59 protein-coding genes and 1 other RNA gene are annotated in these 56,763 nt (G+C 41.3%); 33 read left to right on the top strand and 27 right to left on the bottom strand.

Going from position 1 to position 56,763, the window contains the following annotated elements; genetic code table 11:
• Nucleotides 1–20: 20 nt before the first annotated feature.
• Complete coding sequence (locus tag O9316_RS03665; RefSeq protein WP_298203670.1) at nt 21–656, bottom strand: rhomboid family intramembrane serine protease; 636 nt, start codon at nt 654–656, stop codon at nt 21–23.
• Nucleotides 657–748: 92 nt separating this feature from the next.
• Between O9316_RS03665 and O9316_RS03660 the strand changes: the two genes are divergently transcribed.
• Nucleotides 749–1,630 (top strand): lipid A biosynthesis acyltransferase, encoded by an 882-nt coding sequence (locus tag O9316_RS03660; protein ID WP_298203669.1) that lies wholly within the window; start codon nt 749–751, stop codon nt 1,628–1,630.
• Between the two features lie 28 nt (nt 1,631–1,658).
• On the opposite strand, the gene O9316_RS03655 is transcribed toward O9316_RS03660, so the two are convergent.
• On the bottom strand, nt 1,659–3,275 hold the full coding sequence (locus tag O9316_RS03655) for an ATP-binding cassette domain-containing protein (RefSeq protein WP_298203668.1): 1,617 nt from the start codon (nt 3,273–3,275) through the stop codon (nt 1,659–1,661).
• Nucleotides 3,276–3,591: 316 nt separating this feature from the next.
• Here O9316_RS03655 and O9316_RS03650 point away from each other — a divergent pair, with 316 nt between their 5' ends.
• Nucleotides 3,592–5,001, top strand: a complete 1,410-nt coding sequence (locus tag O9316_RS03650; protein ID WP_298203667.1) for a thioredoxin-like domain-containing protein — start codon at nt 3,592–3,594, stop codon at nt 4,999–5,001.
• A 46-nt stretch (nt 5,002–5,047) separates the two neighbouring features.
• On the opposite strand, the gene fsa is transcribed toward O9316_RS03650, so the two are convergent.
• The 5 genes from fsa to ffs all read right to left on the bottom strand — a co-directional run bounded on the left by fsa (nt 5,048) and on the right by ffs (nt 8,915).
• Complete coding sequence (fsa, locus tag O9316_RS03645) at nt 5,048–5,704, bottom strand: fructose-6-phosphate aldolase (protein ID WP_298203666.1); 657 nt, start codon at nt 5,702–5,704, stop codon at nt 5,048–5,050.
• 838 nt (nt 5,705–6,542) lie between these two features.
• Complete coding sequence (locus O9316_RS03640) at nt 6,543–7,346, bottom strand: SDR family oxidoreductase (protein WP_298203665.1); 804 nt, start codon at nt 7,344–7,346, stop codon at nt 6,543–6,545.
• 47 nt (nt 7,347–7,393) lie between these two features.
• Nucleotides 7,394–7,756: a VOC family protein gene (locus O9316_RS03635; protein WP_298203664.1), complete on the bottom strand. Its 363-nt coding sequence runs from the start codon at nt 7,754–7,756 to the stop codon at nt 7,394–7,396.
• A gap of 25 nt (nt 7,757–7,781) precedes the next feature.
• Nucleotides 7,782–8,780 carry an enolase C-terminal domain-like protein gene (locus O9316_RS03630; RefSeq protein ID WP_298203663.1) on the bottom strand — a complete coding sequence of 333 codons (999 nt, stop codon included), beginning with the start codon at nt 8,778–8,780 and terminating at the stop codon, nt 7,782–7,784.
• Between the two features lie 36 nt (nt 8,781–8,816).
• Nucleotides 8,817–8,915: signal recognition particle sRNA small type (gene ffs, locus O9316_RS03625), an RNA gene on the bottom strand.
• Nucleotides 8,916–9,003: 88 nt separating this feature from the next.
• Between ffs and O9316_RS03620 the strand changes: the two genes are divergently transcribed.
• Both O9316_RS03620 and O9316_RS03615 read left to right on the top strand, forming a co-directional pair.
• Nucleotides 9,004–10,047 (top strand): glutaminyl-peptide cyclotransferase, encoded by a 1,044-nt coding sequence (locus O9316_RS03620; protein WP_298203662.1) that lies wholly within the window; start codon nt 9,004–9,006, stop codon nt 10,045–10,047.
• Nucleotides 10,047–10,250 (top strand): hypothetical protein, encoded by a 204-nt coding sequence (locus O9316_RS03615; RefSeq protein WP_298203661.1) that lies wholly within the window; start codon nt 10,047–10,049, stop codon nt 10,248–10,250. Before O9316_RS03620 ends, O9316_RS03615 begins: the two co-directional genes overlap by 1 nt.
• Nucleotides 10,251–10,269: 19 nt before the next feature.
• On the opposite strand, the gene O9316_RS03610 is transcribed toward O9316_RS03615, so the two are convergent.
• From O9316_RS03610 to O9316_RS03575, 8 genes are read right to left on the bottom strand one after another with little or no spacing between them, the layout of a single operon-like run.
• On the bottom strand, nt 10,270–11,322 hold the full coding sequence (locus tag O9316_RS03610) for an o-succinylbenzoate synthase (RefSeq protein WP_298203660.1): 1,053 nt from the start codon (nt 11,320–11,322) through the stop codon (nt 10,270–10,272).
• Nucleotides 11,323–12,522, bottom strand: coding sequence for a hypothetical protein (locus O9316_RS03605; protein WP_298203659.1), 1,200 nt, complete (start codon nt 12,520–12,522; stop codon nt 11,323–11,325).
• Between the two features lie 39 nt (nt 12,523–12,561).
• On the bottom strand, nt 12,562–13,236 hold the full coding sequence (locus O9316_RS03600) for a metal-dependent hydrolase (protein WP_298203658.1): 675 nt from the start codon (nt 13,234–13,236) through the stop codon (nt 12,562–12,564).
• Between the two features lie 17 nt (nt 13,237–13,253).
• Nucleotides 13,254–14,219 carry a 1,4-dihydroxy-2-naphthoate octaprenyltransferase gene (menA, locus tag O9316_RS03595; protein WP_298203657.1) on the bottom strand — a complete coding sequence of 322 codons (966 nt, stop codon included), beginning with the start codon at nt 14,217–14,219 and terminating at the stop codon, nt 13,254–13,256.
• A 15-nt stretch (nt 14,220–14,234) separates the two neighbouring features.
• Entirely contained in the window at nt 14,235–15,734 is a 1,500-nt protein-coding gene (locus O9316_RS03590) for a PH domain-containing protein (RefSeq protein WP_298203656.1), read from the bottom strand.
• Entirely contained in the window at nt 15,734–16,249 is a 516-nt protein-coding gene (locus tag O9316_RS03585) for a PH domain-containing protein (protein WP_298203655.1), read from the bottom strand. Before O9316_RS03585 ends, O9316_RS03590 begins: the two co-directional genes overlap by 1 nt.
• A 10-nt stretch (nt 16,250–16,259) precedes the next feature.
• Nucleotides 16,260–16,865, bottom strand: a complete 606-nt coding sequence (locus O9316_RS03580) for an outer membrane beta-barrel protein (protein ID WP_298203654.1) — start codon at nt 16,863–16,865, stop codon at nt 16,260–16,262.
• 12 nt (nt 16,866–16,877) lie between these two features.
• Complete coding sequence (locus O9316_RS03575) at nt 16,878–17,717, bottom strand: 1,4-dihydroxy-2-naphthoyl-CoA synthase (protein WP_298203653.1); 840 nt, start codon at nt 17,715–17,717, stop codon at nt 16,878–16,880.
• A 218-nt stretch (nt 17,718–17,935) separates the two neighbouring features.
• On the opposite strand from O9316_RS03575, the gene O9316_RS03570 reads away from it, so the two are divergent.
• Complete coding sequence (locus O9316_RS03570) at nt 17,936–18,361, top strand: PH domain-containing protein (RefSeq protein ID WP_298203652.1); 426 nt, start codon at nt 17,936–17,938, stop codon at nt 18,359–18,361.
• A 58-nt stretch (nt 18,362–18,419) separates the two neighbouring features.
• Here the strand turns inward: O9316_RS03570 and O9316_RS03565 are convergent, their stop codons facing one another.
• Both O9316_RS03565 and menD read right to left on the bottom strand, forming a co-directional pair.
• Nucleotides 18,420–19,247, bottom strand: a complete 828-nt coding sequence (locus O9316_RS03565) for a S1-like domain-containing RNA-binding protein (RefSeq protein ID WP_298203651.1) — start codon at nt 19,245–19,247, stop codon at nt 18,420–18,422.
• An 18-nt stretch (nt 19,248–19,265) separates the two neighbouring features.
• Nucleotides 19,266–20,927, bottom strand: a complete 1,662-nt coding sequence (gene menD / locus O9316_RS03560; RefSeq protein WP_298203650.1) for a 2-succinyl-5-enolpyruvyl-6-hydroxy-3-cyclohexene-1-carboxylic-acid synthase — start codon at nt 20,925–20,927, stop codon at nt 19,266–19,268.
• Nucleotides 20,928–21,333: 406 nt separating this feature from the next.
• On the opposite strand from menD, the gene O9316_RS03555 reads away from it, so the two are divergent.
• Together O9316_RS03555 and O9316_RS03550 are read left to right on the top strand one after the other, a co-directional pair.
• Complete coding sequence (locus O9316_RS03555; RefSeq protein WP_298203649.1) at nt 21,334–21,831, top strand: GNAT family N-acetyltransferase; 498 nt, start codon at nt 21,334–21,336, stop codon at nt 21,829–21,831.
• 12 nt (nt 21,832–21,843) lie between these two features.
• Nucleotides 21,844–22,422, top strand: coding sequence for a hypothetical protein (locus O9316_RS03550; RefSeq protein ID WP_298203648.1), 579 nt, complete (start codon nt 21,844–21,846; stop codon nt 22,420–22,422).
• 2 nt (nt 22,423–22,424) lie between these two features.
• Here the strand turns inward: O9316_RS03550 and O9316_RS03545 are convergent, their stop codons facing one another.
• Together O9316_RS03545 and O9316_RS03540 are read right to left on the bottom strand one after the other, a co-directional pair.
• Nucleotides 22,425–23,207 (bottom strand): hypothetical protein, encoded by a 783-nt coding sequence (locus tag O9316_RS03545; RefSeq protein WP_298203647.1) that lies wholly within the window; start codon nt 23,205–23,207, stop codon nt 22,425–22,427.
• 214 nt (nt 23,208–23,421) lie between these two features.
• Complete coding sequence (locus O9316_RS03540; protein ID WP_298203646.1) at nt 23,422–23,808, bottom strand: nucleoside triphosphate pyrophosphohydrolase family protein; 387 nt, start codon at nt 23,806–23,808, stop codon at nt 23,422–23,424.
• A gap of 74 nt (nt 23,809–23,882) precedes the next feature.
• On the opposite strand from O9316_RS03540, the gene O9316_RS03535 reads away from it, so the two are divergent.
• Genes O9316_RS03535 through O9316_RS03515 form a run of 5 tightly spaced genes read left to right on the top strand, consistent with a single transcriptional unit; the run spans nt 23,883 to nt 26,771 of the window.
• Nucleotides 23,883–24,071: a hypothetical protein gene (locus O9316_RS03535; protein WP_298203682.1), complete on the top strand. Its 189-nt coding sequence runs from the start codon at nt 23,883–23,885 to the stop codon at nt 24,069–24,071.
• A gap of 45 nt (nt 24,072–24,116) precedes the next feature.
• On the top strand, nt 24,117–25,220 hold the full coding sequence (locus O9316_RS03530; RefSeq protein WP_298203645.1) for a GyrI-like domain-containing protein: 1,104 nt from the start codon (nt 24,117–24,119) through the stop codon (nt 25,218–25,220).
• Between the two features lie 55 nt (nt 25,221–25,275).
• Nucleotides 25,276–25,818: an RNA polymerase sigma factor gene (locus O9316_RS03525; protein WP_298203644.1), complete on the top strand. Its 543-nt coding sequence runs from the start codon at nt 25,276–25,278 to the stop codon at nt 25,816–25,818.
• 30 nt (nt 25,819–25,848) lie between these two features.
• Nucleotides 25,849–26,265 (top strand): hypothetical protein, encoded by a 417-nt coding sequence (locus O9316_RS03520; RefSeq protein WP_298203643.1) that lies wholly within the window; start codon nt 25,849–25,851, stop codon nt 26,263–26,265.
• 20 nt (nt 26,266–26,285) lie between these two features.
• A complete protein-coding gene (locus O9316_RS03515; RefSeq protein WP_298203642.1) occupies nt 26,286–26,771 on the top strand; it encodes a sensor of ECF-type sigma factor in 486 nt (161 codons plus the stop codon).
• Between the two features lie 35 nt (nt 26,772–26,806).
• Here the strand turns inward: O9316_RS03515 and O9316_RS03510 are convergent, their stop codons facing one another.
• On the bottom strand, nt 26,807–27,859 hold the full coding sequence (locus tag O9316_RS03510; protein WP_298203641.1) for an oxidoreductase: 1,053 nt from the start codon (nt 27,857–27,859) through the stop codon (nt 26,807–26,809).
• Nucleotides 27,860–27,971: 112 nt separating this feature from the next.
• On the opposite strand from O9316_RS03510, the gene O9316_RS03505 reads away from it, so the two are divergent.
• The 4 genes from O9316_RS03505 to O9316_RS03490 all read left to right on the top strand — a co-directional run bounded on the left by O9316_RS03505 (nt 27,972) and on the right by O9316_RS03490 (nt 33,885).
• Nucleotides 27,972–29,357: a hypothetical protein gene (locus O9316_RS03505; protein ID WP_298203640.1), complete on the top strand. Its 1,386-nt coding sequence runs from the start codon at nt 27,972–27,974 to the stop codon at nt 29,355–29,357.
• A 126-nt stretch (nt 29,358–29,483) separates the two neighbouring features.
• Nucleotides 29,484–31,478: a KUP/HAK/KT family potassium transporter gene (locus tag O9316_RS03500; RefSeq protein ID WP_298203639.1), complete on the top strand. Its 1,995-nt coding sequence runs from the start codon at nt 29,484–29,486 to the stop codon at nt 31,476–31,478.
• A 104-nt stretch (nt 31,479–31,582) separates the two neighbouring features.
• Complete coding sequence (locus tag O9316_RS03495; protein WP_298203638.1) at nt 31,583–32,794, top strand: methyltransferase domain-containing protein; 1,212 nt, start codon at nt 31,583–31,585, stop codon at nt 32,792–32,794.
• Between the two features lie 5 nt (nt 32,795–32,799).
• A complete protein-coding gene (locus O9316_RS03490) occupies nt 32,800–33,885 on the top strand; it encodes an endonuclease (RefSeq protein WP_298203637.1) in 1,086 nt (361 codons plus the stop codon).
• Between the two features lie 29 nt (nt 33,886–33,914).
• Here the strand turns inward: O9316_RS03490 and O9316_RS03485 are convergent, their stop codons facing one another.
• Both O9316_RS03485 and O9316_RS03480 read right to left on the bottom strand, forming a co-directional pair.
• Nucleotides 33,915–34,955 carry an RluA family pseudouridine synthase gene (locus O9316_RS03485; RefSeq protein WP_298203636.1) on the bottom strand — a complete coding sequence of 347 codons (1,041 nt, stop codon included), beginning with the start codon at nt 34,953–34,955 and terminating at the stop codon, nt 33,915–33,917.
• Nucleotides 34,945–35,568 carry a PASTA domain-containing protein gene (locus O9316_RS03480; RefSeq protein ID WP_298203635.1) on the bottom strand — a complete coding sequence of 208 codons (624 nt, stop codon included), beginning with the start codon at nt 35,566–35,568 and terminating at the stop codon, nt 34,945–34,947. Before O9316_RS03480 ends, O9316_RS03485 begins: the two co-directional genes overlap by 11 nt.
• 81 nt (nt 35,569–35,649) lie before the next feature.
• Between O9316_RS03480 and O9316_RS03475 the strand changes: the two genes are divergently transcribed.
• The 3 genes from O9316_RS03475 to coaD are packed head-to-tail and all read left to right on the top strand — an operon-like array spanning nt 35,650 to nt 37,752.
• Nucleotides 35,650–36,639, top strand: coding sequence for a D-alanine--D-alanine ligase (locus O9316_RS03475; protein WP_298203634.1), 990 nt, complete (start codon nt 35,650–35,652; stop codon nt 36,637–36,639).
• On the top strand, nt 36,636–37,259 hold the full coding sequence (locus O9316_RS03470) for a hypothetical protein (protein ID WP_298203633.1): 624 nt from the start codon (nt 36,636–36,638) through the stop codon (nt 37,257–37,259). The genes O9316_RS03475 and O9316_RS03470 overlap by 4 nt, the downstream gene beginning before the upstream one ends.
• 34 nt (nt 37,260–37,293) lie before the next feature.
• Nucleotides 37,294–37,752, top strand: a complete 459-nt coding sequence (gene coaD, locus O9316_RS03465) for a pantetheine-phosphate adenylyltransferase (RefSeq protein WP_298203632.1) — start codon at nt 37,294–37,296, stop codon at nt 37,750–37,752.
• Nucleotides 37,753–37,758: 6 nt separating this feature from the next.
• On the opposite strand, the gene O9316_RS03460 is transcribed toward coaD, so the two are convergent.
• Nucleotides 37,759–38,361: an NUDIX domain-containing protein gene (locus tag O9316_RS03460; RefSeq protein ID WP_298203631.1), complete on the bottom strand. Its 603-nt coding sequence runs from the start codon at nt 38,359–38,361 to the stop codon at nt 37,759–37,761.
• Between the two features lie 7 nt (nt 38,362–38,368).
• Here O9316_RS03460 and pyrE point away from each other — a divergent pair, with 7 nt between their 5' ends.
• Together pyrE and O9316_RS03450 are read left to right on the top strand one after the other, a co-directional pair.
• On the top strand, nt 38,369–39,019 hold the full coding sequence (pyrE, locus tag O9316_RS03455) for an orotate phosphoribosyltransferase (protein WP_298203630.1): 651 nt from the start codon (nt 38,369–38,371) through the stop codon (nt 39,017–39,019).
• Nucleotides 39,020–39,024: 5 nt separating this feature from the next.
• Nucleotides 39,025–39,417, top strand: a complete 393-nt coding sequence (locus O9316_RS03450) for an SRPBCC family protein (RefSeq protein WP_298203629.1) — start codon at nt 39,025–39,027, stop codon at nt 39,415–39,417.
• Between the two features lie 31 nt (nt 39,418–39,448).
• Here the strand turns inward: O9316_RS03450 and O9316_RS03445 are convergent, their stop codons facing one another.
• Nucleotides 39,449–40,180 (bottom strand): biotin--[acetyl-CoA-carboxylase] ligase, encoded by a 732-nt coding sequence (locus O9316_RS03445; RefSeq protein WP_298203628.1) that lies wholly within the window; start codon nt 40,178–40,180, stop codon nt 39,449–39,451.
• 95 nt (nt 40,181–40,275) lie between these two features.
• Between O9316_RS03445 and rsfS the strand changes: the two genes are divergently transcribed.
• From rsfS to O9316_RS03395, 10 genes are all read left to right on the top strand, one after another.
• Nucleotides 40,276–40,647 (top strand): ribosome silencing factor, encoded by a 372-nt coding sequence (gene rsfS, locus O9316_RS03440; protein ID WP_073364589.1) that lies wholly within the window; start codon nt 40,276–40,278, stop codon nt 40,645–40,647.
• 22 nt (nt 40,648–40,669) lie between these two features.
• Nucleotides 40,670–42,598: an ATP-dependent zinc metalloprotease FtsH gene (gene ftsH, locus O9316_RS03435; protein ID WP_298203627.1), complete on the top strand. Its 1,929-nt coding sequence runs from the start codon at nt 40,670–40,672 to the stop codon at nt 42,596–42,598.
• A gap of 106 nt (nt 42,599–42,704) precedes the next feature.
• On the top strand, nt 42,705–43,304 hold the full coding sequence (locus O9316_RS03430) for an LUD domain-containing protein (protein ID WP_298203626.1): 600 nt from the start codon (nt 42,705–42,707) through the stop codon (nt 43,302–43,304).
• A 2-nt stretch (nt 43,305–43,306) separates the two neighbouring features.
• Nucleotides 43,307–44,131 (top strand): phosphatidate cytidylyltransferase, encoded by an 825-nt coding sequence (locus O9316_RS03425; RefSeq protein ID WP_298203625.1) that lies wholly within the window; start codon nt 43,307–43,309, stop codon nt 44,129–44,131.
• Complete coding sequence (locus tag O9316_RS03420; protein WP_298203624.1) at nt 44,121–44,780, top strand: phosphatidylserine decarboxylase family protein; 660 nt, start codon at nt 44,121–44,123, stop codon at nt 44,778–44,780. Before O9316_RS03425 ends, O9316_RS03420 begins: the two co-directional genes overlap by 11 nt.
• Complete coding sequence (locus tag O9316_RS03415; protein ID WP_298203623.1) at nt 44,773–45,051, top strand: acyl-CoA-binding protein; 279 nt, start codon at nt 44,773–44,775, stop codon at nt 45,049–45,051. The genes O9316_RS03420 and O9316_RS03415 overlap by 8 nt, the downstream gene beginning before the upstream one ends.
• Nucleotides 45,051–45,818 carry a superoxide dismutase gene (locus tag O9316_RS03410; protein WP_298203622.1) on the top strand — a complete coding sequence of 256 codons (768 nt, stop codon included), beginning with the start codon at nt 45,051–45,053 and terminating at the stop codon, nt 45,816–45,818. Before O9316_RS03415 ends, O9316_RS03410 begins: the two co-directional genes overlap by 1 nt.
• A 152-nt stretch (nt 45,819–45,970) precedes the next feature.
• Nucleotides 45,971–47,161, top strand: coding sequence for an FIST N-terminal domain-containing protein (locus tag O9316_RS03405; protein ID WP_298203621.1), 1,191 nt, complete (start codon nt 45,971–45,973; stop codon nt 47,159–47,161).
• 57 nt (nt 47,162–47,218) lie between these two features.
• On the top strand, nt 47,219–47,599 hold the full coding sequence (locus O9316_RS03400) for a response regulator (RefSeq protein WP_298203620.1): 381 nt from the start codon (nt 47,219–47,221) through the stop codon (nt 47,597–47,599).
• Between the two features lie 49 nt (nt 47,600–47,648).
• Nucleotides 47,649–49,874 carry a M28 family peptidase gene (locus tag O9316_RS03395; RefSeq protein WP_298203619.1) on the top strand — a complete coding sequence of 742 codons (2,226 nt, stop codon included), beginning with the start codon at nt 47,649–47,651 and terminating at the stop codon, nt 49,872–49,874.
• A 66-nt stretch (nt 49,875–49,940) separates the two neighbouring features.
• Here O9316_RS03395 and O9316_RS03390 read toward each other — a convergent pair whose 3' ends face one another.
• Nucleotides 49,941–52,568 (bottom strand): valine--tRNA ligase, encoded by a 2,628-nt coding sequence (locus tag O9316_RS03390; RefSeq protein ID WP_298203618.1) that lies wholly within the window; start codon nt 52,566–52,568, stop codon nt 49,941–49,943.
• A 265-nt stretch (nt 52,569–52,833) separates the two neighbouring features.
• Between O9316_RS03390 and O9316_RS03385 the strand changes: the two genes are divergently transcribed.
• A complete protein-coding gene (locus tag O9316_RS03385) occupies nt 52,834–53,271 on the top strand; it encodes a DUF1573 domain-containing protein (RefSeq protein ID WP_298203617.1) in 438 nt (145 codons plus the stop codon).
• A 27-nt stretch (nt 53,272–53,298) separates the two neighbouring features.
• On the opposite strand, the gene O9316_RS03380 is transcribed toward O9316_RS03385, so the two are convergent.
• Nucleotides 53,299–54,633 (bottom strand): aspartyl protease family protein, encoded by a 1,335-nt coding sequence (locus O9316_RS03380; protein WP_298203616.1) that lies wholly within the window; start codon nt 54,631–54,633, stop codon nt 53,299–53,301.
• Nucleotides 54,634–54,736: 103 nt separating this feature from the next.
• Here O9316_RS03380 and O9316_RS03375 point away from each other — a divergent pair, with 103 nt between their 5' ends.
• Complete coding sequence (locus O9316_RS03375; RefSeq protein WP_298203615.1) at nt 54,737–55,933, top strand: pyridoxal phosphate-dependent aminotransferase; 1,197 nt, start codon at nt 54,737–54,739, stop codon at nt 55,931–55,933.
• Between the two features lie 682 nt (nt 55,934–56,615).
• Here O9316_RS03375 and O9316_RS03370 read toward each other — a convergent pair.
• Complete coding sequence (locus O9316_RS03370) at nt 56,616–56,753, bottom strand: T9SS type B sorting domain-containing protein (protein ID WP_298203681.1); 138 nt, start codon at nt 56,751–56,753, stop codon at nt 56,616–56,618.
• Nucleotides 56,754–56,763: the final 10 nt, after the last annotated feature.

Raw genomic sequence — 56,763 nt, 5'->3', positions numbered from 1 at the left:
CTGCAAAAGTTATGCCTTTATTATTTTCGCTTTCTTTCAATAAAAAAAAGAATAACGATAGGTAATACCAACCCAGCGACCAAAAGGGGTTGTTTAAAAAGTAATTGAGGTGCTTTAAGCAACGTAAAAAACAATCCTGCCATTGCTCCGCCAAAATGAGCCGCATGGCCAATACCATCATTTTGCGCTTTCATCCCATAAATAGAATACAACAAATAACCAATTCCGAATAAATAGGCTTTGATGGGAATAGGTATAAAAAATAAATACAACTCCATATCGGGATTGAGTAAAATTGCCGCGTAAATAATTCCAGTTACCGCTCCCGAAGCGCCAATGGCCGTATAATGGTACTGATTTTTGTACAAGGCTAAAGTCAACATACTTCCCACCAACAAACTAGCGCCATATAAAAATAAGAACGTGTACAAACCCAACTGATATATCACTATTGGCGCAAAAAAATACAGAGAAATCATATTGAAAGCCAAATGCATGAGGTCGCCATGCAAAAACCCAGAAGTTACCATTCGGAAATGCTCCCCAGCGCGAATACTGCCCACATGAAACATGTATTTGCGGAAAAAAGAGGTATCCTCCCACCCTTTCCAACTGATCAACGCAGTGACTCCAATCAAGACATACAGTACAATCATAATTCTAATTTTGGGTAAAAATACAAACTTAAGAATTGTTAATTCGAAATAAAATCTTAAGGAAACCCTTTATATTTGCACAAATTTAAAGCATGCAATTTCTTGCCTATCTCCTCATATATCCGATAATTTGGTTGATTTCCAAATTGCCTTTTCCGCTTTTATACCTGTTGTCGGATGGTGTCTATTTTTTGCTTTACCGGGTGATTGGGTATCGTAAAAAGGCCGTTCGACGTAATCTCGCTTTGGCATTGCCTCATCTCAGTGAAGCCGAACGTTTGCACATTGAGAAAAAATCGTTTCAGCATTTGTGTGATATGTTTTTGGAAATGATAAAAACCTTATCGATTTCACGAAAAACCATGGAGAGACGGTTCACCTTTACCAATATGGATGTATATCATGCGCTTGAGGAAAAAGGAAAAAGTATTGCCTTAATGTGTGGCCACTATGCAAGCTATGAGTGGGTGATTTCAATGAATTATTATACGCGATTTAAGGGCTTTGCCATTTACAAACGTATAGCCAATCCCTACTTTGATCGCTTGGTCAAAAAAATCCGGTCGCGCTACAAAGCCTATCTTATTACCACCAAAGAAACCAAACCTACCATCGAAAAAAATGCCCGCGAAGGTGTTTTAGGACTGTATGGTTTTGCCAGTGATCAAACGCCGCGTTGGAGTGAAACAAACTTATATTGGCATCATTTCATGGGGATCGAAACACCCATTCATATTGGTGCTGAATCCTTGGCCAAACAGTACGACATGAATGTCCTTTTTTTAAAAGTGCGAAAAGTGAAACGAGGCTATTACGAAGGCACTTTTGAAATCCTTTCCGACAACGTGCAAGAAGTTCCCGATTACAAACTATCAGAAGCCTTCATGGCCAAGGTAGAGGCGCAAATATTGGAACAACCCGAATACTATATGTGGACGCATAAACGCTGGAAGCATAAAAAAAGAGTCTCATAAAAAAATCCCGATTACTCGGGATTTTTATTTAGGTATACATCTTTGCCCGTAACTCTTTTATTTTGGGATCATCCAGGTAATCGTCAAAGGTCATGTAACGGTCGATAGCGCCCTGCGGCGTGAGTTCGAGCACCCGAGTAGCTACCGTTTGCGCAAATTCATGGTCATGGGTAGTAAACAACACCGACCCTTTGAAGTTCTTCAAAGAATTGTTAAACGCCGTAATCGATTCCAAATCCAAATGATTGGTGGGCTCGTCAAGCATTAACACATTAGCCCGAAGCATCATCATGCGCGACAACATACAGCGCACTTTCTCGCCTCCAGACAATACATTACATTTTTTTAGCGCTTCCTCGCCCGAGAAAATCATTTTCCCCAAAAAGCCACGTACATAAACTTCATCACGCTCTTCCTCGGTTTTGGCCCATTGACGTAACCAGTCGACTAAATTAATATCCGATTGAAAAAACGCATGATTATCATTGGGTAAGTACGATTGAATCGTGGTCACACCCCATTCATAGGTCCCCGAATCGGCTTGCAAATGACCGTTCAAGATTTCATAAAAAGCAGTAGTGGCGCGAGAATCTTTTGAAAAGACTACAATTTTATCGCCTTTCGCCATGTTTAAATCGACATTTTGAAATAAAACCTCACCGTCGATCGAGGCCGCTAAATTTTGGATGTTCAAAATCTGATCACCTGCCTCCCGTTCTTGTTCAAAAATAATGGCAGGATAACGACGACTTGAAGGCTTAATCTCGTCCAAGTTGAGCTTTTCCAACATTTTCTTACGTGAGGTCGCCTGCTTTGATTTGGCCACATTTGCACTAAAACGGCGAATAAACTCCTCCAACTCTGCCTTCTTTTCTTCTGCTTTCTTGTTTTGTTGTGCCCGTTGTTTGGCAGCTAACTGACTCGATTCATACCAAAAGGTGTAATTCCCAGAGTAGTGGGTTATTTTTCCAAAATCAATATCTGAAATATGGGTACATACCGCATCCAAAAAGTGGCGGTCGTGCGAAACCACAATAACTGTATTTTCATAGTTCGCCAAAAAGTTTTCCAACCAACCAATCGTTTCAAAGTCCAAATCATTGGTCGGCTCGTCCATAATCAACACATCGGGGTTCCCAAATAATGCTTGTGCCAAAAGGACACGCACTTTTAACTTCCCTTCCATCTCCGCCATCAACGTATAATGAAACTCTGAACCAATACCCAAATTGGACAATAAGGCAGCCGCATCACTGTCGGCATTCCAACCGTTCATCTCGTCAAACTGAATTTGCAACTCCCCTATACGATCAGCATTTTCATCCGAATAATCGGCATACAACGCATCCATTTCGGTTTTAATCGCATGAAGCACTTTATTCCCCATCAACACGGTTTCCAACACCGTATGTTCGTCAAACATGTTGTGGTTCTGATTCAAAACGGACATCCGTTTCCCCGGCTCCAATATCACGCGTCCCGACGTAGGGTCCATATCACCTGCTAAAATTTTTAAAAACGTAGACTTTCCGGCACCATTGGCACCAATAATTCCGTAACAGTTCCCTAGAGTAAACGAAGTATTCACTTCATCAAACAAAATTCGTTTTCCAAACTGAACGGATAAATTAGATACAGTTAACATGTAACAAGTGGATTTTAAATTCGGTGCAAAAGTAAGCAAATAGGGCGACTTTACCCACCGTACGCAATGGTTTTTTTATCCTTCAAGACGTGTAGAAAAAGTCAATTGCTCGTTGGAAAAATCCCCAAAAAAACACCCTTACTATCACTATTAATATCAATCTAAACAAAAGGAGACTTTGACCTCTTCCGCTGATAATCCTAACTTGTATCACAATCAAAAAGGCAGCCAATGGAGTGGGCTTCACTTTTAACTAATGGTTAACAATATATTGCACGGGTACTAAATACATTTGCGAATTACAACAGAACTGTAGATGAATTTCAAAATTGCCTCAACGTATAGTGTCCTAGCTGCGGTAGCACTTTCTGTATTGACCTCCTGTAAAAAAGAGTTCGATGCCGACAACTATGTGGCGTATTTTGGCGGTGAAGTTGAAAATCCGCAATCGCGTTATGTCCTCTTTTGCCAAAACAATGTGGTATTGGACACGCTTCCGTTAAAAGCAGACAATACGTTTTTTGTCAAATTTGACTCCTTAGCGCCCGGCTTGTATACATTCAAACACGAGCCAGAGTACCAATACGTTTATTTTGACAAAAACGATTCCCTTCGGGTTCATATTGATTCCAAAGATTTTGATCAATCCATTATCTTTTGTGGTCGAGGCGATCAAAAGAACAATTTCTTGATGGAAATGTATCTTCGAAACGAAAAAGAAAAAAATAAGATTTTTGACGTTTTGGATTACAATGCCTCCAAATTTCTTTCCTACATCAACAAAGTCAATGCAGACAATATTGCTTTTTACAAATCCAAAAAAGAGGAAATCAAATGGAATGATGAGTTTGATGTCTACGCCCAAGGCATGTATCTTTTCCCCCACTACACCCGAAAAGAAATTTATCCCATCGTGCACAAAATGCGCACTGGCAATGACGTAAGTAAATCGCTTCCAAAGGATTACTATGATTTTCGAAAAACCATCGATTTTAGTGATGAAAAAATGACCGATTTCAGTCCGTTTGTCATGTACCTCAACTACATGCTCAACAATGTTGGGTCGATTCATTACCACAATCATTTTTCGGAAGTCGATTTGGCGTTAAAAACCAATGTCAACAAACTCAAAATTGCTGATACGCTTATCAAGAACGAAAAGGTCAAAAATATTGTCGTGAACAGCATTGCCTTTCAATACTTATTGGAAGACCAAAACATGGTCAACAACCAAGAATTTTTAAAACATTATTACAAAATCGCCACGGACAAGAGTAAGAAAAATGAAATCTTAAAACTAGGAAAAGCGATTAACCAACTCACCGATGGCAAAAAATTACCTTCAGTGACCTTACTCGATACGGCAGGTAAAAACGTTAACTCGTCTTCGCTAATCACCAAAAACACCATTTTGTTTTTCTGGAGCGATGAATTAAATTCCCACCTCGTTGCCGCGCACAAAAAGGCTTTGGAATTGCAAAAGAAATATCCCAATTACGAGTTCATTGCCATAAATTTGGATAAAAATCCGAACACTTGGAAAGAAGCCCTCACGAAGTATTCCTTTGGTCCTATTCGTCAATACCATTGCTCCGATTTTGAAGAAATCAAAAACAAATGGGCCATTACCAAAGTACATCGCACCATGATTATCAATAAAGACCTGACGATTAAAAACGGATTCACCAATATGTTTGATATCCGATTTGAGGAAGATTTACAATAAAAAAAGCCCTGACAAAGATCAGGGCTTTTTTGTAGCGTATCGAGAGTTACGAATTTCCTTTTTGGTAATCGGCAATAAACTGCGCCAACCCGATGTCGGTCAGCGGATGTTTTAACAAGCCCAGAATGGCCGACAACGGTCCCGTCATCACATCAGCGCCAATTTTCGCACAATTCACCACGTGCATGGTATGACGCACAGAAGCGGCTAAAATTTCAGTCTCAAAACCATAATTATCATAGATTTCTCGGATCTCCTGAATGAGGTTCAACCCGTCGGTGGAAATATCATCCAAACGACCTACAAACGGTGAAACATAGGTTGCCCCCGCTTTGGCAGCCAACAAGGCTTGACCCGCCGAGAACACCAGCGTTACGTTAGTTTTGATGCCTTTGTCCGAAAAATATTTACACGCACGCACACCGTCCTTGGTCATCGGTAATTTTACCACGATCTGCGGATGCAAATCGGCCAATTGCTCGCCTTCACGCACCATACCTTCATACTCTGTGGCATTCACTTCGGCACTTACGTCACCCTCCACAATGTTACAAATGGCCACATAGTGCTTCAAAATATTGTCCAAACCCGTAATCCCCTCTTTGGCCATCAACGAAGGATTGGTCGTTACACCATCCAAAATCCCCAACGATTGGGCTTCACGAATCTCATTCAAATTCGCCGTGTCAATAAAAAACTTCATAGTATACTAGTAAAAAAGTTGTGTTTACATAATCTATTTCGGGCGCTTCCCCTCCATGCTTCCGGGGTCGGGCTGTCGGGAGTCGCTACCCTCGTCACCTCGGGTGAGCTTCAACAATCCCTCCATCCCTAGCGCAACACTGCAAAAATACAACACCGAATTTGATTGAGGAAATTTTGTTGGAATTTAAGTGATTAGTCGTTAGACTTTAGACTTTAGACTTTAGTCGTTAGACTTTAGACTTTAGACTTTAGACTTTAGACTTTAGACTTTAGACTTTAGTCGTTAGTCGTTAGTCGTTAGTCGTTAGTCGTTAGTCGTTAGTCGTTAGTCGTTAGTCGTTAGTCGTTAGTCGTTAGTCGTTAGTCGTTAGACTTTTGGAATTTTAAAAATTGGAATTTGGAATTTAAGATTTTGGAATTTAAAATTTTGGAATTTGGAATTTAAGATTTTGGAATTTAAAATATTGGTATTTGGAATTTAAGATTTTGGAATTTAAAATATTGGTATTTGGAATTTGGTATTTGGAATTTGCAATTTGGAATTTGGAATTTAAGATTTTGGAATTTAAAATATTGGAATTTGATTAATTAGCCCCGAAACTCTGGGGGTGAGTAGTGATTAGTCGTTAGTCGTTAGACTTTTGGAATTTAAAATTTTGGAATTTGGAATTTAAGATTTTGGAATTTGGTATTTGCAATTTGGTATTTGGAATTTGGTATTTGGTATTTGGAATTTGGAATTTGCAATTTGCAATTTGGAATTTAAAAATTTGGAATTTGGAAATTGAAATTTGGAATTAAAAACATTGGAAATTGTGTAATTGGCAACTAGTCACTCACAACTCATAATGCTTCATTAGCATTTTCTCATACACCCGATCGGGCAATACCCGTTTCAAGACGATCGAGAACCGTTGCATAAAGGCACCTATCTTGTAATGTAATTTAGGCTGTTTGGCCTGCATAATGGTATAAATTGCTTGGGCCATTTCGCGCGGATCACTGCCCGAATCCACATGTGCGTTCATTGCGGCCAAAGTCTTGCCATAGGTTGTTTCATACGCCGAACCTGCCACTACGGGGGCATGATACCTGCCGGCAGCGATGTTGGTCGCAAAATCGCCTGGCGCTACATTGGTCACCTTTATTCCAAAACATTTTACTTCCATACTTACCGCTTCTGTAATGAGTTCTAACGCACCTTTTGAAGCCGAGTAGACCCCGCGATACGGCAATCCCATATACCCCGCTATCGATGTGATATTGATAATCAAGCCCGAATGTTGGGCACGCATGGAAGGTAAAACCGCTTTCATCACTTCAATCGGTCCAAACAGGTTCGTTTCAAAATTTTGGCGAATTTCTTCGGTCGGTATCTCTTCTATCGGTCCTGTAATGCCTACCCCAGCATTGTTGATCACCACATCGATACGTCCTGTCTGAGCCAAAACACGAGCAACGGCCGCTTGGATACTGGAAACGTCACGAACCTCCATGGGAACCAAAGGAAATTCGGAATGAGGATACTTTTCTGGTTGGCGACTCGTTCCAAAGACGTGATAACCCTTTTCGTGTAAAAATGTTCCAATCGCTTTTCCAATGCCCGAGGAAGCTCCGGTAATCAAAACCACTTTTTGCATAACCCTTTTGCTATAATAAATGTGTAGTTGCCCTTTGTGGGTATTTTTTATTCCAATTCTTGTCCAAATTGTAAAATATAATGATTGTTGTCATAAATGGCAAACTCCCGCATGCCCCAATCAAAGTCCTCCATGGGATACGCTACGTTTACCAAATCCTTGACTTGATTCCATAATGCGGTGACATCATCGGTTTTAATATAAAAGGTTCCCGTGAAAAACGGATGTTCAAAACGGGTTTGCGTCGTGGGTCGAGAAACCATCAATTCACACGCGTCGCGATGTAGGGTAGCCCAGCCCCATTCTTCACTGTAATTACCCAAATGGAAACCTAATTTTTCAGTGTAAAAAGCGACAGTTTCGTTCAAATCATGCGTCCAAATTAATGGGACAATGGGTTCAAATCTCATGAAATTTATTTTGAGTTAAAGATACTTATTTCCACCGAATACCTAAGCCCGGATCGGTTGATAATTCAATCACTCCTGTATTGATCGAAGTTCCCGTGGCAATATCCTCAGCAATGAGATTGGAACCGTCTAGGTCGGCATAATCGCACAACGGGGCCAAAACAGCCCCCGCCGAGATTCCGATTGTCGATTCGGTCATACACCCAATCATCACTTTGAAGTCCATTGCTTTGGCCGCTTTAATCATGGCTAATGCCGGAGTGAGTCCCCCACATTTCATAACTTTTACATTCACTGCAGGATAATGGTTAGCCAATAATACCAAATCGGTTTCATTTTGAGCCTCTTCATCGGCCATCCAGAGTACCCCATCAGCTTTTGATAAGTGTTGGTAGTTTGCAATCCCTGTAGCCATTGGTTGTTCAACATAACGAACGCGATGCCGACCCGACATTTGGATCCACTGCATACAATCTTCAGGAGTCCAACTCGCATTGGTATCCAAGGCGAAACTAAAATCGGTAGCCAGCAATTGTGCCAATTGTTCCCGCTGAAACCCATGGCATTTTACTTTAAAAGTAGGCCAATGCGACGCTTTCATTTTTGCTATTTGAACGGGTGCCGTATCCACAGAAATCGTCCAGCTTGAATGAGGAATACGGTGGGTAGGAATGGCATTCCAATCCAAAAAAGAGCGTTTTTCCAACTTCCCTATTAAATCCCAGTACGCACAATCTAAGGCCGATTTTAAAAAATTAGGCCATTGCCATTGGGTTAATAAGGCATAAAATTCGGAAGGGGAATGCAATCCAAAGTTGGAAATCGCTTTTTGATGCTGGAGTAATAGTTGCTCAAAGTGTTTTAAATCAATACCATAATAAGCTAGTGCTGTACATTCGCCATAGCCCGTTTCTCCGGCATGGGTCAACTGAACAATCAAGGCATCACGATAGGCGTATTGGCCATAGCTAATGGAAAAAATTTCCTTGAGTTGTAGCCTAACAATATGCCATTGAAGCACCATAAAGTAGTGTGAAAGAGTTGCAGAAAGAGCAAAAAAAAATGGCAAGCGACCTACATCGCACCGCTACAACCGCATACCTTTGCTATGTTCCCATCCTGGAGGATTTTGCAGGAGCTGGTCGTGTAGGACTTGCCGTGGCAAAGATACATTCTTTTTCATTTTTTACAACATCTTTAGCGCATAAATAATACATTTGTGCGGTATTAAATGCAAGGACCTTACTATGAAAACCATTAAATCCTTCACCATCATTTTGTTAGCCAGTCTCGGCGTCATTTCGTGTGCGCCCACCGAATCAGGATTGCGAATCGATACGTCGCAAATCAAGGCAACCTATACCACTGGCGCTACGATTTCACTAGCAATTACCAATCCAAATGAACTCAAGGTCGATAGTGTGGCGTATACCTTCAATCAAAAACGAATTGGAAGCACCAAAGGAACTACCCCTTTCCGATACTCGATTTCCGAGAAAAAATTAGGCACCTACCCTCTTGTTGCCGCCATTTACGCCGAAGGCAATACCACTCAAGACACAACATCGCTGGAAATTGTATCGGCTATTACCCCAAAAATTGTAACGTATAAAGTGGTGAATACATTTCCACATGACATTGGTTCGTATACCCAAGGATTGGAGTTTCACCAAGGCATCTTGTATGAAGGAACGGGACAATACGGGCAATCGAAACTGATGAAAACCGACTACAAAACAGGAAAACCTTTGCTCAGCACCCCTTTGGATGCAAAATATTTTGGCGAAGGCATTACCATTTTCAACAATAAAGTGTATCAACTTACGTGGCAGGAACAAACCGGATTTATCTATGACCCTCAAACGTTGCAAAAAATCAAATCGTTTTCTTACGACCGCACCATTGAAGGATGGGGGTTAACACACGATGCTACACATTTGTACCAATCAGACGGGACGGAAAAAATCTATCGTTTGGACCCCGAATCGCTCAAAGTAATCGATGTGATTTCGGTCTATTCTTCGGATTCAAAAGTTAAAAATCTGAATGAGCTCGAATGGGTTAACGGTAAGATTTACAGCAATGTATACCAACAAAATGCTATTGTTCGTATCGATCCCTCCACAGGAGCAATTGAAGCCATTTTAGATTTATCGGAGTTACTGAAACAAATCACGCAACTTCCCGAAACCGATGTCCTCAACGGTATTGCTTACAATCCTGCAACGCAAACCTTTTTCATCACAGGAAAAAAATGGGACAAGATGTTTGAAATTAAAATCGTTGAATAATGCCTTCGCCCAATGGTATTCCTAAATCGTGTGCTGAAAATTGGTTGGATTTAAATCCCACCGAAAAAGCGCGCTTTTGTACGTTATGTCATCAAAATATATTCGATGAACAACATTTAACCGAGGAAGAAGCACATGTGTTTATTGCCCAATGCAAACGAAACCAAGCGATGGAGACCAAGCAAATTTTTGGGCGAAAATAAAACGAAAACTAATTAGGAGTTAGTTCGATTCTGGGAGAATATCATACAAACCCCAATTCCGTTCAGGACGGTAGAACAATTGATCTCCAACGACTTCTAAAGGACAATCAAAATTATTAGCATACAACGCTCCGGTTCCCAATCCCTGAGGTCGGCTGGATTGTAAAGTGTAAGTCCATTGGGCAATTGCATTCAATCCAATATTACTTTCAAGAGCCGATGTGATCCACCAACCAATGCCCAACGATTCAGCCAATTCAATCCACTCCAGACTGCCACGAAAACCTCCGACAAGAGTGGGTTTCAAAATGATATACTGCGGACGAAGGGTTTCCAGCAATTCTTTTTTGGCCTCCCTACCCGTCACCCCAATCAATTCTTCATCAAGGGCAATGGGGATTGGCGATTCTTGGCATAACGTGCGCATGACTTCCCATTGATTGGGCGCAATCGGTTGCTCGATACTATGGAGTTCATAAACGGCCAGTTGCTTCAACTTTGAAAGCGCTTCTTCAGGAGTAAATGCTCCATTGGCATCGACACGAATTTCCAATTTTTCGGCATTAAATTGCGACCGTAAAAAACTGAGTAAGCCTAACTCTTGTTGGAAATCCAGTGCTCCAATTTTCATTTTGACACAGCGGTATTCGGCTTGAATTTTATCTAAAAGCTGACGATGCATAAACGACCTATCGCCCATCCAAACCAATCCGTTGATAGGAATGGCGGCTTTGCCTTCGGTAAATTCGGAGGGAAAAAGTAAGGCGGGATGGGAGCTACGCAAAGAACGAAAGGCCATTTCTAACCCAAATTGAATGGAAGGAAAATCGTGAAGCGCATCATACAAAACGGCTTCTCCCCATTGAATATGATCGCAAACCCATTGTAATTTTTCTTCATAATCGGGTCGGTCGTCAATACTCAAACCGCGAAACATACCGCATTCGCCTATCCCTATTTTCACACCATCATCAAGGGTTAAAAACCAAGTTTCTTTATATGCCATCTGCCCGCGGGAGGTCCCCACCGGACGGATAAAATTCATTTGATATCGCAGGTAAAAAGCTTCCATTTATTCCATCAAACGTTTGATTTTAGGCAAATCTTGGTTGGGTAATCCCGAACGTTCAAATTCGCGAATATCGCTGAGAACCTTGACTTTCCATGGGGTTCCATCGGGAAGATTTTGCATCACATATTTTTTATACAATGCTTTGGCTTCTGTGACTCTATCGGTAAACAAATACACATGAGCTTGTGCCAATTGCAGACGCAAATCGGTTGAGGACAAAGACGTTGCTTGTTCCATTAAGGCCGCTGCTTTGGTCATTTGCTTCGTGCGAAGATAGCAATAGGACAAGCCCGCATACAATTGTGGGTCTTGCATCCCTGATTGTAGTGCAGCTTCAAATTGCTCTATGCCTTCCTTGGTTTTTCCTTTTAAAAACAAACGAAGCGCTTGGTCGTGAATTTTTTGTGCATACTTGGCTTCTAATCCCAGCTGCTTTAATACCACTTTTTCCGATTTCTCAAGAAGTAATTCGCGTTCTTCGGGGTGCAATTGGCTGTAGGTTTCAAAATTCATTTGCTCCATCACTTGTTGCAATAAGGCCACCGAAAACGTTTCTTTTTGAGTGAGATAGAACGCAATGGGACGTTTTATAGCCATTTTTAAAAAAGTCGCTTTTCGGTCAGCATTCCAACCTGTCGCGGCCTGGGCATCTATCCATGGTACTACTTCAAGAACAATTTTTTGCTTCATCAACCAATTGTCACTTTGAAACACAAACCACAGCGTTTGAGGGGTATCTTTCATACATCCGTGTGTTGCCGATAACAATCGGGCCTCTTTGTCAATCGGATTGGGTTGACTGTAACAAGCTTGGGTTGGTTTTCCAGTGGTGAGGTAGGTTTTTGCAGATTTTTCATCCAAAAAAACAGCAAACGTGGCTTTGTCATTACCACTGACCGTAGAGGCAAGAAAAACGGCGCCAGCAGTACCTTGAGAAATCCCTGTGGGGTCGGGAATTGCTTTTAGAACAGAAACCAAACTCGAAGCTAACTTTTGATTATCGTCCATGAGTGTTACACGATACACAATCTCGGTTGTACCCTCTGGAAAAGCGTTGGTCTTAATCATTTTTCGTTCGCCGGCACGCACTTCAATGGTTTCCGATGTGGTCCGCATGGCATCCCAATATCCTTTGTTCTTTTGAGCCCATAATGGCGAAACAAAAAACAACAATACAACAAGAAAACTTCGAATATACATGGTAATCTTTTTTACAAACTTGTCCTCCAAAATCATGCCTTAGACCGAAAGGGTGGCGCCAATTGTCAACAAAGTGAGTGTTTTTCCCGCGGCTGCAAATGCCTTTTTGGCGGCTTCATGATCGATTTCAATGTAGCCAAATGTGTCATAATGATAGCCTAATACCTGAGCACACTGGACAAAGTCGGCCGCGATTACCGCATCATGCATATCCATCGTAAAATTATCGCCTATAGGGAGCACTGCCAAATCCAATGGGGTGCGCATCGGAATCAATTTCATGTCATAAGTCAACGCCGTGTCGCCCGCAATATAGATATTCTTTTCCCCTTCCAATACAAAGCCACCCGGTTGTCCGCCGTAACTACCGTCGGGAAACGAACTCGTATGAATGGCATTGACATAGCGCAACGTGCCGAAATCAAATCGCCAACTTCCTCCGTGATTCATCGGGTGGTACGGCAATCCTTTAGCGCCATAGTGGGAAGCAATTTCGTAATTGGAAATAATCGTGGCTCCTGTATTTTTAGCAATGGCTTCGGCATCCAAAATATGATCTTGGTGTGCATGCGTCAACAAAATATAGTCGGCTTTGAGTTGCAGAATATCAATATGTGCCGCATTGGGATTCCCAGTAATAAAGGGATCAACTAAAAGCGTTTTTCCCTGCGTTGCAATTGAAATACAGGCGTGTCCGTAAAATGTAATTTCCATAATGTGTGTTTTGTGTTTTATTCAAATAATGTGGAAAGCAGGTACAAGGTTTCGTCGGAGAAAAAGAAAATAAGTTGCAACGCCATCACTACACTTATAAAAAAGGTACTCAAGGCGACCTTTTTTAACTCCGGATCCAATAATCGGGGTTCTGTGTTTTGACGCACCCGTTTTAAATGAAAAATTAGCGGCAAGTAAAACACCACAAAGAAATAATTATCAATATTCAAGTGGTGTGGATTAACATCATATTCCATATCAAACCAATAGGCAAAGGCTAAAAACAAAACCATGGCTGAAACAATCAAAAACTGATGGTACTTTTTCCCCCATGCCCCACCTTTTTTGACAATCAACGTATTTTTTCCAACTTTACGATCAGAGACTTCGTCGCGCATATTGTTCAAATTCAAAACCGCTACACTTAAAAACCCAATTGCGGTGGCTGGTAAAAATAATACAGGGTCCAATTCTTTTAATATCATAAAAGAAATACCAACCGTACTGACCCATCCGAAGAATACAAAAACAAAAATATCGCCCAAGCCGCGGTATCCGTAAGGATTTTTACCCACCGTGTAACGAATGGCAGAAGCTATGGCCAATATTCCAAGAACAAAAAAGATAAGGGAGTACAAAAAATTCTTAACCCCAAAAGCTTTGTAAATCAATAGAATGGCCGAAACCAACGTGAGAAATGCCGTCACAAAAATAGCGTAACGCATGGCACCCGGCGTAATTGCCCCGCTTTGGATGGCGCGTTGTGGTCCGACACGATCCGCGTTGTCTGTACCTTTCACCCCATCGCCATAATCATTGGCAAAATTGGACAATACCTGCAATCCCACTGTGGTCGTGAGTGCTAGAATAACAATTTTCCAGTTGAATCGGGACTGGGACATCGCAAAAAAACTTCCGACTAAAATACCCGAAATGGAAAGCGGTAAAGTGCGAACCCGAGCGGCTTCAATCCATTGTTTCATAAACCCATTTTTTACTTACATCCAATTGTGATTTTGGCTTTCTAAACCATAAAGCCAACGATTGACATACTGTTTTAACGTGTCAAAGTTAGCTAAATAAAAGCTGATATTTCCCGCTGCGGTGTGCAAAGTTACTGACCCAATATTCAAATTTTTATGCCAAAACAACTGTGCGGTAGTAATCGCCTGGATTTTGTCGGTTTCTAAAATGTCAATTGCTATATCCCATGCGCCCGAGCGGCGATGTATGTACTGATCACCCACATACAATGTATAATTTTTGTATGAAAAATAATGGTACCCCGATAGTAAAACAGTATAGACTGCCAGCACTCCAAAAAACAAACGATTTGAAATCTCTTCTAAATAAGGTTTGAAACAAATGGCTGCCACAAGGGGAAGAAATACTGTGAGAAACAGATTAAAAACCAAACGTCGCCAGTTGGCTTTCATTACCAAACCCAAAGGCGGTTGATGTCCGTAGATCAATTCTAAAATCGCATCTTTTTCGCGGGCATTACACCCTGGGACTTCAATTCGGTCTTTTTGTTGATTTTTTTCATCGCTGATGGCTTGACGAATTTTCATTTCAAGCACATTCAATTTTTTTTGAAAATAATTTTGAGAGACCATCACCGATTGTACACGCGAAGGACGCATCACCGTATTTTTTGTATTGATCAAACCAAAGGAGAGCAATAACGAACCCTGCTGTTGTTGCATGGTATAGTTAAAATAGCGAAGTACTGTTCGCCCTAAATTGATCAAAAAAACAATAGTAAAAAGGCTAGCAATTCCGAATACTATCGAATAGATTACCGATTGATACAGCCAATCTTGTTCCGCTATTTTCTCCTCAAGCCAAGCTTCTTCTCCTATTTCGTGTAATTTCCCCCAAATCGAAAAAAAGAAGGTTAGAATTAACCCCACACTTTTGACATAATTGGACGTGATTCCAATTTTAATCAGACTAATAAAATGGATCTTAAGAAAGGGTTTTGGCGCACTAATTTCTGGCTGATCTTCAAACGTTGCTTCTGGCGTTGCGGCCGTTTGATTTTCAATTAATGCTTTTTTTAAGGCCAATGCCACTTCCCGAGAAACCGCTTTGATTTGGGCTTCATGACGGTCAGCACCTGCAGTGTCTACTTGAATTCCATACACACCTATCAAGCGTTGTAAAAGATTTTGCGTAAGATTAACTTGCTGAATTTTTGAAAGTTGAATTACGGTTTTTGTTTTCGTCAAAATACCATCATAGACAATAAACTCCCCCAAAGCGCGATCAATGTGAAAGGTAAAATGGATAAACCGCAAGTAGGCAATGCAAGCCACCAACAAAAAAGTACCCATCAAAAGCATGAATAAAATAAAGGCACTAAGGGTTCCTCCTTTCAATACAATGATTAAAATGATTGGCGCTATGGCGCGTAGTATTTTTTGTAATGAATCGAGAAATAGAAGAAGTACCCCTACTTTGGATTGCTGCTGGGGTTCTTGAAACTGAAAATCCATCACAGTTCTTTTTGAATTTTACCCATCAACAATTGCTTAATCCGCTCGGCATCTTCTTTCAAAATTCCGGGAATTTTAATATCGCCCCCATGCACGCCGGCCGTATAAATTTCGACTTGTGCCAGCCCAAAATTTCGCGACAAAAACCCTTCGTGTAAGGCCACGTGTTGCACACGGTTGTAGGGAATGATTTTGGTGTTGGTCGCAATGATTCCGTATTGAAAAAGCACATCATGTTCCCGAAAGGCGTACGCTTTTTTTCGATAACTAAAGTACATCATAACCGCAATCAATCCGAGAACTATGATACTCCCGCCCCAAAAAACAAGCGCTTCCATTGATGAAAAATCATCGGCTTTAGCATACACAAAACAAGCCAAAAGTAGAAGGAGCACATCAAAACCTAAAGCTTGTAGCGCAACAACTTTTTCATACGAAACATGCAACGGATGCAGCGGAACGTGCTCAAACTGTGGGAGCTGCTCAATGGTCAAAGGTTCATTGGTAAATTCCATACAACATATTTTATAATCGGTATCCCAATCCAAAAGTTAACAAATGACCGTTGACATTATTCTCTATCGGTAGATAGGTATACCCCATTCGCATTTGCACCTCCGAAAAAAGAATCCATTCCCAACCCGCTTGCAACGTCAGCGTATGAAAACTTTTGGATTGCTCTATGGTAGAACCCGGCGTAAAAACGGGATCAAACGGATCGTTTAATTGCAAACTAGAACGCGGAATTTCGGACTTGATTTTGAAAAGGGCAACGCCAATATGGGCATACGGACGAAACTTGGTACTCAATTTAAACGAGGCTCCAACAGTTGGATTTAGCATTACCATATCGTTGACGGCCCATCGCGTAAAGGTTCGATCGGCATCACGACCCGATAAAAAATGCAAATCAATGGCCGAACGAAAATCAACACCTTGTGTTTGTGCAAAAACATAAGAAACATCCAAACCCAAAACGCCATTGTAGCTCGCACTAAATACATTTTCATTCCGAATATTCCCTACATAATGCAACCCAACGCGCCACGGTTTTTCAAGGGCTTTCATTTCCTCTTGGGCATGCAAAACACCCACCATAAGAAACAGACTATACTTTAAATAACGCAACATAATTCTCTGATTTTAAGGTAACCATTTTTTTTCGAAATTCGGTTTTCGCTTTTCCAAGAAAGCATCTCTACCCTCTTTTGCTTCGTCGGTCATGTAGGCCAAACGGGTCGCTTCTCCAGCAAAAACTTGTTGCCCCACCATGCCGTCGTCGGTAAGATTCATCGCGAATTTTAGCATTTTGATGGCTGTAGGCGATTTGGCCAAAATTTCTTGTGCCCATTCATAAGCCGTTTGTTCTAAGTCTTCATGCGGAACAACAGCATTGACCATTCCCATCTCAAAAGCTTCTTGCGCAGAATAATTTCGACCCAAGAAAAAGATTTCTCGCGCCTTCTTTTGACCTACCATTTTTGCGAGATACGCCGAACCATAGCCCCCGTCAAAACTGGTTACATCGGCATCGGTTTGTTTGAAAATCGCATGTTCTTTACTGGCCAATGTCATATCACATACCACATGCAAACTATGTCCTCCTCCCACAGCCCAACCGGGAACCACGGCGATGACAACTTTGGGCATGAACCGAATCAAACGCTGCACATCTAAAATATTCAACCGATGGTACCCATCGTCACCCACATAGCCTTGATGGCCGCGCGACTTTTGATCACCTCCTGAGCAAAACGACCAGATTCCGTCTTTGGTAGAGGGCCCTTCGGCTGACAAAAGTACAACACCAATCGAGGTATCTTCTTGGGCATCATGAAACGCTTCCAATAATTCTGCCGTAGTTTTTGGACGAAAAGCATTGCGGACGTTGGGACGATTGAAAGCTATTCGGGCAACTCCATTGTATTTTTTATACGTAATATCTTCAAATTCACGTACCGTTTTCCAAGCGATGGCACTCATAATTCTTCTGTATTTTTAGTTTACTTTTTTTATTTACCAAAGCGTAAAAATACACTTATTCTCGAGAAAAGTGCGCTAAATCAAATCCTAAATTTGGTTAAATTCACCGAATTGACACCGAAGAAATACCACGATTTTTTTAACCCTTTTTCGCTTTCCAATACAGGATTTCTATATTTTTGTAGTATAAAAAGCCCTGAACCCTAAAGTTGCATCGTATGACCCGTTTTTTTTCTACCAAAAACGCTTACACCACTACCCTTCTTTGGGTATTGGTGGTATCAATGTTAGCACTTCTCTATTTGACGTATCGCGAAGGAGAAACGCCTTTAATGGCAGCTGTTGTAATTGGATTGACTGTTGGTTTTATTGTTTGGGTCTTGTTGGATACCCGTTATGTGTTGCGCCAAAACTTTTTGTTCTATCGTTCGGGTCCAATACGAGGACGGATTCCGGTAGGGGCTATAAAATCTATTAAAAAACACAAAGGATTGTTTGTTCCTGTGACGTTGAAACCGGCGTTAGATATCCAAGGATTCATCATTACGTACAATCAATTTGATGATATTTTTGTGTCGCCACAACACGCGGATACGTTTCTGCAAGAACTGAAAAAAATCAATCCAACGATAGAGCTATTATAGTGCTAGATTTCACATGAGCTACATTCAAAAATGTAGAATCTATCGCTTACTCCACTCCTTATTTTAAAAAAATCCCTTGCGCCTCAATAGCAATACGGCGGTCTTTATAGAGTTGACCAATGGCTTTCTTGAAGGTCTTCTTGCTCATTTTCAGTACGGTTTTGATATCCTCAGGATGCGAATTGTCATGCAATCCCAAAAAACCACGATTCGCATGAAGTTCGGCAAGAATTTTTTGCACTGCGGCTTCAATTAACGACTCCCCCATCGGTTGAAAAACAATATCTACTTTCCCGTCGGGACGTACCTGTTTCACGTAAGCCGTGTAGGTCTTTCCGAAACGTAATGTTTCATCAAAAACCTGATTTTGAAACGCTAACCCGCGGTATTGATGCTCGATGATCACATTGACACCAGCCTCCGAAAAATGGGTAATCATCACACTCACTTTTTGTCCCGGCTCTAGTTGAACATCAGTTTCTTTTACAAAACGATGAATACGACTCGAAGCTACCAATCGATTGGTTTTTTCATCCAAAAAAACATATACCAAATAGCGTTTGCCTGTTTCCATCGGTTGGGCTTGTTCACGAAACGGAACAAATACATCTTTTTCCAGTCCCCAATCCAAAAATGCACCGTATGCATTGATGTAATTCACCTTTAAATGGGCAAACTGGTTTACCTGTACATACGGTTTCAGTGTAGTTGCTACGGGCCGTTCCATGTGGTCTAAGTAGACAAATACTTCCAGCATTTCCCCCACGGTATACACTTTAGGTTGATACTTTCTGGGCAATAATACGTCTGAAATGCCGTCTGTTAAAAATAAGCCGACGGTGGTTTCGCGGGCAATGGTCAATGAATTGGTCTTTCCGATTTGCATGAGGTGTGGTTTTTATTTTTAAACCAGAGATTTAAAAAAGGTACGTAAATAATGATCGTTTTGTTGTGTTGGAGTAAATATCTCCAGTAATTGTGGCCGCTCTCGTTCTCCAAAAATAGTAGCCATAGCGATTTCAAGCGATGGTTCGGAGGAAGCTGAATGGTAATCCAATCCATACATGGCTGCCAAATGTTGCGCTGAAAAACAATGGGATGTTTCAAAAAACGTGTTGAATGTTGGCGTTTCTTCATGCCCCGGGAGAATTCTGAAAATACCCCCACCTCCATTATTGATTACAATTAAAGTAAATGTTTTGGGAATGTATGCATTCCACAAAGCATTGCTATCGTACAAAAAGCTGATATCTCCTGTGATTAATGTGGTAGGAACCCCACTCGCGACCGCCGCGCCAATGGCTGTCGAGGTACTTCCATCAATCCCACTTGTCCCTCGATTGCAAAAAACTTCAACACTGGAATCGGTAGCAAACAATTGGGCATAGCGGATGGCCGAACTGTTACTGACTTGCAAATGGGTATGTGGAGGAATTTTAGGGAGCAGTTTTTCAAAAACTTTTAAATCACAAAAAGGAAGATCGGCTAGATACGCTATTGCTTTGAGTCGTCTATGATTTCGTAGGGTTAAAAAAGTATCCCGATACGAACTTGTTACCGCTTGGGTTTGGGGTAAAAAAGCACTTAACCATCGGCTAGGTGTAGTTTTAAAATGATGGGTCAAACACCCATACGTGTCATACGCCCGAAGTGGATCTATATGCCAATGAGCTTGAGGAGTATGGTTTCGCAACAAAGCTTTGATCCGTTTTGACACGACCATACCGCCAAATGTGAGCAGAATTTCGGGTTGAAAAGCCTCAATGTCTTTTGGATCAAAAGGAGTAATCAGGGTGTCAATCGAATCAATACAATCCGGATGATGCAAATTGGAAGTCGATTCGGTCATCACCAATACGGAAGGATCGCACATCAATTGTTGCCATAATTCGGCAGCGATGGAGTGAGGCGCATGGACACCAACCAGAACCAATTTGCGTTGGGCCTTATTCCATTGCACTACAAAAGGGGTATACGATTCTTCATGCACCGCAACATCTTTCTTTTCCACTGGAGGCGAACTCACCGTAATAGTGAGCTCAGGAACCGTTTCGTACAAGGGTTCTTCAAAAGGAACATTCAAATGTACCGGTCCGCTTTGAGCCATGGAGGCTTCGAGGGCTTCATAGATCAGTAGCTCATTTTCCACAGAAGCCATTTCGGTCAAATTGGCATTGTAAACGGTATGCTGTGAGAGCACATTAGACTGACGAATGGTTTGTCCATCACCGATGTCAATTTTGGATGCCGGTCGGTCGGCGGAAACGACAATTAGAGGAATTTGACTGTAAAATGCTTCGGCTACAGCGGGATAATAATTGAGTACGGCCGACCCCGAAGTACAGACGACGGCTACGGGCTTTTGTAATTGTTGCGCCAATCCAAGGGCAAAAAAAGCGGCCGATCGCTCATCCGCAATGCTGTAACATGTAAAAAAGGATTGTAATGTAAATCCGAGCGTGAGCGGTGCATTCCGCGACCCCGGTGAAATGACAATATGTTGAATCCCCTGCTGCCGGAATATTTCTATAACCGATTGTGCCAAAGGAATTTTTGGATAAACCATGATACTTCGTAATGGAGCACAAAGGTACGAAGCGTTTGAGGAATGGGAAACCTTTTTGAGAAAATTATAACGGACGTTTGTGTTTAAAAGGTATCTGAAAAAAACAGAAAGAAGAGAAATAAGAATCCGGTGAGGTATAACATTCGGCGCAATTGCATGCAGCGATCGCGATGGGTTTTTGAACATTGAAAAATAAAATAGTAGCCCAAGGTTAGTCCCAGAACCAAGCCAAAAGTCAGTAAAGCTGGCCCTAGGAACCTCCCTTGATCTTGCATACATGGAATAAAAAATCCTGTTATGCCTTGTTCGATAAGGAGCATTATCAAAGTCATACCGTGCAAAACTAGGGGATGAAAAGGAGTTGCGGTAGCGTAGAAATACCTGTTTTAAATTTGTATTTTTGGGCATGGAAACTACGATTCGACCCTATACTCCTAACGACTTGGAGGCACTTCTAGAAACAATAAACTACAACATCTTGAATGCCACAGCATTGTATGATTACAATCCGCGGACGGCAGCGCAGCAAGTCCAACTTTTTGAGGATAAATTGCATAAAGGGTTTCCTATTTTTGTGGCTACCCAGGGAAAAACCGTAGTTGGTTTTGGGTATTATGGCGAATTTCGATTTCGAGAAGCGTATCGATTTACCGTAGAGCATTCTGTCTACACGCATCCCGATTGGCAGGGAAAAGGAATCGGCAAAGCGTTACTGACTGCGTTAATCAATTCGGCGAGAGCAAACGGATTTCACACCATGATAGGTGTCATTGATGCTGAAAATACAGGAAGCATCGCTTTTCATGAACGGATGGGATTTGAAGTGAAAGGCATCCTCAAAGAAACCGGATTTAAATTTGATCGTTGGCTTCATAGCGTTTTTGTACAATTACTTTTAAACTAAACAACCAAAAACATGAACTATCCCCTACCTTTTCTTCTCAAAATTAGTTCCTTTTCACTGCAAAGCATAATTTTGTTTTGTGGATATTATTGGGGAATTGAAGTTTGTTTTACCCTAAGTTACCTACTCACGATCATATACAGCGTGGCTTTCTTTGTGGTACCGCTTTGGTTCCCAACTACACCCGATCGTAATACTTTTGTGGTCCCTAGACAAACACACCATTCGATTCTTTCTTTGAGTTTGGTAGCAGGCATTGCCTTATTGATTTTTACAGGATTGGGATTGCATTTTTTTGAGCAAACGTATCAAGTGCAAACAATTACAGTGTTTTTTGCCATCATTTTAATGACCAACGCTTTTGAAAAACCCAACGAATCTTATCTCCGTTGGAAAAAAGACGGCTTATTGATTGTGGGGACAACTTTTTCCAACACTTTACCCCATGAAAGTATCTTGACGATTGAAGTAGATGGCGATTCGATCACCCTTCAAACAAAAGATGGCATTACACATCACATTGAAAATATCGATTGGGACACCGAAAAAATGGAATCCGCCAGAGCTTTTCTTGAAAAGAAAATGGGATAATACTATGGGGTACTTTCTTCTGGAGGTACAGGAGTATGGGCAACTTTAAAATCGACATAATAATTTGCCTTAAATGACAACACAAAAGTCACACTACAATTTCCAACGTTACGAAGAATAAGCGGTTGGTATCGAAAGGCACTGGGATCTAGGGCATTTTTGCAATGCAAATAGACGCGAACTTCAATATCGCCTTTGCGATTACGGTAGGGAATACATTGTTTGACATAATCGTTTGACGGTTTTAAAACGTTTTTTTGTTCTTCAAAAACACACTGAATTAATTCGCGTACATAATCAAATGCTGCTCCATTCAAATCATAAGGCGTATTGCGATCCATTTTTTTGGGCATATAAGTAAAAAGTGCATAATCGGGAAAGGGATGTAAGTCTACCTGCGAACGCAAAGCCGTTTTGTTTTGAAGCACATCCATGCGAAAATTTTGTGCTTCCCCAACAAATTCAAGCATCCCATTTTTGAAAACCGCTTTATCACCTGCTCCATTCATGTCTTTTCGACTAAAATGGAGGGTATCCGACTGAAGATAGGCTTTACCCTCAAATTTTTCATATTTTGTATGCCCGTGATCTTTGGCTTTAGAATTGTATTCAAAGGTGCTGTCCGAATACCATTTCAATTCATGGCGGTACTCCACGATGTTTCCCGATTCATGACGTGCAAGGAGCAACAGTTCTTTTTGGGGTGCAGCCACTTCTTTCGGTGGTTCTTTACATCCGAGACATAGCAGCACTAGCACCAAAAAGACTTGAACTCGCATAGCCATTAAAAAGAAACATTATTCGCCTGTGCCCAAAAAATAAACCCAAATAGCAAACACAAATAGAGTGCAGTGTAAAGGAGCTCATTCCTAAAAAAACGAAACTGACCCGACCGCTTGTAACGGCGATACCCTCGAACCACGTGAAACAATCGCAGCAGGATAAACCCTGTAATGAGGAGAATTAAATAAAACGGTAGTCGCATGGATTTAGTTCTAATTAGCGTTCGAGTATTTTGGCTACATCGGGTTTGAAATAGTTGGGTCCTTTCATGACTTTCCCATCTTCGCGGTAAACAGGTTTCCCATCAGCACCCAATTTACTCATGTTACTGCGCTGAATTTCCTCAAAAACAGCCTCAATTTTATGTTGCAACCCATGTTCAAGCAGGGTACCGCACAAGATATAAAGCATGTCGCCCAAAGCATCGGCGATTTCAGTCAGATCCTTGTTTTGCACGGCTTCCCAGTACTCTTCATTTTCCTCCTTCATTAAATTAAACCGAAGACGATGGGTTGATTCGCCTAGGTCGGCTGTTGGGGTGTCGCGAATTCCTAAACCAAAAGCTCGATGAAATTCAGCTACGGCTTCTAATTGTCGTTGCATAACTCATTTTTTTACTTCGACAAATTAAAAAGAATCCCATGGATTACCTACCTTTGTTGAAAACTATTTTTGCTATGTTTACAAAAGGACAATTGGTGTTTGCGATTTTATTTGTCATTGCTTTTGTCATTGCTATGGTTATTGCCTACCGAAAAGACAAAGCATTGCATCAACTTTTTTATAAAGGAAACTATAAGATTTTGATTGCCTTTTTTGCCTTTATTGCCCTTTTATTTGTTATAAAATTTGCAACAAAGCATTAAGAGTACCTCTTAATTTTCATACCTTTACCCACCTAAGCTGCGGTTATGAAGATTTTACGCTACTTATTTTCTATTGCCTTACTCTTTTTATTGGGCACTGCAGTTTTTGTTGCTACCCAAAAGCCATCCTATTCCGTTACCAAAAGTCTTTACATTAAAAACAAACGCTCCGTAGTGTTTGATTATGTTAATGATTTGCGCAATTGGGAAACCTTTGCCGCTTGGATTGTTGAACATCAAGGAACACAATTCAAATACCCCGAAAGTTCCTCTGGTAAAAATGCGCATGCAGCGTGGTCGGGAAGTCGGGAAGGAAATTTAAAAACGCTACTTTATAAAGACGCTGAATTATTACGGTATGTAAGCGATGAAAACGGTCAACGAACATACTATACCTGGCAATTCAAAGATACCTTAGGCGGTACGAAAGTTCAATTAATCGCTAAAGGCTCCTTGGACTTTAATTCAAAAATCAAAGCCTTTTTTCAAGGGGGTGTACAATCGGCTATGGGTAATTTGTATGAAAGAACTTTGGTTGGTTTAGAGAAAAGTATTTCGCGAGAGCTAAAGTCGTTTCAAGTAAAAGTAATGGGATTGGTCAATCAACCTCAAACGTTTTACTTAAAACAATTTGTGCGGTGTAAAGAGAAAAATCTCACCCGAAGCATTAAAACCGCTTTGCCTAAAATGCAATGGTTTTTCAAAAAAAATACACTTCAAGCAGCGGGAAAACCATTTATCATCTACCACAAATGGGACAAAGAAGCCCGTATTGTCGATTACTCAGTATGCATTCCCGTCAAAGATACCATTGCCATTGAAGAAGGTAGCGATATTGCCTTTGGGGTGCTTCCACCGTATAAAGCGTTACGGGTGCAACTGAAAGGCGATTACTCGCATTTGCAAAAGGCATGGAATAAAGGAATTCAATACATTAACACCAAAAAATGGGCGCGACTAACCCATTTGAATGTAACTGAACAATACCGAAAAAATGGGGAAGACACGCCCCATCCTTCGCAATGGATAACCGAAGTTTACCTACCCGTGTTCCCTACAACAACGCGTCAACCGCGAACTGTAATTAAAGATACCGTTTCTGCAATAGCGCCGACGGAACCTACCGCAAATTCAAATCCCACGCCTTAATAAAACTGTATTTAAACCTTTTGTTTTTTGAAAGGTCTAAATCAAAAAAAGTAGTTTGGAAGACGAAAAAGCTTTTATTCAGGAACTATTGCATCCGAAAACCCGAGAAGCGGCTTTTGGAAAACTGCTCCAATACTATCAAAAACCGCTGTATTATCACATTCGAAGTATTGTTTTGGACCATGATGATGCCGATGATGTGTTGCAAAACACCTTTATCAAAGTATATACCTATTTAAAAGATTTCAAAGGCGAAAGCAAGCTGTATTCGTGGATGTACCGTATTGCTACTAATGAGTCGCTTACTTTTTTACAACAAAAAAATAAACGCCAAGGTTTTACACATTCAGAATGGCAAGAAAATGCTTTGGCTAAATTAGAAACCGATGTTTATTTTGAAGGCGAAGCTTTTCAATTGCAACTCCAAAAAGCGATTGCGCGGTTGCCTGAAAAACAACAATTGGTTTTTAAAATGAAATACTTTCAGGAGTTAAAATACGAAGATATGTCGGAAATTCTCGGCACTTCCGTTGGGGCATTAAAAGCCTCTTACCATCATGCCGTAAAAAAAATTGAAGAATTTATTAAAACAAATTAAACCAATCAACGCGTACAACATCTAAAGCATATGAATCCGATTAACTTAAATAACCCGCCCCAGAATCCCAGTGGTTTTACCGTACCCGAAGGCTACTTTGAAACGTTTTCGACAAGGCTTCAAAACCGACTTGAGGAGGAAACGCCGGTAAAATCGATTTCTTTTTGGAGTAAACATGCCAAAACTTTTTATGGAATGGCTGCCGTATTGGTCATTGGATTGGGCATTGGAATGCTGTGGCATTGGGAAGTGCAAAAAGAAGAAGAGGCCCATTGGAGCGCCATAGCTTCGTATGTAAGCGAAAACACCGACCTCACCGATGAACATTATTTGGAATTAATTGAACTCCAAAACACTGAAGTACCCGTTGCATCAGATACCGAAGCAAAGGCTTTAGAGGAAATGCTTCTTGAAAATGAAGCGTTGGAATACAGTATAACACACTAACATTGTAAATAGATCAAACTATGAAAACTATGCAAAATGCTTTTCGAATTTTTGTGCTAACCCTCATTTTTATGGGAACAGTGAACGCTTTTGCGCAACCAGGCGGGCGTTTACGGGAACGCATTCAAGAGAAAAAAGAACAAGTAAAGTCACAAAAAGTAGCCTTTATCACCCAAGAACTTCGCTTAACTCCTGATGAGGCTGCTAAATTTTGGCCCATATACAATGCTTTTGAAGACAAACAAGCCGAAATCCGTCGTCAAAAATTAAAAGCTTTTATGGACCGAAAGGACGATGATCAGTTGGATAAAATGACTGAAAAAGAAGCGCAAACAGTGTTGGCCCAAATGGAAACCAACGAAGAAGAATTATTCAAACTTCGCAAGAAATTGATTGCTGATTTACGAGGTGTTCTCCCCGCTTTGAAGATAATCAAATTGAGACGAGCAGAGGAAGATTTCAATCGAAAATTGGTGGAACAGTTAAAAGAACGCCGCAGAAATTAAGTATAAAAACAGCGCTTTTAAAGGGCTGTTTTTTTTTAATTTCGGTGCAATTGCAAACGAAAGATTTTGTTTTTACCTGCCACGATTACGGTTTGAGCATCGACAAATTGCAACGTATACAATTGTGGTTCAGACCACAAACATTTCCATTGTTTCCCTTGATCAATTGCATAATACAAGCCCCCTGCACCTACCGTCAACCATTCCTTGCCTTCACAATCCGGAATAAATTGAATTCCCGAAATATACCCAGGTTCTTGAGGTACATCAATAGGACTCCACGTACTCCCTCCATCGCGGGTATAAATGAGATTGCCCACTGTTTGGGTGGGGTGATCATAGTTCCCCCCCGCAGCTACGCCCCTTTTGGCGTTGTAAAAATCGGCTGAAAAAATTCCCTCCATAGCACTTCCTTGGGCGATAGGAACGGTTATCGGCTCCCATGTTTTCCCCGCATTATTGGTTCGCCATACGCGGGATTGCATTCCTCCGGTAAAAATCCAAAGTGTTTTTCCTGCACTACAAATTGTGGTATTGCTTGAAGCAAAAGCAGCTTCCCCAGGAGCCAAAACTGGAGCTTTGTCCTCAGGAATGCGCTCCCAATGGGCACCCCCATCATTCGACTTCAATAATGCCATCGCTTGTTGCGTCGGATCGCCCATGGCCCAGCCTGTTCCCTTAGCGGTAAAATGTAGTGCGTCATAAAATACTTTTTCATGCGACTCTTCATACAGCAAACGACAGCCTTCACCATCCATAGGCCCCGAATAAAGCAGTGCAGGATTCCCAATAGATAGCGCAAACCATTTTCCTTGATGTAAAGCCAAGGAACGAAATTCAGTGAGGGTCGCTGTGGGGAGTGTTTGTGGCCAATGTTTGCGTGTCACCAAATCGATTCGACCTATTCTACTGTTACTCCCCGCGTAAAAAACGGATTGCTCAGCAATAGCGATTGCACGAATACTCACGGTTTCAAAAAGTAACGTGTCTACGGTGACCGAAGTTATCGGTGGAGCCTCCTTTGAAGAAATTACAGAAGCACAATTCGAAAAAAGAAAACAACAAAAAAAGCCAAAAAAAACGCGCATGATGCCCAGTATTTCCTACGAAAATAAACATAAATGATGAGATGACAATTTTGATTTTGGCATTTTGGCACAATGTTTGGTTTTTAGGTAACGAACTTAAAATTCCACAGTTATGAAAACGAAACTACTATACAGCATGATGTTGGGCTTGAGTCTAACATGGAGTGGGGCTCAAAATCGGACAACGGTGAGTGCTACCGATTCAGAGATAAGCGATAATTTAGACCTTCGTGCCGTTGCGTCTATTTTTGGAGAAGCTCGTGACTTGGAAGATTTTGAACGTCGTTTAAACAATCCTGAAACTCCGATATCCAATTTGGATTTAAACCTTGACAATCAAGTTGATTATCTAAGGGTAGTCGAATCGATTGAAGGGAATCAACATATTATTGTGGTGCAAGCCGTGCTGGGACGCGATCAATACCAAGACGTAGCCACCGTTGAAGTGGAAAAAGATAGCCGCAACCGACGGGTACAAGTGCAAGTGGTAGGCGATACTTTTCTTTACGGGACCAACTATATTTACGAACCGGTTTATGTGGGAACACCTGTGATTTATAATTATTTCTGGCAACCCTATTACCAACCCTATTGTTCTTCATGGTATTGGGGTTTTTATCCAAGCTACTATTATGCTTGGCATCCTTTTCCCATTTTTCGTTACCGTCATCATATCGGATTGTGCATCAACTTTGGATTCCAATACAATTACGTGAATTTCCGTCGTTGCCATTGGGGCTATTCGCACTATTTTGGCCGACGCGGTAACTTTATTGAACGGCACCATCCACAACGAGGATTTGCTTATCGCAACCAAGGTGTTGCTAATCGTTATGAATTGGATCGAACCCGTACCGTTCGTAATGTGGCCTATCCCGACACCCGAAGTCCGTTAGCGGGTACCCGCGATAATCAAACTGCTACCCGACCCGAAACAGGGTCTGTACGGGGCAATTGGACCAGTGCTTCTGAAACCCGTCCCGTTCGTCAGGATTATACCAGCAATGCTGCAACCACTCCAAGACCTACTCGTGCTGATTACAGTGTAACTCCCAATCCGCGTCCCGTACGTCAAAATTTTAGCAACACAACTGCTTCGCCCCGTCCCGTTCGTGAAAACTATACTTTGGCTTCCAATACATCAACTCCAAGACCCACGCGATCGGATTACAGCACCACCACAGCTACACCTCGCCCCTCGAGACAAGACTACACGCCAAGTACAACTACCGTTAGTCCGCGACCTGTGCGTCAAGAGTATACGCCAAGTTCCAGCAGTGTTAGTCCGCGTCCCGTGCGTCAAGACTATAGTGCACCTACTCCACGTCCTTCGCGTCAAGAGTATACACCAAGTTCGAGCAGTGTTAGTCCGCGTCCCGTGCGACAGGACTATAGTGTACCTACTCCACGCCCTTCGCGTCAAGAGTATTCCAGCTCGAGTGCAACACGAAGTATGCGTTCAGAGAATGGTACTTCTTCGCGACTCTCAAGAAATTGATATGAAAATAGAGGTCGTTAAAAGAAAGTTAAATAAATCATACCCAAAGCATCGAATTATTTCGGTGCTTTTTTATTTTAGAACTTTGAAAAGTAATACATTTGTGAACTTTTTTAATATTTTTTTATGAGTTCGCATTCACATCAAAATCTTCACAGCAGACTTTCCGCTGCGGGATTATTGGTAACCTTGGGGATCATTTATGGCGATATAGGTACTTCTCCTTTATATGTAATGAAAGCCATCATTGGCGACAGTGTTATTTCGCAAGATTTAATTTTAGGCGGACTTTCCTGTATCTTCTGGACGCTTACCTTACAGACCACCCTGAAATATGTAATCATCACGCTTGGAGCCGATAACCACGGTGAAGGAGGGATTTTTGCCTTGTATGCCTTGGTCAAACGAACCAAAATTCAGTGGCTTATTGTACCTGCCATCATTGGCGGTAGCGCCTTGTTAGCGGATGGAATCATTACGCCTCCGGTATCGGTATCCTCTGCGGTAGAAGGTTTGCGCAATTTTAATCCCGACATCCCAACCATTCCCATTGTAATTAGTATCTTATTTGTACTGTTTACCATTCAACAATTTGGTTCGAAATTAGTTGGGAAATTCTTTGCCCCAATGATGCTAATTTGGTTTACCATGCTTGGTGTTTTGGGCGTAATTCAAATGACCCAAAATTTGGATGTATTTCGGGCTTTAAACCCCTATTATGCATACCATATGTTGACTAGTGATGTTAGCGAACAAGGGTTTTTCATTCTCGGAGCTGTGTTCTTGTGCACAACCGGAGCCGAGGCACTCTATTCTGACATGGGGCATTGTGGACGTAAAAACATTCGGGTCAGTTGGATGTTTGTCAAAACTACATTGATCTTGAACTATTTCGGACAAGGAGCTTATCTTCTCGATCACCAAGGTCTAACCCTAATGGAATTGGGAAGTTCCAATCCGAATCCTTTCTATTTAATTATGGCCAAATGGTTTCAACCCATCGGAATTGTGGTGGCTACCTTGGCAGCAGTAATCGCTTCTCAAGCCTTAATTAGTGGATCGTTTACCTTAATCAATGAGGCGATGCGACTTAATTTTTGGCCTAAAGTGCGCATCAAATTCCCTTCGGATCAAAAAGGACAATTGTACATTCCTTCCATCAACTGGCTTTTGTTTTTAGGATGTGTGGGAATCGTCCTTTACTTCAAAGAATCGAGTAATATGGAACATGCGTATGGTTTAGCCATCATTTTGTGTATGATCATGACCACTATTTTGCTCAATTATTATTTGATTTTAAAAAGAGTAAAGTGGTATTTTATTGCGCCACTGATCATTGTTTATTTAGCGATTGAATTCAGCTTCTTGGCGGCCAATATTGTAAAATTCATGGACGGTGGTTTTGTGACCTTATTCATTGCTATTGTCCTAATAAGCATTATGTCGACTTGGTATTTGGCGAAGAAAATTAGTAAAAGTTATACCAAGATTGTCAAAATCGACAATTACAAAAAAGTATTGGCTGAGTTGAGTTTGGATCTGTCTATTCCCAAATATGCGACCCATTTGGTATACATGACCAATTCCAATCGCGTCGATGAAATTGAAGAAAAAGTGATGTACTCCATTCTTCAAAAAAGACCCAAACGCGCCGATATGTATTGGTTTATTCACGTGAATGTGTTGAATGAACCCTATCGCAAAGAATACAAAGTATCGGAAATCATTAAAGACGACTTGTATCGAATTGACTTTTATCTCGGTTTCCGTGAGGCAACCAAAATTAATTTAATGTTTAAAGAAGTAATCAAAGACATGGTACAAAATGGCGAAGTAGATGTTACCAGCCGCTATGAATCGTTGAATAAAAACAATATTATTGGAGATTTCAAATTTGTGCTGTCCGAAAAGTTCTTATCCAACGACAGTGACATTACGTTCTTTGAAAATATTGTAATGAACTCGTATTTTGTATTGAAAAAATTCTCGCTATCAGAAGAAAAAGCCTTCGGTTTGGATGCCAGTTCAGTGAAAGTAGAGCAATTCCCAATGGTGCTGCATGCCCCTGAACGCATCGAAATGCGCCGCTTGGATCATCACGGTTGTGAGAATGAAAAATAAACCCAAAGCAGTTCTTCGGAGCTGCTTTTTTTTGGTCATATAATCCCTGTACACCTTCAACCTAATAGAAAAAAAGTTACCTTTGCAGGCTTAGATTTTGAATAATGAGATTACACCGTAACTTGGTATTTACGACCATTGATGCCCTGGATGCAATTTTTAATGAGGGAGAATACGCCGACAAAGTAGTAGCCCGTGCTTTAAAAAAAGACAAACGTTGGGGAAGTCACGACCGTAAATTCGTTGCTGAAACCATTTATGACATGGTGCGTTGGAAGCGATTGTATGCCGAGATTGCTGAAGTGAAAACGCCTTTTGATCGCGATAAATTATGGCGCATGTTTGCCGTTTGGGCGGTCCTTCGAGGCTATCCCCTTCCCGATTGGAAATATTTTGAAACTACACCCCAACGCAAAATAAAAGGTCGTTTTGACGAATTATCCAAAGTTCGTAAACTTCGTGAATCAATTCCCGATTGGATGGATGAATTGGGCGTTCAAGAACTCGGTGAAGCCATTTGGACCAAAGAAATTGCGGCTCAAAATCGGATGGCGGATGTTGTTTTACGTGTCAATACGTTGAAAGCTACCCGGGAACAAGTACGTGCACGATTGATGGATTTGGATATTGTTACCGAACCTATTCCACATCTTCCCGAAGGATTAATTCTTCCCGAACGCGCCAACGTTTTTATGACCGATGTTTTTAAAGACGGATGGTTTGAAGTACAAGATGGTTCGTCTCAAAAAGTGGCTGCTTTTTTAGAAGTGGAACCCGGGATGAAAGTCATTGATGCTTGTGCGGGTGCGGGAGGCAAAACCTTACATCTTGCGGCTTTGATGCAAAACAAAGGGCAAATCATTGCCATGGATTTGTATGAAAGTAAATTAAAAGAATTAAAATTACGCGCCCGAAGAAATGGGGCTCACAATATCGATTACCGCGTTATTGATTCGACCAAAGTCATCAAAAAACTTTATGAAAAAGCCGACCGCGTGCTTATCGATGCACCATGCAGCGGTTTGGGTGTATTAAAACGAAATCCTGATGCCAAATGGAAACTTCAACCGGAGTTTATCGATAATATTCGGGCCGTTCAAGCCGAAGTTTTGGAAACCTATTCCAAAATGGTAAAGCCAGGAGGGAAATTGGTCTACGCCACTTGTTCGGTGTTACCCTCCGAAAATCAAGAACAAGTACAACGCTTTTTACAAACCGAAAACGGGAAAGCATTTCAATTCGTTAAAGACGAAAAAATATTGGCCTCAGAATCTGGATTTGACGGATTCTACATGGCCTTACTTCAAAGAAAATAACATACATGAAAACAAATTTTTTATCCCTTTTGGCCTCCTGTGCCATCGGTATGGCATCTGCTCAAAACGGCGCACCTGCCTCTCCCTACTACAACGGGTTTAACTGGACGCTCACGGGAAGTGCATTACAAGATGCTTTGGCCAATAAAATTATTGATACCCATACCGTAGAACTTTCGTATACCCCTGGGGTTTGGAATGCAATCAAAGCGGTTGATTTAGACCCTACCAATACCAATAATGTTTTGCTCGTTTACGGTTGGGAAGCTGGGCAAGATAGTGATGTTACTAACGACCGAACAAGAGACCGAAATTCAAACAGCGGCAATAACGGCGATTGGAATCGGGAACATATTTATGCACAATCGTTAGGAAATCCTGATTTGGGACAAATGGGACCCGGAGCCGACGCCCACATGCTTCGCGCTTGTGACGTTCAACGCAATGCCAGTCGAGGCAATCGTTTGTATGCCAACGGATCGGGGACAGCTTCCTACACCATTGGCACCACGAGTTGGTATCCAGGCGATGAATGGAAAGGAGATGTTGCTCGAATTTTGATGTACATGTATTTGCATTACGGTGCACAATGTTTGCCCTCTATGGTCGCGGTGGGTAATCCTGTTGCCTCCGATACGAATATGATTGATTTGTTATTGCAATGGAATGCAGAGGATCCCGTATCACAATATGAAGACAACCGCAACACCTATATGAGCAATTTGTTTAACAACTTTGCCCAAGGAAATCGAAATCCGTTTATTGACAATCCCTATTTGGCGACACGCATTTGGGGAGGCCCCGTGGCGCAAAACCGCTGGCCTACTATTTTCTTAAATCAAAACACATTTGACACCACCGATGTTGGAATTTTCCCAAATCCCTCTTCTACCCATTCGGTCTATGTGCAAACAAATACGACTATTGACCGTATTGCGGTATATACAATCCATGGACAAGAAATCATGCGGTTGGAACGGCCTTCATTTTCCAATAATACACTGGAAATAAAAGACATCCCCAGTGGTTTTTATTTTTTCAAAATGGAATCAGGAAAAGAATCGATAACGCAAAAAGTAATTATTCAATAAAAAATAAGCCTCCAAATTTGGGGTCTTTTTTAATCTTCGTCTATCGTATGCGACTTTGAATAGGTACGCCATTTGTCAATACATTCGACTAAATCTTGAGGGATTTCCGAATCGAATCGCATAAATTTATTCGTTACAGGATGCATAAATCCTAAGGTTTTGGCATGCAATGCTTGGCGGGGAAGTACTTTGAAACAATTTTCCACAAACTGTTTGTATTTGGTAAAAGTCGTTCCTTTTAAAAGGGCATTTCCGCCATACCGTTCATCATTAAACAACGTATGTCCTATATGTTTCATGTGCACGCGGATTTGGTGGGTACGACCTGTTTCTAGCTGACAAGAAATTAAGGTTACATACCCAAAACGTTCCAAAACACGGTAATGGGTCACCGCGTGTTTCCCTATCTCAGGATCTTCAAAAACAGCCATTTGCATTCGATCGCGAACATGACGGGCAATATTTCCTTCGATTGTTCCGGCATCATCAACGACATTTCCCCACACCAAGGCAACATATTCCCGTTCAGACGTTTTTTCTTCAAACTGTTTGGCCAAATGCGTCATCGCCTGTTCCGTTTTGGCGACAACCAATAAACCTGACGTATCTTTATCAATACGATGCACCAAACCGGGTCGCTCTGAACTATTCAGCGGCAATCGGTTACCGTAATGATAGGCTAAGGCATTGACTAAGGTTCCTGTGTAGTTTCCATGCCCTGGGTGAACCACCAAGCCCGGCGGTTTATTGATCACCACCAAAGCGTCGTCTTCATATACGATATCAAGAGGGATATCCTCGGGAATTATTTTATGCTCAAAAGGCGGATGCGCTAAAACAATACGGATGATATCGTCGGGTTTGACTTTGTAATTGGATTTTACAGCGGTTTCATTGACAAGAACCTGACCGCTATCAGCCGCATTCTGTAATTTATTGCGTGAAATATTGGGAATTTGTAATTGCAAATACTTGTCGATTCGCATCAACCCTTGTCCTTTGGGGACTTCAAAGCGAAAATGCTCAAAAAGTGCCTCCTCGGGTTCACTCCATTCCTCTTTAAAGTCCATTGGTCAATGTATCTATAGGAGTTTCTATTTCGGGGATGGAATCGTTTTCAGTTTCTTGATACACCAACTTCCCATCACCCAAAACCAAATCAATTTTGGAGGATTTAAGCACCTTAGTTCCTGCCTTAATTTTTTTACCATCCATCCACATTTCAAGAACCATATCTTTCCCAATGTAGGGTTTATAGGTAATCGCACCTTCTTGCAGACCAATAGCTTTTAAAGTAGGAACAGCTTGACGATAGGTTTTTTCAATCAAGTCGGGCACGGCAACCATCGTGTAGGTTGAGGCATTCAATTTGATGTATATGGTTCTACCGCCTTTTACTTTACTTCCCGCAGTGGGCTCTTGTTGCACAATAGTCAGCTTGGGGAAATCAGCAATATAATCAACGGTATCGATAATTTCATAATCAAGATCGAGCTCATCGAGCTTAGCCTCGGCTTCTTCGGGCGTTAATTTACTTAAATTAGGAACTGTAATTTCTTGTCCGTGATTTGTCACAAAGGTGATCCAATGAAAAAAGAAAAAAGCCAATACCCCAACAACCAACAAGGCTGCTCCCATTTGGGCAAAAAACACTTTACTCGTTAGATACTTTCGCAAACTCATAGGTAACAATTTCGACAAAGATATAATTTTTAGTGGCACTTTTATGCTATTTTTGTGGGAATAGAAATTAAAATAAACCGAATGAACGTTGCAGTAGTCATGGGCGGATATTCTGATGAATCGGTAATATCGCTTCGAAGTGGTCAATTGATTTTAGCACAATTGGATCGCAACAAATACAAGCCTTTTGAAGTCCATATCCTCCCCGAAGGATGGCATGTTTTGGTCGAAGGCATCGCTTACCCAATCGACAAAAGTGATTTTTCATTTGTCTATGAGGGGCAAAAAATACAATTTCAGGTAGCCGTAAATACAGTTCACGGAACCCCCGGTGAAGATGGGCATTTGCAAGCCTATTGGGAGCTGGTCAATATGCCGTATACAGGTTGCAACTTTTATCAATCGGCATTAACATTCAACAAAAGAGACACCCTTTCTGTACTCTCAAAATTTGGAATTCCCAAAGCAAAGTCAGTCTACATCCGACAAGGCGATGGGATTGATGGAGCCGCATTGGTTCAAGAATTAGGACTTCCTTTTTTTGTCAAACCCAACCAATCGGGTAGTTCCTTGGGAGTGTCGATGGTGCAATCGTTGAGCGATTTGGATAAGGCCTTAGGATTTGCTTTCGCGGAAGATCCCGAAATATTAATTGAATCCTATTTAAAAGGTACTGAAGTGTCTGTAGGTGTCATGCGTTATAAAGGTGAAGTGACTGTGCTTGGCATTACAGAAATCGTTTCTCAAAATGCTTTTTTCGATTATGAAGCAAAATACCAAGGAAAGTCGGAGGAAATCACCCCCGCACGCTTGGATTCCACAACCGAGCAACGGGTGCGAGAAACAGCCAAAAAAGTTTATGAAGCCTTAGGGATGACTGGTTTTTCACGAACTGATTTTATCATTATGGAAGGGATTCCGCATTTTATTGAAATCAATACCAACCCTGGACTTTCTCCACAAAGCATTTTCCCGCAACAAGCGGCATTTGCACAACTAGCTTTCAGCGATTTATTGGACAATGAAATTCAGTTGGCCTTGGAACGAAAACCGATTTGGGAGAAGTTATGATGGTTATTGTCGGAACATCGACTTACCTTCGGTATCAAAGTACCTTTCAAGGAAAATGTCCCTGTTGTGATGTAAACAATACAAACCTTGAACTTCAGTTGTACTGCGACTATACGCATCTAACGCTAATTCCATTATTTCCTGTCAAAAGACACGGCAGTATACATTGTACAGCATGCAATACCCCTATTGCGTATGAAGATTTGTCCCAAGATTGTAAAGCTTTTGTTGATGCTATTGCCCAAAAAAAACGCCGCTTCCCTATTTGGACGTTTACAGGTTCACTAGCAATACTATTGTCCTTAAGTATATTGATAAAATATTGGTATGTGAAATCGCATACTGATTATCCCCTTGAGCAACTTCAAAAAGGAGATGTGGTTTTCTATGAAACGAAAAACGGCTATTATTCTTCATTTAAAATTTTGGAACGCAATGGCCCCGTATTTAAAGTAGTGCACAATGACTATATCCAAAATACTTTTTTTGATTTAGACGATTTGAATGAACCTGCCAATTACCGTAAACAGAAGGAAACATTGACTCTGAGCGACTTGAACACAATGGAGACTAAGGGTTTCATTGAGGGCATTGAAAAATCAAAGTTGAATTCATTCTAATTCGCTAACTTTACAAAACTTTTACACAAAGGTTATGAAACGAGCTATTTTTCCGGGTTCCTTCGACCCAATCACTTTAGGGCATTACGATATCATACGGCGCGGGGTATCGTTATTTGATGAAGTGATTGTGGCTATTGGCGTCAATGCCGAAAAAAAATACATGTTTAGCTTGGAAGAACGCAAACGTTTTATCGAAGAAACCTTTCAACACGAACCCAAAGTGCGCGTCATTACTTATGAAGGCTTGACCATCGACTTGTGCATTAAAGAAAAGGCCGATTTTATATTACGAGGATTACGAAATCCTGCTGATTTTGAGTTTGAAAAAGCCATTGCCCACACCAACCGAAAGCTATCCAAAATTGAAACTGTTTTCTTATTGACGGCTTCCAAAACATCCTATATTTCGTCGAGTATTGTTCGGGATGTATTACGAAATGGTGGCGATTATACCGTACTTGTCCCCGAGGCTGTTCGCGTAAAACGCTAATCTTGTTTATTGAGGCATTTTTATTTCCTCGAAAAGCAATTTGATGTTTTCATAGGAATTTTGCAAAGCTTCTTGTACTTGCTCGGGGTTAAGCCAAGCAACCTTTTCAATTCCTTCATTGGCTTGAGGAACGGGAACCCCTTCAAAATGGGTTTTCATTTCAAACCAATGGGTGATTTTTAAACGGTATTTCCCTCCTCTTTTAAAAATATGATAGGTTTTTTGAAGTTTTCGTGTAATTTTTAGTGGATAAACCCCCGTTTCCTCCTCGACTTCACGTAATGCCGTTTCATCAATTGCTTCATCACGTTCAACGCCTCCTTTGGGCAAATCCCATTTTCCGTTGCGAAAAATAAACAATACGTCGCCATTTTGATTGTAAACGAGTCCTCCACCAGCTTTCTTGACAGGGATTTTGGCTTTGACTTTTTTCAAGATTTCCTTTTCATCGGGATAGTACAAATAAGCCTTCTTAATCTTATTGTTGAACATCTTTACAATAAGCTGTTCGATGTCAATACTTTCCAATAAAAACAATTGAAAATCGGTTTCTTTCGCCACTTCGTTTGTCAAAAAAAGTGGTTTATCGTTCACAAAAACTTTATACATTTGTACTATGATTTTTAGTAACGCAACAGCCGAGAAAACCGCCGAATTGCTCCTACAAATAAACGCAATTAAATTAAATCCATCAAATCCTTTTTTATGGGCTTCCGGATGGCATTCTCCTATTTACTGTGACAACCGTCTAACCTTGTCATTTCCAGCGATTCGCAATTATATCCGCGATGAATTTGTCAAACACATTGAAGCAACCTATGGGAAACCCGATGTGATTGCGGGCGTCGCAACGGGTGCGATTGGTATCGGAATTTTGGTCGCCGAAGAAATGGGACTGCCTTTTGTGTATGTGCGCCCCGAGCCCAAAAAGCACGGCCGCCAAAACCAAGTAGAAGGTTTTTTACAAAAAGGACAAAATGTGGTAGTCGTCGAGGATTTGATCAGCACAGGAAACAGTAGCTTACTTGCCGTGGAGGCACTTCGAGAGGCTGGAGCCAATGTAAAAGGCATGGCAGCTATTTTTTCGTACGGTTTTCCAGTGGCGCAAGCCAACTTTGAAAAAGCGAAGGTTAATTTAAATATGCTCAGCGATTACGAGCATTTGCTTCCGTTGGCCGTGACCAAACAATACATAACAGAAAACGAATTAATTACTTTACACGATTGGCGCATGCATCCCGATACTTGGAATGTGGCCGTAAAATAAGAAATATGCAATTAGAAAGTCCCAAAGTAACCGTTCCAAAATCGGCCGAATACCTTTTCAACGCCCTGACAGATGTCAAAAACTTTGAAAAATTGATGCCTGAAAATATCGCTAAATTTGAAGTAACCGATGAAAATACCTTTTTGTTTGGCTTGAGTGGTATGCCTGAAATCAAATTGCGATTAAAAGAACAAACACCTCACAGTTACATCAAATTAGGCGCTGCAAGTGATAAAGTACCCTTTACTTTAATTGCCAATATCGAATCTACCGGGGCTGAAACTGCTACAGTTCAGTTGCAATTTGAAGGCGAATTCAATGCAATGATGGCCATGATGGTTAAAGGACCCATCACCAAGTTCCTAGAAACACTCTCCGCTAACATGGGGAAATTATAAAATGAAAAACCGACTCTTCTGTCGGTTTTTTTTAATACAACAGCTGAATTTCTTTGAGGTCAAAATGGCGTACCATCTCCCATTCATCTTCGAGAACCAACTGCCCTTCAGTTGTAACCCCTTGTATCTTTCCCATAAACCGTTGTCCATCGGGCAATTCAAAGGTTGAAGGCACCCCTTTTCGAAATAAATGGGTATGATATAAGTCCCACAACACTGCCACCTCTTGTTGGGCAATATAGGCATAGTTCACCCGACATTCGGCAACAATTTCCTGAGCAAGTGTTTCAATATCAAAGGACAGTTGTGAAACGTTAATAAGCGAAGTCGCTTTGGGCAAATCCTTAAAGTCGTTCTGATGCACATTGAGTCCGATACCTACCACAGCCTCCCATGATTGGTCGGATTTAATTAAATTCTCAATTAAAATACCGCCTAACTTTTGATTGCCTGACAAAATGTCGTTGGGCCATTTAATGCTTAGATTAGGAATAGGATAGCGTTGTAATACATTGAAAAGACTGACAGCCACAGCCACATTGAGATGAAAAACAGCAGTAGTAGGCACTTCATAACACTGTATCAATACACTCATTATCAGATTACTACCCGGCTCTGACAGCCAACGAGCGCCCCGTTGTCCCTTCCCGTTGGTTTGACTTTGTGCAAGTACAGTAGTGTAATTTTCAAGTCGTTGGGTACGTGCCAATGCTTTTAAAAAATCATTGGTCGAATCTATGGCATCGAGTTTGATTAACTGCATAGGGCAAGAGGGTAAATTTTCGGATTTAAACTTCTGTTAAGCCTCAAAAATAATGACAAAAAATAATACCTTTGCAAAATAAGAAGCAGTTTTAAATGATAAAAAAAGAAGTGAGTACCGATGTCCTATTGGCGGGCATTATAAAAGGAATCGAAGAAGTTAAAGGAAACGAGATTGACCTTTTAGATTTAAGAGAAATTGACACCGCAGTTTGTGATTATTTTGTTTTGTGCACAGGCTCTTCCAATACACAAGTGAATGCAATTGTAAATTCAATTCAAAAAGTTGTTTCTAAAGAATTTAAAGAAAAACCTTGGCATGTAGAAGGAACCGAAAATGGAGAATGGGTATTGATGGATTATGTTTCTATCGTGGTCCACGTTTTCCAAAAAGAGCCCCGTGAATATTATAATATTGAAGGATTGTGGGGAGATGCCAAAATGACCCGAATTGAAACGCAATACTAAAAACAAGGAACCCAAGTAAATTATGTCTGAAGATAAAAAACCTAACGGTATAAAATTTAGCCCCTGGTGGATTACGGGCGCCATCTTATTCATGCTTATTGTATTGAACATGATTGGAGGTTCCACCATTCAGGATTATTCTAAAATAAGCGTCTCTCAGTTTGACGACATGTTAAAACGCGGTGAGGTGCAAAAAGTAATTGTCTACAACAAAACAAAAGCTGAGGCTTACCTGACTGAAAAAGCGCTTAAGGAAAAAAAGCACCAAAAAGTAGCCAAAGACGTATTTGGAACGGTGAATAAAGGTCCCCACTACACGTTTGATATCGGAAATGACGAACTGTTTCAAAAAGAACTGGCAGAAGCCGTTAAGAAGAAACAGTTAGTTTCGTATGACTTTCAACAAAAAAGTGATTGGTCAGAATACTTCATTAACTTCTTACCCCTCATCATCCTTATTGGTGTATGGTTGTATTTCATGCGCCGAATGGCATCGGGAGGCGCTGGAGGGGGCGGCGGACAAATTTTCAACATCGGAAAATCAAAAGCGCGTTTGTTTGACGAAAAAAATGATGTTAAAGTCACTTTCAAGGACGTTGCTGGATTGGAAGGCGCTAAAGAAGAAGTCCAAGAAATTGTGGAATTTTTAAAAAATCCCGAAAAGTACACTACCCTCGGCGGTAAGATTCCTAAAGGCGCTTTACTTGTTGGTCCTCCAGGAACAGGAAAAACCTTGTTGGCCAAAGCGGTGGCGGGAGAGGCAAAAGTCCCCTTCTTCTCACTTTCAGGTTCTGACTTTGTAGAGATGTTTGTGGGGGTTGGAGCTTCCCGTGTTCGAGACTTGTTCAAACAGGCGAAAGACAAATCACCCGCTATTATTTTTATTGACGAAATTGATGCAGTGGGACGTGCTCGTGGGAAAAATAATTTTTCAGGATCCAATGACGAACGCGAAAATACACTCAACCAGTTGCTTACCGAAATGGACGGTTTCGGAACCAATACGCATGTTATTGTATTGGCAGCGACCAACCGTGCCGATATTTTGGATAAAGCCTTAATGCGAGCAGGTCGTTTTGATCGACAGATTTATGTTGATTTACCCGATATTCGCGAACGTAAGGAAATTTTCGAAGTACACTTAGCCCCACTAAAGAAGGCGGACGATTTGGATACAGAATTCCTAGCCAAACAAACCCCTGGATTTTCAGGAGCTGACATTGCCAATGTTTGTAATGAGGCAGCGTTGATTGCCGCTCGTAAAAATAAGACCCAAGTAGAACGCCAAGACTTTTTGGATGCTGTTGACCGAATTGTCGGCGGTTTAGAAAAGAAGAATAAAATCGTAACCCCCGAGGAAAAACGCGCAATAGCCGTACACGAAGCGGGTCATGCGACCGTGAGTTGGATGCTCGAACACGCGGCGCCACTCATCAAAGTAACTATTGTTCCTCGCGGACAGAGTTTGGGCGCGGCTTGGTACCTACCTGAAGAGCGCTTGATCGTGCGACCCAACCAAATGTTGGATGAAATGTGTGCCACCATGGGAGGTCGTGCTGCCGAGGAAGTTGTTTTTGATACGATTTCTACAGGAGCACTATCCGACCTTGAAAAAGTGACGCGTCAAGCACGGGCTATGGTCACCATTTATGGATTAAATGACAAAATTGGAAATATCACTTACTACGATTCTAGTGGGCAATCAGAGTACAACTTTAGTAAACCCTATTCTGAGGAAACCGCAGTTTTGATTGATAAAGAAATCTCTGCTTTGGTAGAAGGACAATACCAACGGGCCATTCAATTACTCAAGGAAAACAAAGAGAAATTACTTCAATTAGCCGATATTTTAATTGAAAAAGAAGTCATTTTTAAAGATGATTTGGAGGCCATTTTTGGCAAACGTCCTTTTGGTGAAATACACACTTTAACCGAGGAAAATCCATTATAATCTCTTTTTAACAAAATTTTAAAAAATCTTAATTCATGCACGGTTTTGAATTAAGATTTTTTTATCTTTGGAATTGTCCAACTTTTTAAAGAAGTATACCCAATATATGAGTCTTTTCAGAAAAATATTTGGTTCCGGTCAAGAAGGTTCCGAAGCGGAAAGCCAAAGCGAATACAACTCGCCCAAACCTTCCAATTTACCTGTAGATGAGCAATTTACCTTTAATTTTAAGAAAAATGGAGGGAAATTCATCTATTGTGAAAACTTAGCTGAAGTTAAAGAACAATTTGAAAATATATTAGAAGAAAACGATTGGTTTGAAAAAGAAGTATTGTGTTTTGAACCCAAACTTTTTAGTCTTTTGGAAGAAAACCGTCTTCCCCATCAATCGGTGAGTCAGCCTGCCTTCTTTTTTGCCAGTTGCGAAAATTTAATCGCCGACGAAGGCTCTGTGTTGTTTTCTTCCAACCAAATTAAGCAAAAGAAGCCCAACGAACTTCCAGATAACATTGTCATCCTTGCGACCACTAGTCAAATTTTGGAATCGAAAAGTGACGGTCTGCGGGTGATTAAAAAGAAATACGACAAAGAATACCCAACCAATATTACGACCATTAAATACTTTGAAAAAGCACAAGAAGAGGACTTTCTAACCTACGGGAGTTGCCACAAAAACCTCTATTTGCTGCTTTTAGAAGATTTGTAATCATGAGTGAATCCCTCACCCGATTCCTTTCAGGTATCGTTTATGTAACCTTGTTACTGGGCGCTACCTCCTACTCTATGGATAGTTTTTTTATCCTGTTTGGGCTTTTCATGCTCATTGCGATTTATGAATTCTGTGGATTGGTGCATATAAACCGAGTTGCTCCCTTGATTATCGGAGCTGTTGCCTTTTATTGGGCGTCTCAATTTCGAACCAACAAAACCAACGACATTTTACTGCTCATTGTTACGCTCTTCATATCCATCAAATGCTTATTGCTTTTGTTTAATTTCAAAAAAGAACACATCGGCGTTTGGTCTCGCTATCTTTTTACCTTGGGCTATGTAATTCTTCCCTTTTTGATTTTAGTCAAAATTCCTTTTTCCAACAATGAATACCGTCCAAAAATCATTATCAGCATCTTTTTATTGATTTGGACCAACGACACCTTTGCGTATATCGTTGGAAAAACGATGGGCAAACATAAGTTGCTTGAAAAAATTTCACCCAAAAAAACCATCGAAGGCTTTCTTGGAGGGATGCTTTTTACGATTTTGGTTGGCTACCTAATTTCTCGTTATTATTTTCAACCCAAACCTGAGTATGCCGACACTTCGGTGTTGATTTGGACGGTAAGTGCCGCGATAATTAGCATTTTCAGTACGTTGGGTGATTTGATTGAATCCAAATTTAAACGGATTGCTGGTGTTAAAGACAGTGGGAAAATCATGCCAGGACATGGGGGCATCTTGGATCGCTTAGATAGTATTATATTTGTCACGCCCTTTGTATTTTTGTTTTACCAAATTTTAGATTATGTTTCATAAAGAAGGTGCCAAAATCATCTTAATCGCAACGTTTAGTTTTACGGTCCTCCTGCTCGGTTCACCGTATGTAATTGCAAACCTTTGGATTCTTAAGTCGGTGCAATTGGTACTGCTTTTTTTATTGATTATGGTATTGCAATTTTTCCGGAATCCGAAGCGTCCCTTGGAAGTTAATGACTACCAAATAATAGCGCCTGTAGACGGAAAAGTGGTCGTGATTGAGGAAGTTTTTGAAGCGGAATATTTTAAAGATAAGCGCTTGCAAGTTTCCATATTCATGTCACCAATTAATGTTCACGTGACACGCTATTGCACCAGCGGCAAGGTCAAATACAGTAAATACCATCCCGGAAAGTATTTGGTGGCTTGGGACCCAAAGTCCAGCACTGAAAACGAACGTACCACCGTTGTGATTGAAAACCGCATTTTTGGTGAAATTTTGTATCGTCAAATTGCGGGAGCACTTGCCAAACGTATCGTCAATTATGCCGAAGAAGGTATGACGGTGCGCCAAGGTGCTGATGCAGGTTTTATTAAATTTGGTTCCCGGGTTGATATTTATCTTCCCCTCGGAACGGAAGTAAATGTTAAACTCGGTCAAAAAGCTGTAGGTAATCAAACGATTATTGCTGTAAAAAACCATGGATAATCGCCCTTTGGAAGAACGATTCGATGAAGCTGTCGACATTGCCAATACAATGACTCAAGCTTCCCTGCCCCAAGACGTGCAGTTGCGTTTGTATGCTTTATACAAACAATCTACCTTGGGAAGGGCAACGCATCGTTTTGTGTATCCTCAAGACTTGCGAAATGCCTTTAAAATGAATGCATGGATTCAAATTAACCATCTCTCCCAAGACGAAGCCAAAGAACAATACATTCAAGCGATCATGGAATTGGCGCAAAAAAAAAGTAAGTAATGAAAAAGTGTATACTCTTTTTGGGATGTTTTCTCATTATTTCCACAACCTCGTGCAAACGGAAAAAATATACAGAAGTCGTTGAAGTGCCACTACCCTCCAAAGAGCAGAAAGTGACGCTTGGGGTACCCGATGATGTTAAAGCCCAAGAAGGTGCTTTTGAGTTGGTTAAACTCCCTTTCGGTTACGATGCCCTTCAGCCAGACATCGATGCATTGACCATGGAAACCCATTATTCCAAACATTATCTAACCTATACCAACAATCTCAATCAGTTGCTTAGCGGTACCGATTTGGAACCGTTACCCATTGCCGAAATTTTCAAAAAACTCGATGTTTCTAATGTCGATTTAAAAAATAACTTGGGAGGCTATTACAACCACAGTTTGTATTTTGAAATCTTAACGCCCAAAGGACAAGCCCAACCCAAAGATACCTTGGCCGCTACTATAGATCGTGATTTTGGTTCGTTTGATAACTTTAAAAACCAATTTATCGATGCCACGGGGAAGGTTTTTGGTTCAGGTTGGACCTGGTTAATCGTCAATAAATCGGGAAAACTTGAAATTACCAATACGGCCAACCAAGATAATCCTTTAATGCCTCGCGCAGAAGTTCCAGGAAAACCCATTTTAGGGATTGATCTATGGGAACATGCTTATTATTTGGAGTATCAAAATCGCCGAAAAAAATATGTTGAAAGTGTTTTCAAACATATCAATTGGGATAAAGTAGCCGAAAAATTTGAAGAAGCTACTGCGCTATAATTCATTCATCGACAGCTAAACCGCTTTCGTCGCAATATAACTCAGTCTTCGTCGATATAAAAATTTTATCTAAATGTTTTAGAGTAACTTTAATAAACAACGTAACGAACCGCTGCGGTAGGTTCAAGTCTTGAATATTAAATTTACTTGCTATGCTACACTTTTATTCTGCCTCTACACGTATTGTAAACACCAAGAGAAGTGTTACAGAATGTCTAGAAATTGCACTTGGAGATCAACTTAACCAAGCCTCACTCCTTATTTTTAACGCTTCTGTAGGGCATGACTTCCAAGATCTTATTGCGCATGCAACTACGCTGGCTCCTCATGCACAAATCGTAGCCGCTTCTTGTTGTGGCGTCGTAGGACGTGAGGGCGTAAGTGAGTCTATGAAAGATATGGCGTTGATGGCCATTACAGGAGATGAATTTGCACTCTCTGGAAGTACGGCTATCTATGGGCATAATTCTTTTGAGGAATGCGTTAAAATGGCCAAATCCCTTCAAGCGCAAAAAGCAGGAATTAATATGATTTATTTCATAGCTTCGGGGATTGACATCAACAACTCAGAATGTATTCGGGGATTTGAATCGGTATTTGGCGAAGAAGTAACGGTATTTGGCGCCACCACTTCCGATAATATGAAAGGGTATATTAGTTTTCAGGCCTTTGAGCAACAAGTCACCGAACATGGGGCATTTGCCATTGGATTTTGTGACCCATCCCTAACTATTGACACACAAGCAACTCATGGATTTATGGCTATTGGCGAACCTATTACAGTAACCAAATCCAACGGACACATCATTGAAGAGTTGAATGGAAAACCCGCTTGGTCCGCTTTTCTAGAGCGATTAGGATTACCACAAGAGGCCGATTGTGGTCACACCATTCCTGTTGGGGCATTGGCCGAACTTCTTCCTCCTGAAGTTGCTGAAGAATATGGCAATCAACATATTTTACGTGTGGTTACCAAGCATGAAGGTGAACACATTTACTATGCTACCACTTGTGACGTAGGAACCCAACTTTGGTTTACTATTCGGGATGAAGAATTGATTTTTAAAGAAATGGATCGTATGGTTAGGTCAATGAGCCAACGCGCTGCTGGAAAAAAACCAGTGGCTGTATTTCATGCCGATTGTTTGGCTCGAGGACGCTATCTAACCAACCGGATTTTGAAAGAAGAATTGGTCCACCAAATGCAAACTCCTTTTTATACGAATGAGGCCTGTCCGCCCTGGTTAGGGATGTATGGTTTTGGTGAATTCGCTCGACTACATGGAAAAAACACCTATCATAATTACACTACGGCACTTTATCTTCTATATCGAAAAAAGTAACATACTACTAAGTATTACGAATAAAAAACTTATATTTGTAAGAATACATTTATTTTTATGTATGGTATACTCATAGATGATGACGCCATTTTTAATTACGTTCATGAAAAAACAATACGTAATTTATGTCCCAACTGCACGATAAAAACCTATTTATCGAGTAAACAAGCGCTTGCTTTTGTTTTTGAAAAACTTCAAGAAGAAGTAAACACTCAAGCGTATATCTTTCTTGATATCAATATGCCTGAATTAACGGGATTTGAATTTTTGGATGAAGTCATAGCGGTTATGCCCGACTTTTTAAACCAACATAAGGTATACATTCTTACCTCTTCACTCAATGATAAAGACAAGCAAAAAGCAGAAACCTACCTTGGATTGAAAGGGTATTTAGAAAAACCTCTTGACAAAGAGCAGTTACTGCAAATTTTTGAATAAAGACGGTTTCAAATGGGTGGTAAATTTTATCTTTGAAAAAAAATTAATCATGCACCAAAACCGAATTTGCCTCCTATTTTTAAGCTGTGTTGTATCGCTTTTTGCACAAGAACACAACTTGAAAAATATTCAAAAACTAACTTTTGGCGGTGACAATGCCGAAGCCTACTTTAGTCCCAATAGCCAACTCCTCACCCTTCAAGTTACCAATAAAGCCTTGGGTGCGGAATGTGATCAAATTTTTAGCTTAAATCTCAACGAAAAAAACTTTTCACCCCAAAGTTTAAAACGCATTTCCAACGGACAAGGAAGAACCACCTGCTCTTACTTTATGCCCGATGGCAAACATATCATTTTTGCTTCTACTCATGGAGCGCAAAAAGAATGTCCAGCGCCTCCCAAACCTCGGGATGGAAAATACTTGTGGGCCATTTATCCAGAATTTGATTTATATATCGCCGATTTAAACGGAAACATTATCAAACAACTCACCAACACGCCCGGATATGATGCCGAGGCCGTAGTTTCGCCTGATGGAAAGAAAATTGCCTTCACTTCAACGCGTTCTGGGGATTTGGAACTGTGGACCATGGATATAGACGGCTCCAACTTGAAACAAGTGACCTTCGGTTTAGGTTATGACGGCGGAAGTTTTTTTTCGCACGATAGTAAAAAACTTGTTTTTCGAGCTTCACGACCCAAAACAGAGACTGAAATCAACGAGTACAAAGCGCTCCTTCAAGAAAATGTAGTCGCGCCCACCGAAATGGAATTGTACACCTGCAATGTCGATGGCTCCGATTTGAAACAAATCACTCAATTAGGAAAGGCGAATTGGGCGCCGTTTTTCCATCCTTCGGATCAAAAAATTATATTTTCTTCCAACCATCATGCTACAAGAGGGTACGACTTTCAACTCTACATGATCAATACCGATGGTACCCATTTGCGTCAAATCACTTTTGAGAGTGAATTCAACGCATTTCCCATGTTTTCCCCCAACGGAAAAAAGTTAGTTTTTTCAAGCAATCGCCAACAAGAAGCTGCCCGTGAAACCAATGTTTTCCTAGCCGATTGGGTCGATACCGATCCCGCTGAATACATCGATGAGACACTGCTTCAAAAACATATCACCTATCTAGCCTCCGATGCCATGAACGGACGTTTGGTAGGCTCTAAAGAAGAATTAAAAGCCGCTGAATATTTGGAAAGTCAATTCAAAAAATGGAAGCTCAAGCCCTATCAAGAGAAATCCTTTTTAATTCCTTTTGAATATACCTACAAAAGCAACGCAAAAGATTCGTTGCAAAGCCAAGAGGTCAAAATTAAAGCTCATAATGTAGTCGCCTACATAGACAATAAAGCCGCCAAAACCATTGTAATTGGGGCGCATTATGACCATTTGGGTCGCAACGAACACGGCAATTCTACCCAAATGAATTCGCAAGGACAAATCCATAACGGCGCAGACGACAACGCTTCTGGAGTCGCCGGTGTCCTGGAATTAGCGCGAATGGTATCCCAAAACAAGACCATTGAAAAAGCCAACTATATTTTTGCTCTTTTTTCTGGTGAAGAAGACGGATTAATCGGGTCAAAAGCGCTGGCAGACCTTATCAAAGCGCAAACACCCAACGTAGTCACCATGATCAACATGGACATGATTGGTCGCTTGAATGCCTCCAAGGACTTAATCATTGGGGGAACTGGAACGAGTCCCGAGTTTCCTAAAATTATCGAGAAAAACAAACCCGCAGGATTTCACGTTACCATGGAGGAAAGCGGCACAGGACCTACCGACCACACATCGTTTTATTTAAAAGATATTCCTGTTTTAAATTTCTTTACTGGAACGCATAGCGATTACCATAAACCGAGTGATGATGCCGATAAAATCAATTATTATGGGGTTAAAAATATTGTAGAATACGTGTTCCGCATTACGCAAACGCTAGACGCGATGGAACAAGTTCCGTTTACCAAAACCAAAGCAAACGCTGGAAAAACACGTCCCAAGTACAAAGTAACTATGGGAATCATGCCCGATTATACCGAGCATCCAGATGGACTGCATGTCGATGGCGTTACCGATAACCGACCTGCACAAAAAGCGGGTATTCAAGAAGGCGATGTCATTACCAAAATTGGTACGTTACCAATTAAAGATGTATATGGGTATATGGAAGCTTTAGCCAAAATCAACCCTGGCGATGAAGTTGAAGTGGTATTTTCAAGAAATGGCGTTTCGCAAACGGTGAAGGTTAAGTTTGAATAAATCATCAATCAAAATAAAAAAAGGAGTACTCGTTGAAGAATACTCCTTTTTTTTTGCTTTACATCTTTATTTCAAACCTGCCAAACTCGCCTCAAGCGTGGCAATTTTAGCTAAGGCATCGGCTTCTTTTTTGCGCTCCATTTCGATTACTTTTTCAGGAGCCCCCGAAACAAATTTCTCATTGGATAGTTTGGCCTGCACCGATTTCAAGAACCCTTGGGTATAGGTCAATTCAGCGGTTAATTTATCAATCTCAGCCGCAACATCGATGGCACTAGTCACTGGAATAAAATATTCGTTGGATTTCACGCGATAGGATAAGGCGCCCTCCACTTTTTCGTTGCCATAGGTAATAGAAGAAACATTGGTCAATTTGGCAATGACACTGTCAAAAAATGATGAACTTCCCTCTTTGTTGACTACCTTCAATTCAAGGACGTCTTTGAAGGGTATATTTTTGTCTTTGCGCATCGTACGTACTCCTGAAATAACCTCTTTGGCAAACTCAAAATCATCAACCAATGAGGTATCATAAGCAACCGAAGTTGGCCATTGGGCTATGATTAGTGCTTCTTCGGGAGTCCGTGTTTTGATGTATTGCCAAATCTCTTCGGTCAAAAACGGCATGAACGGATGCAATAATTTCAAATTGGTTTCCAAAAGTTCAATCGCTTTATCAAAAGTCATTTGGTCTATTGGTTGTTGGTAGCCCGGTTTGATCATTTCAAGGAACCAAGAACAGAAATCATCCCAAAATAACTTATAAATAGCCATCAAGGCATCGGAGATACGGTATTTGTCAAAATTATCTTCAATCGCTACTAAAGTATGTTGCAATTTAGCTTCATACCATGCTATGGCAGCACGAGAGGATTCGGGTTGTGCTATTGTGGCCACTTCCCAACCTTTGATCAAACGGAAGGCATTCCAAATTTTATTGGCAAAGGCTTTCCCTTGTTGGCACAATTCTTCATCAAACAAGATATCGTTTCCGGCTGAGGCACTAAGTAACAAGCCCACGCGAACACCATCGGCTCCAAAGCGTTCAATCAATTCCAACGGCTCAGGAGAGTTGCCCAATGATTTTGACATTTTTCGTCCTTGCTTGTCGCGCACCAATCCGGTTAAATACACATTGGTAAACGGTTTAGCATCAGCGTATTCGTAGCCGGCAATAATCATACGGGCCACCCAGAAAAACAAGATGTCGGGACCCGTTACCAAATCGTTCGTTGGGTAATAATACTTAAAATCATTACTTTCGGGATTCATTATACCACCAAATACCGCCATAGGCCATAACCATGACGAAAACCAGGTATCAAGGGCATCGGCATCTTGGGTAAGCTGATCTATAGTCAACGCTGCATTTCCTGTTTTTTCTTGTGCTAGAACTAGGGCTTCTTCCTTACTTTCGGCAACCACAAAATCCTCTTTTCCATCGCCATAGTAATAGGCGGGAATTTGTTGGCCCCACCATAATTGACGCGAAATATTCCAATCCCGAATGTTTTCTAACCAATGACGGTAGGTATTATTAAATCGCGAAGGGTACAACTTCACTTCTTCGGTTTCAAGAACCGCTTTGATGGCTGGTTTTACCAATTCGTCCATACGTAAAAACCATTGATCGGATAATCGGGGTTCAATCACCGCTTTGGTGCGCTCCGAGGTACCCACTTTATTCAAATGGTTTTCGGTTTTCACCAAAGCACCGATAGCTTCCAGTTCTACGGCAATTGCTTCCCGCACTACAAAACGATCTTTTCCAGCATAATGCAATCCGAAGCTATTTAGGCTCGCATCTTCGTTCAAAATATCGATGATTTCCAAATGGTGCCGTTCCCCCAATTCTTTGTCGTTAACATCGTGAGCGGGAGTTACTTTTAAGCAACCGGTGCCAAATTCAGGATCGACATAATCGTCAAAAATAATGGGAATCACCCGGTTACAAATAGGAACAATAGCCTTTTTACCACGCAAATGTTGGTAGCGCTCGTCTTCGGGGTGAATACAAATAGCGGTGTCACCCAAAATGGTTTCCGGACGTGTAGTGGCAATAGTTACGTAGTCTTGTGTACCCTCGATGGCATAACGCAAATGATATAGCTTTCCTTGGCGTTCTTCGTAAATCACCTCTTCATCAGAAAGGGTGGTTTTGGCTTCGGGGTCCCAATTGACCATACGATAGCCGCGGTAAATTAATCCTTTACGATACAAGTCGACAAACGAACGAATCACAGAAGCCGACATATCGGGATCCATAGTAAACTTGGTACGACTCCAATCGCAAGAACAGCCCAATTGTTTGAGTTGCTCCAAAATGGTACCGCCATATTTATCGGTCCAATCCCAAGCGTGTTTCAAGAATTCTTCACGCGTTAAATCATTTTTTTGAATACCTTCACTTTTCAATTTTGCCACCACCTTAGCTTCTGTGGCAATCGAAGCGTGATCGGTACCGGGAACCCAGCAAGCATTAAATCCTTTCAAGCGCGCGCGCCGAATTAATACATCTTGAATCGTATTGTTGAGCATGTGTCCCATATGCAACACGCCAGTAACGTTTGGCGGAGGAATGACTATGGTATACGGTGTACGATGATCGGGTTTGGAGGTAAAATAGTCGTGTTGCATCCAATAGGCATACCACTTTTGTTCGACATCTTGGGCGTTGTACTGTGCTGGAATCATGTGTGTGAAATTTTGAATTGGAATAAAAAACTCCCTTTTTAGCCCCGATTGAGCCGATATCCACGTAACGCAGTGAAGTGATAAAGGCGAAAGCGGGAGGTGATGTGGATAGTACAACCGCAGTTGATGCTCCTGACACCTAAAATTTTGGTATGTTTTTTGTACCTATGCGGGCAAAAGTACTGAAAATAGTACGTTACGAAAAATTTAAGATTTAAAATTTTGTACCCCAACGGAAAGTAGTAATTTTACAAAAAACAGTGTCATGAAACGATTCTTACCTTATGGTCTCCTTTTATTTACGGCTTTTGCAATGGCGCAAACAGGGCCAAAAATTGTTTTTAAGGACAAAGATAATACGATAGATTACGGGACTGTCACTAAGGAAACCGACAACGGAGAGCGGATTTTTGAGTTTACCAATACGGGCGACCAACCGTTGATTATCAAAAATGTGCAATCAACTTGTGGATGTACGGTGCCTAGTAAACCCGACAAACCGATTATGCCGGGGAAAACAGGAGAAATCAAAGTGAAATACAATATGAATCCGGGCCCCATTCGCAAAACCATTACGGTTGAAACCAATGCGGTCAATGTAGAAGGCGGTATGGTGGCACTGAAAATCAAGGGAGAAGTAATTGTCAAACAGGAACCGAATCCGCTGGAGAAAAAAACCAATATTCTGATGAATCGATCGTAAATAAACTACCTGCTTCGGCAGGTTTTTTTATGGCAGAAGATCTTTTAAAATTAGGGTTGTAGTAACAATTTTCCCACTTCGAATGTATTCTATTTCAACCGTTTTTCCATCGCGCATTTTGAGAAAGCCGTTAATCTGATCGAGGGAGAGACTCGTACAGGAATAGCCGTTTATCTTGTAGAGTTGATCCCCTTTACGCAGCCCCGCTAGGTCCCCTGGGGAATTCACCCGTACCAATTCTACTACATAGGTGGGTCTAAGGGCAAATAAAACTTTAATTTGATCATTAATGCGTTGTCCGCTGTTGGAAAATACATTTTTGGCGTAGATCGACTGGGTGGATAAATCTTTGGTTTCGGTTACCCACTCCAAGCCGCTATGCACGATTTCAAGACCCGACATGTTGTACAAAAAAGGGGCGCTGCTATTGGCATTGGGACGAACGTAAATCGTTTGATTGGGATAATCCCAAACCAGATGAAACCGTTTCAGGAGTTCGTTACCCAGCGAACCGTTTCGACCCTTAATTTGGAGTAAATGCTGTATAAAATCGCCTTTCGGAAACGCCACCAAAGGTCTTTTCACGCTGAACGGTCCCAGTGCAATAGAATCTATTCGGCCCCGCTTCCCATAAATATCACCCGACAAGCCCCGTCCAAGATAATCGTCTACAAAGGGATAAGGTTGAAAAGTAAACGTAGGTTCCGCGTTGGGAAACAGCCACGCTACATCAGTATTCCCCGTGTCAAGCAAATAAAAGGCAGGAGTGACTTTTGAACCCAAAGCGGTCATCGCGTGGAGATAGGGTTTGTTTTGAATGAACGTCAGCGGAATCGCTACAAAAGGTTCCCGGCGCTTCATAAGTCTGTTAACCTCTCGCGAAAGAATAATTTTTTGTCTAATATAATCGATACGAACGCTGTACGATTTAAAAAAGTGGTACCCAATAATACCATTAATCGGTATCCCTACGGAGGTAGAAATATTTACGCGTTCATCGAGAATCAAGTATATTTTGTGCGCCAAATCGGTCATGGAACCTATTTCCAACCGATTATTTTCAGAGCTGTAAGCGTCGATGGCATCCAAGTTTCCAAGGCCGCGTACTTTCACCGCTTCCATCTGATTTAACTGCACTTTATCGGTATCCTCCAAACTGAACAAAAGCGTATGCTCGACGCCGGTATCGAGCATAAAATTCAGCGGAGTCCCATTAAGAACAACGGGGATGATGATAAGATTTTGAACAAAGGTAAATGGAAGTACAATTTTCTTTCGGTGCTCAGGCAACTGAAATCCCCCTTGGGCACGAACACCAGTTACATGTAAAACCAACAAAAGAAACAAGATTCGGGACTTCATAGGGTAATTTTTCTAAAATTAAAAAAAATAGCGCTTTTTACGATAGCATTAACGTCAAAATCATCTTAAAATTTGCAAATTTGCACAGCTAAAACAAATCACTATGCCAAAGATTTCGACCAAAGGCCAACAAATGCCCGAATCGCCCATCCGTAAGTTAGTTCCCTATGCAGAAATTGCCAAAAAGAAAGGGGTAAAAGTCTACCACTTAAACATTGGGCAACCCGATATTAAAACCCCTGAAGTAGCCCTACAAGCCGTTAAAAATGCAGCTATTGAAGTGCTCGAATACAGCCACTCCGCGGGATTTGAGAGTTACCGAACCAAATTAGCCGCTTCGTACCGCTCCTATGGTCTTCCTGTAGAAACACAAGATATCATTATCACTACCGGCGGATCGGAAGCCTTGCTTTTTGCCATTGGTAGCACTATGGATGCGGGTGACGAAATCATCATTCCTGAGCCGTTTTATGCCAATTACAACGGATTTGCAACAGCCTCAGGAGTCAAAGTCGTTCCGGTCATTTCCACGTTAGAAGAAGGCTTTGCCCTCCCTCCTATGGCCGCTTTTGAGCAACTCATTACGCCCAAAACCAAGGCGATACTTATTTGTAATCCTGGAAATCCTACTGGATACTTGTATTCGCAAGAAGAAATTCAACAACTTGCCGCCATCGTTAAAAAACACGACTTGTTCCTGATTGCCGACGAAGTGTATCGCGAATTTATTTACGATGCCGATGTGCAACACCACTCGGTGCTTAATGTGCCTGGCATTGAAGAAAATGCGATTATGATTGACTCTGTTTCCAAACGATACAGTATGTGTGGCGCGCGTATTGGTTGCCTAGTTTCCAAAAATAAAGAAGTGATGGCAACGGCTATGAAATTTGCACAAGCGCGTTTGAGTCCCCCTACCTATGCCCAAATTGCTAGTGAAGCGGCTCTTGACACACCTCAATCCTATTTTAAAGATGTCATCGCCGAATATAAAGACCGTCGTGACCTTTTGGTTGAAGGACTTCAAAATATCCCCGGAGTTAAAGTCGCTGTCCCCAAAGGAGCATTTTATTGCATTGCACAATTGCCTGTTACCAATGCCGATGACTTTGCGCAATGGTTGCTTGAATCGTATGATTATCAAGGTGAAACCGTAATGGTGGCACCCGCCGCAGGCTTCTACTCGACGCCCGGTGTAGGGTTAAATGAGGTGCGTATTGCTTATGTACTCAAGAAAGAGGACCTACAACGGGCCATCGCGATACTCGAGGCAGCGCTTAAAACTTATAACGCAAGCTAAAGTTCAAACCCTTTTTTAAATGATTCACCTGCATCGTACTCCTCTACATGCAGGTTTTTTTTATTTTCTATTGCCCCATTGTCACATCGACACACCTGCCAGCCGGCAAGCAGGTTGACAAATAGACTCATTGACCCATCTCCCCATCGCCCCATTGACACACCTGCCAGCCGGTAGGTAGGTTGCTACATTCATTAGGGCGCGCCCCCTCAATTCTCCTCCCTCATACTAATGAAATTCACCCCTCGGGGTCGGGTCGTTCGTTGCAATCTTGCCTCCGCTGCGCTGCGGCAAGGATTTCCACTGCCACCCCTCGCGCGGAAAGGAATTAGGAATGAGGAATTAGGAGTTATGAATTTTTAGAAGCAAGAAGAAAGAAACAAGAAGAAAGAGGGGAGCGTTTATAGAAATTCCCTGCTAAATAGTTCAATCATTTTCAGGGCTATACCTTGTGAAACATCGTGAAAATAAAGTGCCACATTGTACTCCAATACCATCCATTTATAATTTAAAACCTGCCGGCAGGCAGGTATATTGTAATAAAAAAGCCGCTCATTTCTGAGCAGCCTTTATATCTAACGTCTAAAGTCTAACGACTAATAAATCAACAACCGAAAACCGACAACCAGCAACCGACAACCAGCAACTAATCCCCCCCGAAGTTTCGGGGCTAGGGGGCTCACTACCGCTTCAACGAGAAGTGCGCTCTAAATTCCTTCGGCGCATTCCCCTCAAAGTACTCCACCAAGAACCAGTAGTCGGTGGCAGGCATCAAGGCACCGTTGTAGGTACCATCCCATCCTGCTGCCGTGGGACTGATTTGCTTTAAG

Source organism: Flavobacterium sp., assembly GCF_027533505.1.
Taxonomy (GTDB): Bacteria; Bacteroidota; Bacteroidia; order Flavobacteriales; family Flavobacteriaceae; genus Flavobacterium.
This window is presented reverse-complemented; position numbering and strand designations above follow the sequence as displayed.

Excerpts from the sequence above, each read along its gene's own strand:
- O9316_RS03665 (WP_298203670.1), bottom strand. The coding sequence starts at position 656 with ATGATTGTACTGTATGTCTTGATTGGAGTCACTGCGTTGATCAGTTGG.
- O9316_RS03660 (WP_298203669.1), top strand. The coding sequence starts at position 749 with ATGCAATTTCTTGCCTATCTCCTCATATATCCGATAATTTGGTTGATT.
- O9316_RS03655 (WP_298203668.1), bottom strand. The coding sequence starts at position 3,275 with ATGTTAACTGTATCTAATTTATCCGTTCAGTTTGGAAAACGAATTTTG.
- O9316_RS03650 (WP_298203667.1), top strand. The coding sequence starts at position 3,592 with ATGAATTTCAAAATTGCCTCAACGTATAGTGTCCTAGCTGCGGTAGCA.
- fsa (WP_298203666.1), bottom strand. The coding sequence starts at position 5,704 with ATGAAGTTTTTTATTGACACGGCGAATTTGAATGAGATTCGTGAAGCC.
- O9316_RS03640 (WP_298203665.1), bottom strand. The coding sequence starts at position 7,346 with ATGCAAAAAGTGGTTTTGATTACCGGAGCTTCCTCGGGCATTGGAAAA.
- O9316_RS03635 (WP_298203664.1), bottom strand. The coding sequence starts at position 7,756 with ATGAGATTTGAACCCATTGTCCCATTAATTTGGACGCATGATTTGAAC.
- O9316_RS03630 (WP_298203663.1), bottom strand. The coding sequence starts at position 8,780 with ATGGTGCTTCAATGGCATATTGTTAGGCTACAACTCAAGGAAATTTTT.
- O9316_RS03620 (WP_298203662.1), top strand. The coding sequence starts at position 9,004 with ATGAAAACCATTAAATCCTTCACCATCATTTTGTTAGCCAGTCTCGGC.
- O9316_RS03615 (WP_298203661.1), top strand. The coding sequence starts at position 10,047 with ATGCCTTCGCCCAATGGTATTCCTAAATCGTGTGCTGAAAATTGGTTG.
- O9316_RS03610 (WP_298203660.1), bottom strand. The coding sequence starts at position 11,322 with ATGGAAGCTTTTTACCTGCGATATCAAATGAATTTTATCCGTCCGGTG.
- O9316_RS03605 (WP_298203659.1), bottom strand. The coding sequence starts at position 12,522 with ATGTATATTCGAAGTTTTCTTGTTGTATTGTTGTTTTTTGTTTCGCCA.
- O9316_RS03600 (WP_298203658.1), bottom strand. The coding sequence starts at position 13,236 with ATGGAAATTACATTTTACGGACACGCCTGTATTTCAATTGCAACGCAG.
- menA (WP_298203657.1), bottom strand. The coding sequence starts at position 14,219 with ATGAAACAATGGATTGAAGCCGCTCGGGTTCGCACTTTACCGCTTTCC.
- O9316_RS03590 (WP_298203656.1), bottom strand. The coding sequence starts at position 15,734 with ATGGATTTTCAGTTTCAAGAACCCCAGCAGCAATCCAAAGTAGGGGTA.
- O9316_RS03585 (WP_298203655.1), bottom strand. The coding sequence starts at position 16,249 with ATGGAATTTACCAATGAACCTTTGACCATTGAGCAGCTCCCACAGTTT.
- O9316_RS03580 (WP_298203654.1), bottom strand. The coding sequence starts at position 16,865 with ATGTTGCGTTATTTAAAGTATAGTCTGTTTCTTATGGTGGGTGTTTTG.
- O9316_RS03575 (WP_298203653.1), bottom strand. The coding sequence starts at position 17,717 with ATGAGTGCCATCGCTTGGAAAACGGTACGTGAATTTGAAGATATTACG.
- O9316_RS03570 (WP_298203652.1), top strand. The coding sequence starts at position 17,936 with ATGACCCGTTTTTTTTCTACCAAAAACGCTTACACCACTACCCTTCTT.
- O9316_RS03565 (WP_298203651.1), bottom strand. The coding sequence starts at position 19,247 with ATGCAAATCGGAAAGACCAATTCATTGACCATTGCCCGCGAAACCACC.
- menD (WP_298203650.1), bottom strand. The coding sequence starts at position 20,927 with ATGGTTTATCCAAAAATTCCTTTGGCACAATCGGTTATAGAAATATTC.
- O9316_RS03555 (WP_298203649.1), top strand. The coding sequence starts at position 21,334 with ATGGAAACTACGATTCGACCCTATACTCCTAACGACTTGGAGGCACTT.
- O9316_RS03550 (WP_298203648.1), top strand. The coding sequence starts at position 21,844 with ATGAACTATCCCCTACCTTTTCTTCTCAAAATTAGTTCCTTTTCACTG.
- O9316_RS03545 (WP_298203647.1), bottom strand. The coding sequence starts at position 23,207 with ATGGCTATGCGAGTTCAAGTCTTTTTGGTGCTAGTGCTGCTATGTCTC.
- O9316_RS03540 (WP_298203646.1), bottom strand. The coding sequence starts at position 23,808 with ATGCAACGACAATTAGAAGCCGTAGCTGAATTTCATCGAGCTTTTGGT.
- O9316_RS03535 (WP_298203682.1), top strand. The coding sequence starts at position 23,883 with ATGTTTACAAAAGGACAATTGGTGTTTGCGATTTTATTTGTCATTGCT.
- O9316_RS03530 (WP_298203645.1), top strand. The coding sequence starts at position 24,117 with ATGAAGATTTTACGCTACTTATTTTCTATTGCCTTACTCTTTTTATTG.
- O9316_RS03520 (WP_298203643.1), top strand. The coding sequence starts at position 25,849 with ATGAATCCGATTAACTTAAATAACCCGCCCCAGAATCCCAGTGGTTTT.
- O9316_RS03515 (WP_298203642.1), top strand. The coding sequence starts at position 26,286 with ATGAAAACTATGCAAAATGCTTTTCGAATTTTTGTGCTAACCCTCATT.
- O9316_RS03510 (WP_298203641.1), bottom strand. The coding sequence starts at position 27,859 with ATGCGCGTTTTTTTTGGCTTTTTTTGTTGTTTTCTTTTTTCGAATTGT.
- O9316_RS03505 (WP_298203640.1), top strand. The coding sequence starts at position 27,972 with ATGAAAACGAAACTACTATACAGCATGATGTTGGGCTTGAGTCTAACA.
- O9316_RS03500 (WP_298203639.1), top strand. The coding sequence starts at position 29,484 with ATGAGTTCGCATTCACATCAAAATCTTCACAGCAGACTTTCCGCTGCG.
- O9316_RS03495 (WP_298203638.1), top strand. The coding sequence starts at position 31,583 with ATGAGATTACACCGTAACTTGGTATTTACGACCATTGATGCCCTGGAT.
- O9316_RS03490 (WP_298203637.1), top strand. The coding sequence starts at position 32,800 with ATGAAAACAAATTTTTTATCCCTTTTGGCCTCCTGTGCCATCGGTATG.
- O9316_RS03485 (WP_298203636.1), bottom strand. The coding sequence starts at position 34,955 with ATGGACTTTAAAGAGGAATGGAGTGAACCCGAGGAGGCACTTTTTGAG.
- O9316_RS03480 (WP_298203635.1), bottom strand. The coding sequence starts at position 35,568 with ATGAGTTTGCGAAAGTATCTAACGAGTAAAGTGTTTTTTGCCCAAATG.
- O9316_RS03475 (WP_298203634.1), top strand. The coding sequence starts at position 35,650 with ATGAACGTTGCAGTAGTCATGGGCGGATATTCTGATGAATCGGTAATA.
- O9316_RS03470 (WP_298203633.1), top strand. The coding sequence starts at position 36,636 with ATGATGGTTATTGTCGGAACATCGACTTACCTTCGGTATCAAAGTACC.
- coaD (WP_298203632.1), top strand. The coding sequence starts at position 37,294 with ATGAAACGAGCTATTTTTCCGGGTTCCTTCGACCCAATCACTTTAGGG.
- O9316_RS03460 (WP_298203631.1), bottom strand. The coding sequence starts at position 38,361 with ATGTATAAAGTTTTTGTGAACGATAAACCACTTTTTTTGACAAACGAA.
- pyrE (WP_298203630.1), top strand. The coding sequence starts at position 38,369 with ATGATTTTTAGTAACGCAACAGCCGAGAAAACCGCCGAATTGCTCCTA.
- O9316_RS03450 (WP_298203629.1), top strand. The coding sequence starts at position 39,025 with ATGCAATTAGAAAGTCCCAAAGTAACCGTTCCAAAATCGGCCGAATAC.
- O9316_RS03445 (WP_298203628.1), bottom strand. The coding sequence starts at position 40,180 with ATGCAGTTAATCAAACTCGATGCCATAGATTCGACCAATGATTTTTTA.
- rsfS (WP_073364589.1), top strand. The coding sequence starts at position 40,276 with ATGATAAAAAAAGAAGTGAGTACCGATGTCCTATTGGCGGGCATTATA.
- ftsH (WP_298203627.1), top strand. The coding sequence starts at position 40,670 with ATGTCTGAAGATAAAAAACCTAACGGTATAAAATTTAGCCCCTGGTGG.
- O9316_RS03430 (WP_298203626.1), top strand. The coding sequence starts at position 42,705 with ATGAGTCTTTTCAGAAAAATATTTGGTTCCGGTCAAGAAGGTTCCGAA.
- O9316_RS03425 (WP_298203625.1), top strand. The coding sequence starts at position 43,307 with ATGAGTGAATCCCTCACCCGATTCCTTTCAGGTATCGTTTATGTAACC.
- O9316_RS03420 (WP_298203624.1), top strand. The coding sequence starts at position 44,121 with ATGTTTCATAAAGAAGGTGCCAAAATCATCTTAATCGCAACGTTTAGT.
- O9316_RS03415 (WP_298203623.1), top strand. The coding sequence starts at position 44,773 with ATGGATAATCGCCCTTTGGAAGAACGATTCGATGAAGCTGTCGACATT.
- O9316_RS03410 (WP_298203622.1), top strand. The coding sequence starts at position 45,051 with ATGAAAAAGTGTATACTCTTTTTGGGATGTTTTCTCATTATTTCCACA.
- O9316_RS03405 (WP_298203621.1), top strand. The coding sequence starts at position 45,971 with ATGCTACACTTTTATTCTGCCTCTACACGTATTGTAAACACCAAGAGA.
- O9316_RS03400 (WP_298203620.1), top strand. The coding sequence starts at position 47,219 with ATGTATGGTATACTCATAGATGATGACGCCATTTTTAATTACGTTCAT.
- O9316_RS03395 (WP_298203619.1), top strand. The coding sequence starts at position 47,649 with ATGCACCAAAACCGAATTTGCCTCCTATTTTTAAGCTGTGTTGTATCG.
- O9316_RS03390 (WP_298203618.1), bottom strand. The coding sequence starts at position 52,568 with ATGATTCCAGCACAGTACAACGCCCAAGATGTCGAACAAAAGTGGTAT.
- O9316_RS03385 (WP_298203617.1), top strand. The coding sequence starts at position 52,834 with ATGAAACGATTCTTACCTTATGGTCTCCTTTTATTTACGGCTTTTGCA.
- O9316_RS03380 (WP_298203616.1), bottom strand. The coding sequence starts at position 54,633 with ATGAAGTCCCGAATCTTGTTTCTTTTGTTGGTTTTACATGTAACTGGT.
- O9316_RS03375 (WP_298203615.1), top strand. The coding sequence starts at position 54,737 with ATGCCAAAGATTTCGACCAAAGGCCAACAAATGCCCGAATCGCCCATC.